This window comes from Arthrobacter sp. P4_H3 (assembly GCF_056400885.1).
Window position 1 is genome coordinate 569709 of record NZ_JBFUKK010000001.1, and the last position, 55411, is coordinate 625119.

59 protein-coding genes (2 of these 59 only partly in view) are annotated in these 55411 nt (G+C 65.7%); 25 read left to right on the forward strand and 34 right to left on the reverse strand.

Annotated features, from left to right (window positions below; all coding sequences use genetic code 11):
• Window positions 1–320, reverse strand: the 5' portion of a protein-coding gene (locus tag AC1DRE_RS02580; RefSeq protein ID WP_476983196.1) for an SOS response-associated peptidase. Its footprint begins 427 nt before the window's first position; 320 of the gene's 747 nt are visible here — the first part of the coding sequence; the start codon lies at window positions 318–320; the stop codon falls past the left edge of the window.
• A 169-nt stretch (window positions 321–489) separates the two neighbouring features.
• On the opposite strand from AC1DRE_RS02580, the gene AC1DRE_RS02585 reads away from it, so the two are divergent.
• Window positions 490–747, forward strand: a complete 258-nt coding sequence (locus tag AC1DRE_RS02585; RefSeq protein ID WP_214838563.1) for a mycoredoxin — start codon at window positions 490–492, stop codon at window positions 745–747.
• Between the two features lie 85 nt (window positions 748–832).
• On the opposite strand, the gene AC1DRE_RS02590 is transcribed toward AC1DRE_RS02585, so the two are convergent.
• On the reverse strand, window positions 833–1582 hold the full coding sequence (locus tag AC1DRE_RS02590; protein ID WP_476983335.1) for a lipoate--protein ligase family protein: 750 nt from the start codon (window positions 1580–1582) through the stop codon (window positions 833–835).
• Between the two features lie 16 nt (window positions 1583–1598).
• Between AC1DRE_RS02590 and AC1DRE_RS02595 the strand changes: the two genes are divergently transcribed.
• Window positions 1599–1988 (forward strand): DUF2177 family protein, encoded by a 390-nt coding sequence (locus AC1DRE_RS02595; protein WP_476983197.1) that lies wholly within the window; start codon window positions 1599–1601, stop codon window positions 1986–1988.
• 26 nt (window positions 1989–2014) lie between these two features.
• Here the strand turns inward: AC1DRE_RS02595 and AC1DRE_RS02600 are convergent, their stop codons facing one another.
• Window positions 2015–2818 (reverse strand): thioesterase family protein, encoded by an 804-nt coding sequence (locus AC1DRE_RS02600; RefSeq protein ID WP_476983198.1) that lies wholly within the window; start codon window positions 2816–2818, stop codon window positions 2015–2017.
• A gap of 164 nt (window positions 2819–2982) precedes the next feature.
• Between AC1DRE_RS02600 and AC1DRE_RS02605 the strand changes: the two genes are divergently transcribed.
• The 7 genes from AC1DRE_RS02605 (at window position 2983) to AC1DRE_RS02635 (ending at window position 10832) form a co-directional block, all read left to right on the forward strand.
• The gene (locus tag AC1DRE_RS02605) at window positions 2983–3966 is read left to right on the forward strand and encodes a phosphodiester glycosidase family protein (protein ID WP_476983199.1); all 984 of its coding nucleotides are present in this window, start codon (window positions 2983–2985) and stop codon (window positions 3964–3966) included.
• A gap of 8 nt (window positions 3967–3974) precedes the next feature.
• Window positions 3975–5069 (forward strand): GtrA family protein, encoded by a 1095-nt coding sequence (locus tag AC1DRE_RS02610; protein ID WP_476983200.1) that lies wholly within the window; start codon window positions 3975–3977, stop codon window positions 5067–5069.
• A gap of 75 nt (window positions 5070–5144) precedes the next feature.
• Entirely contained in the window at window positions 5145–5837 is a 693-nt protein-coding gene (locus AC1DRE_RS02615; RefSeq protein WP_476983201.1) for a DUF4956 domain-containing protein, read from the forward strand.
• Window positions 5834–6622 (forward strand): polyphosphate polymerase domain-containing protein, encoded by a 789-nt coding sequence (locus AC1DRE_RS02620; RefSeq protein WP_476983202.1) that lies wholly within the window; start codon window positions 5834–5836, stop codon window positions 6620–6622. Before AC1DRE_RS02615 ends, AC1DRE_RS02620 begins: the two co-directional genes overlap by 4 nt.
• A 40-nt stretch (window positions 6623–6662) precedes the next feature.
• Entirely contained in the window at window positions 6663–8243 is a 1581-nt protein-coding gene (locus AC1DRE_RS02625) for a carbohydrate-binding domain-containing protein (RefSeq protein ID WP_476983203.1), read from the forward strand.
• A gap of 161 nt (window positions 8244–8404) precedes the next feature.
• On the forward strand, window positions 8405–9103 hold the full coding sequence (locus AC1DRE_RS02630; protein ID WP_104173056.1) for an endonuclease/exonuclease/phosphatase family protein: 699 nt from the start codon (window positions 8405–8407) through the stop codon (window positions 9101–9103).
• A gap of 34 nt (window positions 9104–9137) precedes the next feature.
• Window positions 9138–10832, forward strand: a complete 1695-nt coding sequence (locus AC1DRE_RS02635; RefSeq protein WP_476983204.1) for a SulP family inorganic anion transporter — start codon at window positions 9138–9140, stop codon at window positions 10830–10832.
• 1 nt (window position 10833) lies between these two features.
• Here the strand turns inward: AC1DRE_RS02635 and AC1DRE_RS02640 are convergent, their stop codons facing one another.
• Entirely contained in the window at window positions 10834–12564 is a 1731-nt protein-coding gene (locus AC1DRE_RS02640) for a DUF5671 domain-containing protein (RefSeq protein WP_476983205.1), read from the reverse strand.
• The gene (locus AC1DRE_RS02645) at window positions 12501–12965 is read right to left on the reverse strand and encodes an LpqB family beta-propeller domain-containing protein (RefSeq protein ID WP_476983206.1); all 465 of its coding nucleotides are present in this window, start codon (window positions 12963–12965) and stop codon (window positions 12501–12503) included. Before AC1DRE_RS02645 ends, AC1DRE_RS02640 begins: the two co-directional genes overlap by 64 nt.
• A gap of 97 nt (window positions 12966–13062) precedes the next feature.
• On the opposite strand from AC1DRE_RS02645, the gene AC1DRE_RS02650 reads away from it, so the two are divergent.
• Window positions 13063–14526: a DUF5129 domain-containing protein gene (locus AC1DRE_RS02650; RefSeq protein WP_476983207.1), complete on the forward strand. Its 1464-nt coding sequence runs from the start codon at window positions 13063–13065 to the stop codon at window positions 14524–14526.
• A 16-nt stretch (window positions 14527–14542) separates the two neighbouring features.
• On the opposite strand, the gene AC1DRE_RS02655 is transcribed toward AC1DRE_RS02650, so the two are convergent.
• A complete protein-coding gene (locus tag AC1DRE_RS02655; RefSeq protein WP_104173061.1) occupies window positions 14543–14737 on the reverse strand; it encodes a DUF1918 domain-containing protein in 195 nt (64 codons plus the stop codon).
• Between the two features lie 139 nt (window positions 14738–14876).
• On the opposite strand from AC1DRE_RS02655, the gene AC1DRE_RS02660 reads away from it, so the two are divergent.
• From AC1DRE_RS02660 to AC1DRE_RS02670, 3 genes are all read left to right on the forward strand, one after another.
• Window positions 14877–15461: a hypothetical protein gene (locus tag AC1DRE_RS02660; protein WP_476983208.1), complete on the forward strand. Its 585-nt coding sequence runs from the start codon at window positions 14877–14879 to the stop codon at window positions 15459–15461.
• A 408-nt stretch (window positions 15462–15869) separates the two neighbouring features.
• Window positions 15870–17279 carry a polysaccharide deacetylase family protein gene (locus AC1DRE_RS02665; protein WP_476983209.1) on the forward strand — a complete coding sequence of 470 codons (1410 nt, stop codon included), beginning with the start codon at window positions 15870–15872 and terminating at the stop codon, window positions 17277–17279.
• Window positions 17280–17305: 26 nt separating this feature from the next.
• A complete protein-coding gene (locus AC1DRE_RS02670) occupies window positions 17306–17560 on the forward strand; it encodes a hypothetical protein (protein WP_476983210.1) in 255 nt (84 codons plus the stop codon).
• Here the strand turns inward: AC1DRE_RS02670 and AC1DRE_RS02675 are convergent.
• Both AC1DRE_RS02675 and AC1DRE_RS02680 read right to left on the reverse strand, forming a co-directional pair.
• Window positions 17527–18045, reverse strand: coding sequence for a DNA alkylation repair protein (locus AC1DRE_RS02675; RefSeq protein WP_476983211.1), 519 nt, complete (start codon window positions 18043–18045; stop codon window positions 17527–17529). The two genes, AC1DRE_RS02670 and AC1DRE_RS02675, sit on opposite strands and share 34 nt — an antisense overlap.
• 181 nt (window positions 18046–18226) lie before the next feature.
• Complete coding sequence (locus tag AC1DRE_RS02680; RefSeq protein WP_476983212.1) at window positions 18227–18568, reverse strand: hypothetical protein; 342 nt, start codon at window positions 18566–18568, stop codon at window positions 18227–18229.
• 184 nt (window positions 18569–18752) lie between these two features.
• On the opposite strand from AC1DRE_RS02680, the gene AC1DRE_RS02685 reads away from it, so the two are divergent.
• On the forward strand, window positions 18753–19772 hold the full coding sequence (locus tag AC1DRE_RS02685) for a ribonuclease Z (RefSeq protein WP_476983213.1): 1020 nt from the start codon (window positions 18753–18755) through the stop codon (window positions 19770–19772).
• Here AC1DRE_RS02685 and AC1DRE_RS02690 read toward each other — a convergent pair.
• The 5 genes from AC1DRE_RS02690 to AC1DRE_RS02710 form a co-directional block, all read right to left on the reverse strand.
• Window positions 19668–20495, reverse strand: coding sequence for a CPBP family glutamic-type intramembrane protease (locus AC1DRE_RS02690; RefSeq protein ID WP_476983214.1), 828 nt, complete (start codon window positions 20493–20495; stop codon window positions 19668–19670). The genes AC1DRE_RS02685 and AC1DRE_RS02690 overlap by 105 nt on opposite strands.
• Window positions 20488–21474 (reverse strand): dienelactone hydrolase family protein, encoded by a 987-nt coding sequence (locus AC1DRE_RS02695; protein WP_476983215.1) that lies wholly within the window; start codon window positions 21472–21474, stop codon window positions 20488–20490. The genes AC1DRE_RS02690 and AC1DRE_RS02695 overlap by 8 nt, the downstream gene beginning before the upstream one ends.
• A 75-nt stretch (window positions 21475–21549) precedes the next feature.
• Window positions 21550–22347, reverse strand: a complete 798-nt coding sequence (locus AC1DRE_RS02700; RefSeq protein WP_476983216.1) for an amino acid ABC transporter ATP-binding protein — start codon at window positions 22345–22347, stop codon at window positions 21550–21552.
• Entirely contained in the window at window positions 22334–22999 is a 666-nt protein-coding gene (locus AC1DRE_RS02705) for an amino acid ABC transporter permease (RefSeq protein ID WP_181038799.1), read from the reverse strand. Before AC1DRE_RS02705 ends, AC1DRE_RS02700 begins: the two co-directional genes overlap by 14 nt.
• Before the next feature lie 36 nt (window positions 23000–23035).
• Window positions 23036–23857, reverse strand: a complete 822-nt coding sequence (locus tag AC1DRE_RS02710; RefSeq protein ID WP_476983217.1) for an amino acid ABC transporter substrate-binding protein — start codon at window positions 23855–23857, stop codon at window positions 23036–23038.
• A gap of 153 nt (window positions 23858–24010) precedes the next feature.
• Here AC1DRE_RS02710 and AC1DRE_RS02715 point away from each other — a divergent pair, with 153 nt between their 5' ends.
• From AC1DRE_RS02715 to AC1DRE_RS02730, 4 genes are all read left to right on the forward strand, one after another.
• Entirely contained in the window at window positions 24011–24658 is a 648-nt protein-coding gene (locus tag AC1DRE_RS02715) for a DUF7255 family protein (RefSeq protein ID WP_476983218.1), read from the forward strand.
• A gap of 168 nt (window positions 24659–24826) precedes the next feature.
• Window positions 24827–25123 carry a hypothetical protein gene (locus tag AC1DRE_RS02720; protein WP_476983219.1) on the forward strand — a complete coding sequence of 99 codons (297 nt, stop codon included), beginning with the start codon at window positions 24827–24829 and terminating at the stop codon, window positions 25121–25123.
• A gap of 43 nt (window positions 25124–25166) precedes the next feature.
• The gene (locus AC1DRE_RS02725; RefSeq protein WP_476983220.1) at window positions 25167–25862 is read left to right on the forward strand and encodes a maleylpyruvate isomerase family mycothiol-dependent enzyme; all 696 of its coding nucleotides are present in this window, start codon (window positions 25167–25169) and stop codon (window positions 25860–25862) included.
• Window positions 25863–26134: 272 nt separating this feature from the next.
• The gene (locus AC1DRE_RS02730) at window positions 26135–27163 is read left to right on the forward strand and encodes a cytochrome P450 (RefSeq protein ID WP_476983221.1); all 1029 of its coding nucleotides are present in this window, start codon (window positions 26135–26137) and stop codon (window positions 27161–27163) included.
• 54 nt (window positions 27164–27217) lie between these two features.
• On the opposite strand, the gene AC1DRE_RS02735 is transcribed toward AC1DRE_RS02730, so the two are convergent.
• A complete protein-coding gene (locus AC1DRE_RS02735) occupies window positions 27218–28381 on the reverse strand; it encodes a hypothetical protein (RefSeq protein ID WP_476983222.1) in 1164 nt (387 codons plus the stop codon).
• A gap of 270 nt (window positions 28382–28651) precedes the next feature.
• Here AC1DRE_RS02735 and AC1DRE_RS02740 point away from each other — a divergent pair, with 270 nt between their 5' ends.
• The 3 genes from AC1DRE_RS02740 to AC1DRE_RS02750 all read left to right on the forward strand — a co-directional run bounded on the left by AC1DRE_RS02740 (window position 28652) and on the right by AC1DRE_RS02750 (window position 30550).
• Window positions 28652–29158, forward strand: a complete 507-nt coding sequence (locus tag AC1DRE_RS02740) for a DUF2087 domain-containing protein (protein ID WP_476983223.1) — start codon at window positions 28652–28654, stop codon at window positions 29156–29158.
• Window positions 29159–29207: 49 nt separating this feature from the next.
• Window positions 29208–30020, forward strand: coding sequence for an alpha/beta fold hydrolase (locus AC1DRE_RS02745; protein ID WP_476983224.1), 813 nt, complete (start codon window positions 29208–29210; stop codon window positions 30018–30020).
• A gap of 101 nt (window positions 30021–30121) precedes the next feature.
• The gene (locus AC1DRE_RS02750; protein ID WP_476983225.1) at window positions 30122–30550 is read left to right on the forward strand and encodes a VOC family protein; all 429 of its coding nucleotides are present in this window, start codon (window positions 30122–30124) and stop codon (window positions 30548–30550) included.
• 364 nt (window positions 30551–30914) lie between these two features.
• On the opposite strand, the gene AC1DRE_RS02755 is transcribed toward AC1DRE_RS02750, so the two are convergent.
• The gene (locus AC1DRE_RS02755; RefSeq protein WP_476983226.1) at window positions 30915–31541 is read right to left on the reverse strand and encodes a TetR/AcrR family transcriptional regulator; all 627 of its coding nucleotides are present in this window, start codon (window positions 31539–31541) and stop codon (window positions 30915–30917) included.
• 101 nt (window positions 31542–31642) lie between these two features.
• Here AC1DRE_RS02755 and AC1DRE_RS02760 point away from each other — a divergent pair, with 101 nt between their 5' ends.
• On the forward strand, window positions 31643–32431 hold the full coding sequence (locus tag AC1DRE_RS02760; RefSeq protein WP_476983227.1) for an SDR family NAD(P)-dependent oxidoreductase: 789 nt from the start codon (window positions 31643–31645) through the stop codon (window positions 32429–32431).
• A 169-nt stretch (window positions 32432–32600) separates the two neighbouring features.
• Here AC1DRE_RS02760 and nrdF read toward each other — a convergent pair whose 3' ends face one another.
• The 7 genes from nrdF to AC1DRE_RS02795 form a co-directional block, all read right to left on the reverse strand.
• Entirely contained in the window at window positions 32601–33575 is a 975-nt protein-coding gene (gene nrdF / locus AC1DRE_RS02765; RefSeq protein WP_476983228.1) for a class 1b ribonucleoside-diphosphate reductase subunit beta, read from the reverse strand.
• Between the two features lie 87 nt (window positions 33576–33662).
• Window positions 33663–35846 carry a class 1b ribonucleoside-diphosphate reductase subunit alpha gene (gene nrdE, locus AC1DRE_RS02770; RefSeq protein ID WP_476983229.1) on the reverse strand — a complete coding sequence of 728 codons (2184 nt, stop codon included), beginning with the start codon at window positions 35844–35846 and terminating at the stop codon, window positions 33663–33665.
• A 2-nt stretch (window positions 35847–35848) separates the two neighbouring features.
• Window positions 35849–36322: a class Ib ribonucleoside-diphosphate reductase assembly flavoprotein NrdI gene (nrdI, locus tag AC1DRE_RS02775; protein WP_181038801.1), complete on the reverse strand. Its 474-nt coding sequence runs from the start codon at window positions 36320–36322 to the stop codon at window positions 35849–35851.
• Window positions 36323–36362: 40 nt separating this feature from the next.
• The gene (gene nrdH, locus AC1DRE_RS02780; RefSeq protein ID WP_104173085.1) at window positions 36363–36608 is read right to left on the reverse strand and encodes a glutaredoxin-like protein NrdH; all 246 of its coding nucleotides are present in this window, start codon (window positions 36606–36608) and stop codon (window positions 36363–36365) included.
• Window positions 36609–37045: 437 nt separating this feature from the next.
• Window positions 37046–38467 (reverse strand): class I SAM-dependent methyltransferase, encoded by a 1422-nt coding sequence (locus tag AC1DRE_RS02785; protein ID WP_476983230.1) that lies wholly within the window; start codon window positions 38465–38467, stop codon window positions 37046–37048.
• Entirely contained in the window at window positions 38464–39195 is a 732-nt protein-coding gene (locus AC1DRE_RS02790; protein WP_476983231.1) for a DUF1365 domain-containing protein, read from the reverse strand. Before AC1DRE_RS02790 ends, AC1DRE_RS02785 begins: the two co-directional genes overlap by 4 nt.
• A complete protein-coding gene (locus tag AC1DRE_RS02795; protein ID WP_476983232.1) occupies window positions 39195–40637 on the reverse strand; it encodes an NAD(P)/FAD-dependent oxidoreductase in 1443 nt (480 codons plus the stop codon). The genes AC1DRE_RS02790 and AC1DRE_RS02795 overlap by 1 nt, the downstream gene beginning before the upstream one ends.
• Before the next feature lie 210 nt (window positions 40638–40847).
• On the opposite strand from AC1DRE_RS02795, the gene AC1DRE_RS02800 reads away from it, so the two are divergent.
• Window positions 40848–41762 carry a LysR family transcriptional regulator gene (locus tag AC1DRE_RS02800; protein ID WP_476983233.1) on the forward strand — a complete coding sequence of 305 codons (915 nt, stop codon included), beginning with the start codon at window positions 40848–40850 and terminating at the stop codon, window positions 41760–41762.
• Between the two features lie 3 nt (window positions 41763–41765).
• Here the strand turns inward: AC1DRE_RS02800 and AC1DRE_RS02805 are convergent, their stop codons facing one another.
• The gene (locus AC1DRE_RS02805; RefSeq protein WP_476983234.1) at window positions 41766–43166 is read right to left on the reverse strand and encodes an aldehyde dehydrogenase family protein; all 1401 of its coding nucleotides are present in this window, start codon (window positions 43164–43166) and stop codon (window positions 41766–41768) included.
• A gap of 98 nt (window positions 43167–43264) precedes the next feature.
• Here AC1DRE_RS02805 and AC1DRE_RS02810 point away from each other — a divergent pair, with 98 nt between their 5' ends.
• Window positions 43265–43771 (forward strand): DUF2004 domain-containing protein, encoded by a 507-nt coding sequence (locus tag AC1DRE_RS02810; RefSeq protein ID WP_104173088.1) that lies wholly within the window; start codon window positions 43265–43267, stop codon window positions 43769–43771.
• Between the two features lie 90 nt (window positions 43772–43861).
• On the opposite strand, the gene metE is transcribed toward AC1DRE_RS02810, so the two are convergent.
• From metE to AC1DRE_RS02855, 9 genes are all read right to left on the reverse strand, one after another.
• A complete protein-coding gene (gene metE / locus AC1DRE_RS02815; protein ID WP_476983235.1) occupies window positions 43862–46207 on the reverse strand; it encodes a 5-methyltetrahydropteroyltriglutamate--homocysteine S-methyltransferase in 2346 nt (781 codons plus the stop codon).
• 122 nt (window positions 46208–46329) lie between these two features.
• Entirely contained in the window at window positions 46330–47301 is a 972-nt protein-coding gene (locus AC1DRE_RS02820) for a methylenetetrahydrofolate reductase (protein ID WP_476983236.1), read from the reverse strand.
• A 409-nt stretch (window positions 47302–47710) separates the two neighbouring features.
• Window positions 47711–48604, reverse strand: coding sequence for a CPBP family glutamic-type intramembrane protease (locus tag AC1DRE_RS02825; RefSeq protein ID WP_476983237.1), 894 nt, complete (start codon window positions 48602–48604; stop codon window positions 47711–47713).
• A 142-nt stretch (window positions 48605–48746) separates the two neighbouring features.
• Window positions 48747–49475: a hypothetical protein gene (locus tag AC1DRE_RS02830; RefSeq protein WP_476983238.1), complete on the reverse strand. Its 729-nt coding sequence runs from the start codon at window positions 49473–49475 to the stop codon at window positions 48747–48749.
• A gap of 59 nt (window positions 49476–49534) precedes the next feature.
• Entirely contained in the window at window positions 49535–50545 is a 1011-nt protein-coding gene (locus AC1DRE_RS02835; RefSeq protein ID WP_476983239.1) for a VWA domain-containing protein, read from the reverse strand.
• Window positions 50542–51555: a vWA domain-containing protein gene (locus AC1DRE_RS02840; RefSeq protein WP_476983240.1), complete on the reverse strand. Its 1014-nt coding sequence runs from the start codon at window positions 51553–51555 to the stop codon at window positions 50542–50544. The genes AC1DRE_RS02835 and AC1DRE_RS02840 overlap by 4 nt, the downstream gene beginning before the upstream one ends.
• A complete protein-coding gene (locus tag AC1DRE_RS02845) occupies window positions 51546–52031 on the reverse strand; it encodes a hypothetical protein (protein ID WP_476983241.1) in 486 nt (161 codons plus the stop codon). Before AC1DRE_RS02845 ends, AC1DRE_RS02840 begins: the two co-directional genes overlap by 10 nt.
• Window positions 52021–52944 (reverse strand): DUF58 domain-containing protein, encoded by a 924-nt coding sequence (locus AC1DRE_RS02850; protein ID WP_476983242.1) that lies wholly within the window; start codon window positions 52942–52944, stop codon window positions 52021–52023. Before AC1DRE_RS02850 ends, AC1DRE_RS02845 begins: the two co-directional genes overlap by 11 nt.
• 10 nt (window positions 52945–52954) lie before the next feature.
• Window positions 52955–53962, reverse strand: a complete 1008-nt coding sequence (locus AC1DRE_RS02855; protein ID WP_476983243.1) for an AAA family ATPase — start codon at window positions 53960–53962, stop codon at window positions 52955–52957.
• Window positions 53963–54123: 161 nt separating this feature from the next.
• Here AC1DRE_RS02855 and AC1DRE_RS02860 point away from each other — a divergent pair, with 161 nt between their 5' ends.
• On the forward strand, window positions 54124–54327 hold the full coding sequence (locus AC1DRE_RS02860) for a hypothetical protein (RefSeq protein ID WP_476983244.1): 204 nt from the start codon (window positions 54124–54126) through the stop codon (window positions 54325–54327).
• 9 nt (window positions 54328–54336) lie between these two features.
• Here AC1DRE_RS02860 and AC1DRE_RS02865 read toward each other — a convergent pair whose 3' ends face one another.
• Together AC1DRE_RS02865 and AC1DRE_RS02870 are read right to left on the reverse strand one after the other, a co-directional pair.
• Window positions 54337–55212: a carbohydrate ABC transporter permease gene (locus tag AC1DRE_RS02865; protein ID WP_476983245.1), complete on the reverse strand. Its 876-nt coding sequence runs from the start codon at window positions 55210–55212 to the stop codon at window positions 54337–54339.
• On the reverse strand, window positions 55209–55411 hold the end of the coding sequence (locus AC1DRE_RS02870; protein WP_476983246.1) for a carbohydrate ABC transporter permease. 679 nt of this gene lie beyond the right edge of the window; only the last 203 of its 882 coding nucleotides appear in the window; its start codon lies off the right edge, out of view; the stop codon is at window positions 55209–55211. Before AC1DRE_RS02870 ends, AC1DRE_RS02865 begins: the two co-directional genes overlap by 4 nt.

Sequence of the window (55411 nt, forward strand, 5' to 3'; positions counted from 1 at the left end):
TAGCCGTCCGCCGGCACAGCGCAGCGTCTTGACCTCGTAGCCTTGCGGAAGGCCGGTTTCTCCAGGACGCTCTCGCTCCGCGCATTGATCATTTTCGAGCCGATGGAAGGATCCTTGGCCCAGGAGGGCACGAGTCCCCAGCGGGCCACGTGCAGCTGCCGGACCGGGCGGCCGTCCACCAGCCGCTCCAGCAGGATGGGCACATCAGCGGTAGGGGCGACATTCCACGACGGCGGAACCACAAGTTCCTCTTCCAGTTCAGCGTCAAACTCCGCCAGCAGGTCCCCGACTGCCCTGGCCATCACGTAGCGTCCACACATGGCACCAGCATGCCACCGCCCGCAGCCGGTGTCACCCGGCGTCACCGGCCGTCACCCTGGGGCGATGGTGAGGCCCGCCGCCGCGGGAATACCGGCCACCGGGTTACGGTTGAGGGTAAAGACATCTGCTTTGATAACGACGAGCAACAACGAGCTTGAGGAGAACTCCGTGGATTTCACTCCCGAATCCGGCACCATCACCATGTTTTCGACCACCTGGTGCGGTTACTGCAACCGGCTGAAGAAGCAGCTGGACGCCCAGGGCATCGGTTACACCGAGATCAACATCGAAGAAGTTGAAGGCACCGCCGATCTCGTGGAGCAGCTCAACGGAGGCAACCGCACCGTCCCCACCGTCCTTTTCCCGGACGGCACCGCCGCTACCAACCCGTCGGCGGCCGAAGTAAAGAACCGGCTCGCGGCCTAGGCCCCGTCCCACGTAAAGCCGTTCTAAAAGCAAGGCCGGGCACCTGGGTGCCCGGCCTTTTGCCTGTCCGCCAACGCACAGGCAGTCAGCCGCGCAGGCTGGCGAAGTCCGCATACTCCAACCGCGCGTACCCGGCATACGTGTCAATAACCGCCGCCTCGATAGCCGCAACGTCGAGTCCCGGGACGAGGTCGTCGACGGCGCCCGCGGTGGCCGGATCCCAGTCCAGTCCAAGGGCGGCATAGCTGGCTTCCAGGACACGGCGGATCGGCCCGGAGTTTTCCACCACGATGACCGAGCTGAACAGCCACCCGCCGGACACCACACGCTGGGCTGTGCCGATCAGTTTGACCCTGTGCTGCGGATCGGCCGGGTCCTGGCCGTGGACGCTGAACTCCCCCGGACAGTACTCGCCCGGGATTTCACCGACGGCGGCCTGGACTCCCGCACTGCGGAGGGCATCCGCCAGCATCTCCCCGAAGAAGGCGAAACGCCCTTTGGCGCCGGCGATCGCGTCGGCATGCGGTTCCACGTGATCGACGATCAGTGTTCCCTCGTGGTAGGCCGCCGCCCGGCCCCCGGCCTTCCGGACCAAGGGCTCAAAACCGAGCTCCCGGCAGGCCCGGGCCGCCGCCTCAAAGCCGGGGAGGTGCGCGTCCCGCTGGCCGAAGGCCACCGTGGGCGCCGGGCGGTACAGCCGCAGGGTCGGGCCGGTCCTGCCGGTCTTGGCCATCCCCAGCAGTTCAATGCCGAATTCCAGGTCCCGGGCCGCCCCCAGCGACTCCTCCTGCCGGACGATGGTCAGCGTGGCTGGTGCGCCGGCCGCGTGCTGCATCTTGCTAAGCTCCCTTATGGTCATTCTGCAATTCCTGGTCGTCGCCGCCGCGTTCGCCATCGTCGATGCCATCTGGCTCAAGACGATGAACCCGTTTTACCGCGGACAGATTGGTGAACTGCTGGCCGACCGGCCCAATCTAGGGTACGCGGTGGTGTTCTACGTGATCTACATTGCCGGCATTGTGTTTTTCGCCCTGCGTCCCGCGCTCGACGGCGGCAGCTGGCTCAGCGCGGTGGGCTACGGCGCCGCGCTGGGCGCGTTCGCCTACGCCACGTACGACCTCACCAATGCCGCGACCCTGAAGACCTGGCCGCTGCAGCTCATTGTCGTGGATATCCTCTGGGGCGCAGCATTAACGGCCCTGGCCACGCTGGCCGGCTGGCTCGTCTTCCACAGTAACTGAGCGCCGCAAAATCACATTCCGTGGAGCTAGGTCCTGCGGATGGTCAGGATCTGTTCGGCCCGGCCAAAGGGTCCGCTGAGGTCGTGGAGCACCGTGGACGTCAGCCCGATGCCGTCTGCGCCGAAGGAGACCGCGTTGTCCAGGCCAAGCCAGTCGCCGGCTGGTTTCCGGTACATGTGGATCTGCAGGTCCAGGTTGGGGAAGGCGTAGCTGTCCCTTCCCGGGGGGACGCGGGCCGCTATTCCGTTTGCCGTATCCACCAGCCCCATCAGCCGCGCCACGTCCCCGCTGTCCGCGGTATCCGTGAGCGGGTGTCCGGTGCGAAGCCAGACCTTCCCGGAGCCCGGACGGTGCCCGTCCGCAACCCGCATTTCCAGGGAACGGATGTAGCCTCCCGGCCAGACGCTGGCACCGTCGTACGGTGAGCACTCGTCCGGACCGGGAATTCGGGCATCCTCGATTGCTGCGACGTCCGCCGTGTCGGACGTAATCATCCGCCAGGCCGTGGCGCGGATCGCCACGCGCCCGGCCGCAACGAGTTCGGCCTGCAGCAGTTCGATGGTCCGTCCGGGCCGGAGCGTGGTGGTGACCACCTCGAATTCGCCGCCCGGGATCAGTCCCAGGATCTCGTAGCTCAGGCGGGCCATCCGGACATCGCCCCGCGGGTTGTGCCGCTCCAGGCAATCCGCCATGAGTCCTGAGGCCGGCGCCATGTGCTGTTCGTGCTCGTTCCAGGCACCCTGGGCGTGAATGGTCGAGCGGAAACGCCCGCCTCCCAGTGACTCGTAGTAGAAGTCGCCCTCGGCAAGTTCCGGAAGTGCTGCAGTCAACGTCGACCCTTTCGCGCGGCTGGTGATGATCCCAGAACACACTATCGCCTGCGGCGGACCCCGGGCTTCGGGCTGCAGCCGCCCAAACGTCCTGGCGCGGGTCTCACAGCTTCCTCTTATCCGGACCTCATGGCCGGTATAAGTCCGGAGCCTAGAAATATTGCATGACTCCCCTCAAGAACCAACACCGTAAAGGCGGCCGGGTCCGGCGCGCCGTCGTCGCCGGGGCCGTGGCCCTCACGCTTTCGGCTGGAGGTGCCACCGCGTGGGCGCTGGACCGCTTTGTGGTCCAGCACGTGGAAATCCCGGACGTTTCCGCCTACCAGGCCAGCCAGACCGGGACCACGGCGGGCACCACCAGTGAGTCCACCCGCGAATCGGGCAGCACCGCCGCCGTCACCACGGACACTTCCTACGTGTCGGACAGCTCCGACATCAATATCTCCAGGGTGACCACCGGCAGCGGCGACAGCACCGTCACGTACTACGTTGCCGACGTCGTGCTGGATGACGCCACCACACTGCAGTCCGCGTTCGCCAACAACAGCTTCGGCGAGAACATCACCGATACCACCTCCGCGATCGCTGAGGACAACAACGCGGTGTTCGCGATCAACGGCGACTATTACGGCTTCCGCGACACCGGCATCGTGATTCGCAACGGTGTGGTGTTCCGCGACGAGGGCGCCCGGCAGGGACTGGCCTTCTACCGCGACGGCACCGCGAAGGTGTACGACGAAACCGCCACCACTGCCGAGCAGCTGCTGGCGGACGGCGTCTGGAACACCCTCTCCTTCGGCCCGTCCCTGCTGGACGACGACGAGATCGCCGACGGCATCGAGGACGTGGAGGTGGACACCAACTTCGGCAACCACTCCATCCAGGGCGAGCAGCCCCGCACCGCCGTCGGAATCGTCGATGAAAACCACCTGGTGTTCGTGGTGGTGGACGGCCGCAGCCCCGGCTACAGCTCGGGCGTGACCATGACCGGGCTGGCGCAGATCATGAAGGACCTCGGCGCCACCACGGCGTACAACATCGACGGTGGCGGATCCTCCACCATGTATTTCAACGGGGAGCTGGTCAACAACCCGCTGGGCGAAAACAAGGAACGCGGCACCTCCGACATCCTCTACATCGCGCAGTAGGGCCGGCCATGATCATCCTGATCCCGGCCTACGAGCCGGACCAGCAACTGCCCGCCCTGATCCGCTGCATCCGGGAGACCGCACCGTGGGCCACCGTGGTGGTGGTTGATGACGGCAGCGGTCCCGCATACCGCGAGGTGTTCGACGGCGTCAGGGCGCTCGGGTGCCATGTCATCGGCTACTCCCTCAACCGGGGAAAGGGCTTCGCCCTCAAGACCGGTTTCGGCTTCATTGCGGACCACCTGCCCGGCCGGAACGTGGTCTGCGCCGACAGCGACGGCCAGCACACTATCGTGGACATCCTTCGCGTGGCGGCCGCGGTATCGGGTGACCCGGTACAGGGCGGCCCAACGGCCATGGTGCTGGGCACCCGAAGCTTCACCGGGAACGTCCCCGCCCGCAGCAGGTTCGGCAACAACGCCACCAGGCTGCTGTTCACCCTTGCCACCGGCGAGCGCGTTGCCGACACCCAGACCGGCCTCCGCGGCTACCCCGCTTCCATGCTCCCCTGGCTCCGGTCCGTCCACGGCGAGCGCTACGAGTACGAGTTGAATCTCCTGCTCGAGGCCAGGCAGGCCGGCTACGCGATCAGGAGCGTGGACATAGCCACTGTCTACCTGGACCACAATGCGGGGTCGCATTTCCGGCCGTTGGCGGACTCCGCCCGGATCTATGCGCCGCTGCTGAAATTCCTGGCGTCCTCGTTCACGGCGTTCCTGGTGGACACCGTGATGTTCCTGATCCTCAACGCGGCCACCGACTCGCTGCTGATTGCGGTGGTCGGCGCCCGGGCCCTGAGTTCGGCCGTCAACTTCGCCGTCAACCGGCGAGTGGTGTTTGAGCACGGCCGGGAGAAACCTGCAGCGCAAACCGGCGTCCGCTATTTCAGCCTGGTACTGGTGCTCCTTGCGGCCAACTTCGCGCTCATCGCAGCCCTTGACGCGGTGTCCCTGCCCCCACTGGCCGCCAAAATCCTCGCTGAGGCCGCCCTGCTGGCCATCAGCTACGCGGTACAGCAGCGGTTTCTCTTCGCCAAGGGCGCCGTCAAACCCGCGGAGGAAACCCGCAAGGAACGCTCAGCCGACACTCATATTCCGGCCTAGGTTCCGTCACAGCACCTGCACAGTTTGGCCGTGGACCGTAAGGACCAATCCACCAATCAGATTCCGGAGAATTCCATGACACCGCTCATCCTTATCGCCGCCGACCTGGCCGCCATCACCATCCTGACCTTCGCCCTCTACCTGCGCCGGCACCGGCGCCGCGACCTGGTGGTGTCCTACCTCGGCATGAATGTCGGCGTCATGGCCGTTGCCGCCGCGCTCTCCGGCTCGGCCGCCGGCGTCGGCCTGGGACTCGGCCTCTTCGGCGTCCTGTCCATCATCCGGCTCCGCTCCACCGAACTTGCCCAGCACGAGGTTGCGTACTACTTCTCAGCCCTGGCCCTTGGCCTGATCGCCGGCCTTGGAATCGACCCCGTGTGGCTGCCGCTGGCGCTGATGGCCATGATCCTGCTGGCGATGTTCGTGGGCGACCACTCACGGGTCCTGCCGGCCTACCGCCACCAGACAGTGATCCTGGACCGTGCCATCGCCGTGGATGAGGAACTCTACGCCCGGCTCGAAGAGGTGGTCCACGGCAAGGTCCACTCGGCCACCGTGCAGGAACTGGACCTCGTCAACGACAAGACGGTCGTCGATGTGCGCTACGCCTACGTTCCGGCGGCATCCCCCGCCGGCCCTGCCGCCCTGCAAACCCCGTCGGCCGGGACCCCCGTCATGGAACCGTCAGACCTCGCCCCCTTCCCGACGGCGGCTGTGCCTTCCGGCCGCGCGGCCGGCCCCGTCCATGTCTCGGCAGGTGCGGCATGAGCGCCCCGGCGCAAGCCGGCGTCCTGGGCACCCTGCGCCTGCTGCCGCCGGTCGGGCTGGACGAGCTGAACGCCGAAGCAGCACTGCAGACCCGGGTGGACCGCAAGTACGTGGTCCCCGAGACGCTGGCGCAGCAGCTCCTGGCCACATTCGACGCCGAGGTCCGGGTGCTGGAGATGGACGGCTCCCGCTGCTTCGCGTACGACTCGGTGTACTTCGACACCGCGCAGCTGGACAGCTACCTGCTGGCAGCCCACGGCCGCCGTCGCCGCTACAAGGTCCGCACCAGGACCTATGTGGAGAGCGCCATCTGCTTCCTGGAAGTCAAGACGGAAGGCGCCCGCGAGGCCACGGTCAAGGAACGCATCCCCTACGACCTCAGCGACCGGGCCCGGCTGACGGCCGAAGGCGTGGACTACGTCCACGAAACCCTCGCCGCCGCGGTGGGCGACGTGCCCTTCGGACCTTTGGGGCCCGTGCTCGAAACCCGCTACTTCCGCACCACCCTGTACCTGCCCGGATCCGGCAGCCGGGCGACCATCGACACGGACGTGACCTGGCAGCGCCCCGGCCAGCAGGCCTGGGTACTGGACGGCGCCGTGATCCTCGAGACCAAGTCCGGATCGACGGCCGGCCCGCTGGACCGGCACCTCTGGGCACACGGAGTGCGGCCCTCCCGGATCTCCAAGTTCGCCACCGGAATGGCGGCGCTCTGCCCTGACCTGCCGGCCAACCGCTGGAACCGGACACTGCGCCGGAACCTGGCTCTCCGCCCCGCCGCCTGACCCTGCTGCTCCCCCGAATACTTCCCAGAAGGAACACACCATGAAACGCTTCCGCACCGCCCTGTCCGTCACCGCCCTTGCACTCGCCATGGGACTGGCAGGCTGCTCCGCCGCCGGTACGGCGTCCACCGGCACCTCCAACACCGGCACCACAACGTCGGGCACGGCAGCATCGTCCGGAACCGCCGAGGCCGTCTCCCTGGACACCCTCGCGGCGGACACCCACTACGACGCCGACGACCTCACCTGGGACGCGGCGTCCGAAGTAGCCGTGACCTTGGCGGACGGCGCCAGCACTGTGGCCTCCGGCACGTCGTCGGACGCTGTGAAGGTCGACGGCGACACCGTCACCATCAGCGCGGCCGGTACGTACCGCCTGAGCGGATCGCTGTCAGACGGGCAGGTAGTGGTCACCGCCGGCGAGGAAGACGTGGTGCGCATCATCCTCGACGGCGCGGATATAACCAATTCCGCCGGCTCCCCGTTTGTGGTGCAGAGCGCCAACGAAGCCCTCGTGTTCCTTGCGGACGGCACGTCCAACACCCTGAGCGACGCCTCCACCTATTCGGACACGGCGGAGGACGCCCCGAACGCGGCCCTTTACTCGCAGGCCGACCTCACCATCGCCGGCACCGGCTCGCTGAGCGTGGACGGCAACTTCAACGACGGCGTCTCCTCCAAGGACGGCCTGGTGCTGGCAGCAGGCAACGTCACCGTGGACGCCACCGATGACGGAATCGTGGGCAAGGACTACGCCGTGCTCCTCGACGGCGCCTACCAGGTCACGGCCGGCGACGACGGATTCACGTCAGACAACGAGGAGGATGAAGGCCGCGGCTGGGTGCTCATCAACGGCGGCACCCTGAACGTAAGCGCCGGTGACGACGGCATCAAGGCCTTCAACACGCTCACCATCGCCGCCGGCACCGCCACGGTGGAAGAGTCCGAAGAAGGCCTGGAAGCCCAGCACATCACGATCTCCGGCGGCACGGCCACCGTCACGTCCAACGACGACGGCGTCAACGCGTCCGGCGGCAGCACTGGCAGCACCGATTCGCAGGGGGGCGTGGGCGGCGGCATGGGCGGCGGTGAGATGGCCGCAGGCGACTACACCGTGGAAATCACCGGCGGCTCGCTGACCATCAATTCGCAAGGCGACGGCCTGGACTCCAACGGCAACGCCACCATCACCGGCGGCACGGTGGTGGCCAACGGGCCCACCAACGACGGCAACGGTGCGCTGGACGTCAACGGCGATCTCGTGGTGGACGGCGGGACCGTCGCGGCCGCGGGGAGCTCCGGCATGGCGGTGACGCCCGGAACGTCCTCATCGCAGTCCGGCGTCCAGCTGACCTTCGGCTCAGCCCTTCCGGCCGGCACCACCATCCAGCTGGCGGATTCCAGCGGTGCAGTGGTGGCGACGTTCGTGACGGCCAAGCAGGCAGCTTCGCTGGTCTTCTCCTCCGCAGCCATCACAGCCGGTGAGGAGTACGCGGTGTACACCGGCGGGACGGCCCAGGTCACCGCCGGCCTCGGAGACGGAACTCTCGACGGCGCCCAGGAGCAGGGCACCGTCACCGCCGGCGAATACACGGCGGCGCGCGGTCCTGGCGGCCGCTAACCGGCCCGCCACAGGATAACGGCGGGGGACGACAGCGTGGCCGCGTCCCCCGCCGTTCCCGTGTGCCGTCTTCCAGTGCCGTCTTCCTGTGCGCGGCACCCTCAACTGGGTAGACTCAGGAACTGGTTCTCCTAACTACGCTCGGAAGAGGTATTCCCCTGATACGGGTCATCAGCTACAACCTTCGAAAGCACGCGGCGCGCGGCGAACTGCTCGATCTGGCCCGCGACTTCGGGATAGATGCCTTGTGCCTGCAGGAATGCGACACCACGGATTTACCGGACACGCTGGGGCCCCTGCACCTGGCCGATTCAACCAAGGGCAACAGGCTGGGACTTGCCATCTACTACCGGATGGACCGCTTCACGGCCTTCGAAACCAACACTTTCGCCCTGAAGAAATCACTGCACGACCGGGTTCTGGCACCGGCACATGAGCGGCTGATCGGCACGAGGGTCGTAGACAACGAAACGGACCATGAGCTGGTAATCGCTTCCTTCCACGCGGCGCCCCTGACGGCTTCAAATTCGTTGCGCCGGAAACAGATCAAGGCGGCACACGCGGAGCTCCTCGGCATGGGCAGCGGACTGATGACTCTTATGGTGGGTGACTTCAACTACCCCTTCTTCACGAAGAACCTCACGGAACACATGAAGAATTCCGGCTACGAACTCTCACTCAGTGACCGGAGGACCTATACGAGGTACAAGGTCTTCAAGGGGCATTTCGACTTTGCCACCTCCCTCGGGCTGGACATCGAGAACGTGGAGACCCTGCCGCGCGGCGCGTCGGACCACCTTCCCATCCTGGTATCCGCCGAATACGGCCAGGATTCCGGACCGATCCAGGGAACGCCCTAGCCCTGACGCCGACCACCAGCCCGGGAGGCACCATTTGCGCCGCGATTGGATCCTGAAAGCCGTACCGGGCATCGAACTGGCCCGGACCTACCGGCGGTCGTGGCTCAGGTCCGATCTTGCCGCCGGCGCGGCGCTCAGCGCGGCACTGATTCCCGCCGGCATGGCCTACGCGGAGGCCGCCGGTCTGCCGGCAGTCACGGGACTGTACGCCTCGGTGGTTCCCATGCTGTTCTATGCCGTCTTCGGCCCTTCCCGCGTCCTCATCGTCGGACCGGATTCGTCGCTGGCGCCCATGATCGCCGCCGCGGTGCTTCCGCTGGCCGGACGGGAACCGGACCATGCCGTGGCTCTGGCGGGCATGTTGGCCATCCTGATCGGAGGGTTCCTCATCGCCGGCCGGCTCTTCCGGCTGGGATTCGTCACCGGGCTGCTGTCGAAGCCGATCCGGGTGGGATACCTCAACGGCATAGTGCTCGCGGTCATGGTCAGCCAGCTGCCCAGGCTTCTTGGCATCCAGGTGTCAGGCGGCTCGTTGCAGGCAACGGCCGCGGGTACGGCGCAGGCAGTGCTCCAAGGAGCCGTGAATCCCGTGGCGCTGCTGTTCGGAGCGGCCACAGTGATCATCATCGTGGCCGGCCGGTTCCTGCCCGGGAAGGTGCCCGGCGTGCTGCTGGCTGTGGCTGCGTCCATCGCGGCCGCCGCCGCCCTCGGCCTCAAGGATGCCCTGCCCATGGTCGGGGCCCTCCCCCAAGGGCTTCCCGCGCCCGCCCTGGGCGGCATCACCCTGGATGATATTGCAGGACTCGTTGGCCCGGCGGCCGGCATCGCGCTCATCGCCTTCGCCGATACCTCAGCCTTATCCAAAAGCCTCGCAGGCCGCCGTGGCATCCACACCAGCGGCAACCAGGAAATGGGAGCACTGGGGATTGCCAACGTGGCCAGCGGACTGCTGGGCGGTTTCCCCGTCTGCGGCAGCTCGTCCCGGACTCCCATAGCGCTCGACGCCGGTGCCCGCACCCCGTTCAGCGGCATCGTTGCCGCAGCCTTGGTGATCGTGTTCATGCTGGTAACCCCGGGCGTGACGGCCTTCCTCCCCACCGCCACGCTTGCCGGCGTGGTCATGGTGGCGGTCTCCTCGCTGGTGGACGTCAAGACCCTGTTCCGGCTGGTCAGGATGAGCCGGATGGAAACGGCGCTCCTTGTGGCCACGTTCCTCGGCGTCGCCTTCATGGGCGTGCTGCAGGGCATCGTCATCGCCATCGCGCTGTCCCTGATCGCGTTCATCCGGCGGGCGTGGGATCCCTACCGCACCGAACTGGCCAGCCTGGAGGACGTCCCGGGCTACCACGACATCAGCAGGCATCCGGAGGGCCAGCGCGTCCCCGGACTGGTGATCGCGCGCTTTGACGCACCGCTCTTTTTCGCCAACGGCGAGGTGTTTGCCGAGCACATCCGCAGCCTCGTGGCCAACGCCCCCGGACCAGTGAAATGCGTGATTGTGGCTTCCGAGGCCATTACGGACCTGGACACCACCGCGTTGGACGACCTCGTGGAGCTTGACGACGAACTCGCCGGCCAAGGCATCAGCCTGGTCTTTGCCGAGTTGAAGGGCCCGGTCAAGGACCGCCTGATCCGGTTCGGAGTGAGCAGCAGGTTCGGCCCCGACCATTTCTTTCCCACGGTCAACAACGCGGTGCGCAACTACAAGCGGACGTCCGGGCCCTCCTAGCTCACGCCGTAGCCAGCGGGATGACCTCGACGCGGGCCCCGGGGCCCGTGACCACCAAAACCCGGTCCGCGGCGACTCCCTCCAGTGCACGGGCCAGCCGGTCGGGCAACTCATCCGCTGCTCCCTCAGCTGCATCGGAGGACCCGGCGTCGGCCCTTATCCAGACGGTGACACTCGCGCCGGTGACCTCGGCGGCAACGCGGGCCAGCGGTTCCGGGTCGCCGGAGGTCACCAGGATCACCTTCCCGACGGTCCGCTTCCGCACCGGCGCGGCAGCGGCCGTGAGGGCACGGTCGTGCCGCCACACCGCGAAGTGGTATCCGGCGGCAAGCCCTGTTGCCACGAGCAGGCCAAGCGGTGCGCGGGTCCGGTCCACCAGGCTTCCGCCCGAGACGTCGCCGAGCACGAATTCGAAGACGCGGTATCCGATCACCAGGAGGGTGATGACGGCGACCACCGCGCTCAGGCCAAATACTGCGATGAGGTACACCCGCCGTCCCCTGCGCCCAAGCTCGGTCGGTTCCGGCGGAACTCCGGGCTTCCAGGTGAGCCACCACAGCGGACCGCCGACCGCCAGGGCGCTGATGCCACCCAGCAGCAGGGCCCGTGTGCCGCTGCCGGCCAGCGGAGTGGCCGCGATGCTGAGTACGGAATTGACCACAACGCCGATTCCAGTGGCGGCCGCGGCCAGGGCAACCCCGGAGGTCACCAGCTTCGCTGCCTGCAGGGTGGCCGCGGCACGTCCCAGCGACACAGCGCGGTGGTATGCCCAGACCAGGGAGCCGACGGCGCCCGCCGCCATGGCTGCGCCCAGCGGTTCCAGGAGTTCGCTTACGGGGTCCGTGCGGTCAAAGGCGAGCCGGAGGAGGACGAACAGGACAGTGCCGATGCCGCCAAGCGCCAGGATGATCGCCCCGAGGATTCCGACCACCACCAGCCCGACATCGGCAAAACCTGTCTTCAGCCGGCGTCCGGCTTCGTGGATCCAGTGCCACCACCAGATGGCCCCGCCTCCGGCGGCCCAGACCAGCGACTGCAGCACGGACCGCCACCACGGTTCCCCGACTGAGGCTGACGCGGTGAAGCCGCGGATGGCTGTATCCAGAAGCGTTGACATCGCCGTAACGGTGCCGCCCACGCCGATGATGAGCCCGAAGAATGCCCCTATCACGGTGGGCACGTCCGGCATCAGCAGGGGACTCTTGCGCGGATGGCGCAGCATCCAGCGGTGCCACGCCAGCACCCCTGCCCAGACCAGCCCGTTGGATAGTGACAGTTGCCACCCCTGCATTTCGCCTCCGGCGACAGAGGCCAGGGCACCGAGCAGCCATGCTGCAGCCGTGATGACTGCGACGGCGTACATGATGGTCAGGTAGAGCCCCCAGCCCACGGACTGCCGCTCCATGGGGTCCTCGAGCCGGCGCCAGACAAACCACCACAGGGCGGCTGCCATGGGACCGCCGATCAGGGTGAATGCGAGCGAACGGGCCAGGCCCGCCACGTCGCCCCCAACGACCACGGTGCCCGCACCCAGCAACCGTCCCATCAGGCCGCTAAGGCCAATTGCGGCCACCACCACCAAGGCGAACAGCAGCGTATAGACGATCAGGCGGCGGACCGTGGGCTGGGCGGACCCGGCCGCCGGCGCCGGCACCGTCCGGGCGGCGCTCACGGCTTCACCGCCCGGTTCGCGCAAACCCTGAGTTGCCAGGGAGAGGAGTCGATCAGCCACTTGCCGTTCGTTTTGACGAGGTCGAAGACGTCCTCGGTCTGGTACTCCGAATTGCCGAAGGGGCCGCTCCCGTTCGACACCACTATCAGCACGCGCACGTCCGCCGACGCGGCCCGCTCCGTGGTGGAAACCAGCGTGACCCGCAGGTTGTCCGTGGAAGCCCGTTCGAAATCGACGCACTGGGTCCGGGCGGACTCCGTCAGGTACGCCATGGCAGCGGTCTCGTCCCCGCCGATGACGGCGGCCGAGTAACGCTGCACCACGCCCTGTGGCGTTGACTCGTCCAGCAGGGCCGGTTCTCCCCGCGAGAAAACCACTGCCAGGGCCGCCACCACCAGGACGGCAATAATCGCCACGATAATCACGAGGATCCTGTTCGGTTTTCCCGCCGCTGCATCCATGTGGTCAGTATGGCCCACTCCCCACCCTCTAGCTACGGTACTTTCGGCCCTCCCGGCGGGGGTTGCCACCCGCGCCGCCGGAGACAATCGTTGCTTCATGGGAAAAAGAAACATTCGAAGGGCATTAGCTGCCGGGTTGCTGGTACTTCTCGGCCCGCTGTGCGGGACGGCTGCCGCCCGTGCGGAGCCGCCGGCGGAGATCGTGGTGGAAGACAGCGCCGGAGTGCTGGACCGCGACCGGCTGATTCCGGCGGTGGAGTCGTTGGACTTCTACGAACCCACCAGGGTTGCCATTTTCACCTACAGGGGTTCGGCGGAGGACAACCTCAACGAGGAGGTGCTTCGCTTTGCCCGCGCTGAACATCCGGAGTGGATCAGCGGGGACGGCCAGAAATGGGCGGACGGCCTCTTCATCTTCGCGCTGGACCCGGTGGGGCGGCATGTGGGCACCTATATGGGCGAGGATCGCAAGGTTTCCGTTGAACAGCGCGAGGACATCCAGAACGCCTCCAAGGATCTGTTCCGTGACGCCCAGTGGACCGACGGCACCATCGAAGGCATCCGGCGCGGCGCCGAGCTGATCAACCAGCCGTGGTACCGTTCCACGGCCTTCCTCGCCACGGCCTGGAGCGCCGGTGCTGCCGCCGTACTCGGCGCCGCAACGTGGCTGATTGTCCGCTGGCGGACCCGGACGGAGAGCCGCAAGGGGCTGGCCCGGGGTGATGCGAGCTACGCCAACGTCAGCATGGATCTGCAGGTCACCGAGCTCAACGCCGAGACCATACCGGAGTCTTCGCGGTACGGCAGCACCGTGCTGGAGAAGCACCGCACGTTCCTGAACAAGTACAACGCTGCCACCGCGCTATCCAACCGGGCGCACGAACTGACTCCACGCGCAATGAGCCGGCGGGCCAACCTCAAACTGATTCAAAGCTTTGCCGACGCCTCCGCTGAACTGGATGCCCTGGATGACGTCATTGCGGACACCAACGCATTGCTCAACCGGGGATCAGCGTGGGCTTCCGCGTGGGACCGGCAACTCGCACCGTTCCGCAGTGACCTGGCAGCTCTGGAACAGATGCTCAGCAAGCGGCACGCCGCGGGCGACTCGGCGACAGCAGCGGCGCTGCGGTCTTTCCGCGACCAGAGCCACCGGGAGATCGAGCGGTGGTCGGCCGAACTCGCCGAGGGCACCATCGCTCCGGAAACGGCCCTGGACCGGCTGCGGGACGCGCGGACGCACCTGTCCGAGCTGCTGAAGGACCACGCCGACACGGTCATCGCGGGCTTCGCCAAAAACGAGCGCGAAGCCGACCTGATGCGCAACGAAATGGAGAGCGCGCAAGCCGGAAACAAGGCCAAGTACGGCCGCGCCTACGAGCCCAGCATCCTTGGCACGGTCTATCCGTCCTACTACTTCTTCTCGGTTCCCACGTTCAACGCCGGCTTCAACACAGGTGTGGGCAGCGTCGCCAGCGCCCGTGGCGGAGGCGGCAGCACAACGGGGTACGGCAGCAGCGGCGGTAGCTTCTCCGGGTCAGGGAGTTCGTCCAGCTTTTGACTGCTGCCGGACCGTGTCAGTGCGGCGGCTGGATCCTGTCAACGATGAAGTCCCCGCCGGGAATAACGGTGGTTTCATGGCCGTCGTCGAAACGCACCACATATGGCGGCGCTCCGTCAGCGCCGTGGACCTCAACAATCTGGCCGTGCCGGTCCGACGATTCGACCGTCTTGCCCCGGATCGTTATCCGGTCTCCCTGGGCTGCCTTCATGGCAATCACCTCCAAGAACCAGAGTACGAGTGTCGGGGCGCCTGCAACAGGGCCGGTATCTGGCGCTCGCGGCCTCTTGGCAGGAGTATGGGGATATCACTGATCTTTGACCTTGGCTCGGGACCGAGGGGGAACGGCTATGGCGGATGAAAAGCCCACCAGCTGGTGGGCCACGCTGCCCGGTCTGCTGACGGCCGCCGCTGCGGTGATCACCGCGGTGACAGGGCTGCTGCTGGGGCTGGGGCAGCTCGGAGTGTTCGACGGCGGCCGTCCCGCCGGCACGGCGGGCAGCTCCCCCGCAGCCGGCGCTTCACAGCCCGGCGTCCCGCCCCAATCAAGCGGAACCATGGCCGGCGCCGGTGAGAGTGCGGGGTGGACGGTAGCCTTGCCGGCCGAGCGAAAGTACAGGTCCGCCGACGTCGAATATGAAATTCTCGATGCGCGGGTGCGGCCCGACGTCGCCGGGAAGGTGGCGCTGACGTTCACTATCCGTTGCACCAACCATGGCCGGTATGACGTGAACTTCTGGGACTCAACGTTCAGGCTGAACGCGGGCGGCATCAACCGTTCGCCCGATTCCGGCCTGAACGATCTCGTGGCGGGCGACGCGAGCAAGTCGGGCGACGTCCGCTTCACGGTACCGGCGGACACCCGCGACGCCCTTCTGCGCATCAAGTTCGCGCAGGGCGAGGCCGCGGCACAGCTGTCCATCTCGCCGCCCTGAACAGCCGGCGGTCCAGGCTGTCCGGCGCAGCCGCCCTGGCCGAGGAGCCGCGCGGCTTGCCTGGCTGGTGGTCCTGGGCCTGATCTTCGGGGCGCCTGCAACCGCCGGCTGGCTCCCACATCGGAGTAACGGCACTGCGAGCGCCGCGGGAGCCCAGATGCGAGTAGCGGGCCTTCTTATACTTGGTTTCGCCGTTTGTCAAATGGAGTGTTTTGACTTCACGCCGCGAGGCGTAGTCTACGTGCATGTTCTTGCGGGGGGACTCACACGCTTGGAGGAATCATGCGCTGGACGACCCACCCTGTCCGCAGTCAAGCACGGCACTTGGCGGACCTTCCGGAGGACACTTCCGCCAGGGACCGGCACGGTCGGCGGTGGACTGCGATCGTAGGTGTTTTGCTGCTCACGGTGAGCACCGTGGTTGGCATAGCCAGCTCATCGAAGGCTGCCGGGCCAACGATCATCAGCCTCACTTTTGACGACGGCAACGCCAGCCAGCTCGCAGCCGCCCAGGTGCTCAAGGCGCACGGGCTGGCGGGAACCTTCTACATCACCACCTCCTTCATCGATTCCTCCGGCTTTCTCACAAAGGCGAATCTGAACACCCTGGCTGCCGACGGCAACGAGATCGGCGGCCACAGCGTGACCCATCCGGACCTGACCACCCTCAGCGCCGCGGCCGCCCGCGCGGAAGTCTGCAACAGCAAGACGACACTTGAAGGCTGGGGTTTCACTGTACGGAACTTCGCGTATCCCTTTGCCGCAGAAAATGCGACTGCCCAGTCGGCAGTCCGGGATTGCGGCTTCGCCAGTTCACGGGGCCTGGGTGACCTGCGCTCGCCGGAAAGCTGTGCCACCTGCCCTGTGGCCGAGTCGCTGCCGCCGGGCAATCCAATGGTCGTTAAGGCTCCGGACCAGGTGGCCAGCTCGTGGACCCTCGCGGACCTGCAGGCACGGGTCACCGACGCAGAGACCACCGGCGGCTGGGTGCAGCTGACCTTCCACCAAATCGCTGTGGGCACGGATCCGACGCTGTCCATCACTCCCGCACTGTTCGAATCCTTCGTCACGTGGCTTGCCGCGCGGACGGCCAACGGGACGACGTCGGTCCGGACAGTCGCGCAGGCATTGGGCCAGTCGTCCGCTCCCCCAACGTCGCCTTCTCCGTCACCGTCACCGTCGCCTTCTCCGTCGCCCTCTCCGTCGCCTTCTCCGTCGCCCTCTCCGTCGCCGTCGCCCTCCATCTCGTTCGTTGACGTCCCGCCGGGCTCGGCGCTGTACACAGAGGTCAGCTGGATGGCGAACCAGGGAATCGCCGGCGGCTGGTACGAAAGTGACGGTACCCGTACATTCCGTCCCGGCGTGGCCGCCAGCAGGGACATGATGGCGGCGTTCTTCTATCGGATGGCCGGGAGCCCGGCTTATACGCCGTCGGGTTCCCCCTTTGCGGATGTCACGCCGGAGACCCCGTTCTACAAGGAGATCCTGTGGCTCGCATCCCAGGGAATCACCAACGGCTGGGCTGAAGCCAACGGGACCAGGACGTTCCGCCCGACAGTGGCTGTCAACCGGGACCAGGTCGCCGCATTTGTGTACCGTTTCGCCGGCAGCCCTGCCTACACACCCACGGCCCCGCCCTTTGTCGACATCTCCCAGCAAAACGCCTTCTATGCAGAGATCGCATGGCTGGCGTCAAACGGAATCTCCAACGGCTGGGCGGAAGCCGACGGCACCAGGACCTTCCGGCCCGGATTGCCGGTCAACCGGGACCAGGTGGCTGCCTTCCTCTACCGCTACAAGACCGCCTTCCCGGCGTAGCAGCCGTCATGGAGCAGAATCCGTAAATGGGAAACTATTGTGTGGCCATCTGCCAGCTGAGCGATCAGCCGCAGGAGGACTTCGACGTCAACATGGAGCTCCTGGTCCTTGAGGGCAAGGAACTCCATGTTGCTACGTGGGACGCCGAGCCCCGGGACGGCGGCTTCGACATCCTGGTCCTCAACGACCGCGTCAGCGCCCTCGGATTCATGGTGGTCACCGACTGGGAGTTCCTGGACGAAAAGGCCTACGCGGTAGTGGAGCGGCGGGCCGGCGGCTGAGGGCCGTCCGCCCGCGAGAGCCCGGCTGCGCGCCGCAGCCAGGGGTCGGGATCCCGCGCCCACCGGTCCAGCACAACGTCCGCCCGCTCCCTCGCCTGTCCTTCCAGCCCGGCTACCAGGGGACGGACGACGTCGGCGGCCAGCGGGTCCACCAGCTCACCCAACTGCGCCTCCCGCACAAAACCCTCAATCCGGGTGAGGTCGGAGTTGTTTAGCAGAGCCACCCGGGATTGCAGCAGCACAACCGCCGCCTGGCGGCGCTCGAAGACGGGGACCGACCACAGCTCAGTGCTGAGGGCCGTGATGTCATCGTGAACCAGGTCTCGGTGGCGGCGCAGCATGTCGCGGATGGTTCCCCGCACTGCACCCACGGACGCGCCGTAGTACTCAAGCCCGTCGCCCAGCCGGGCCTGCGCCTCTTCCGCCCGGAGCCACGAGCTTTCCCGCTGCAGCGAGGCATCCACGAAGTCACAGGCGTCAGTCACCCGACCATTCTCCCAAACGGGCCAAAGGACCATGCGCGTTCGTAGCCAAGAATCGAGGTCCCAGACGACGGCCGGGTGCGCTTCCATGAATCATGGGCGTGGGAATCCCGGCCAGAAACTGGAAACAGTATCGTCGAGGAGCTCAAGCAATCGGAGAACCTTTTGGGCAGCGCCTTGGCTGCTACCCGTGCCGTCGCTGCCATTGCACTGCGTGCCAGAAAAGCAGACAAAGGACAAAGGCAAGTCCAATAAGAATCGCGTGGGGTGCAAAGCTCATCATGAGGAATGAAATGGCCGCTGGTCCGCTGATTGGGCCCGGATTGAAAGCGCCGTTCGACAGGACCCAGATGCCGCCACCGACCAGTGCGGCGGCCAGCAGCCAAATCACGGCAATGAACGGATTGATGGGCCGGCGGGGGCCTTCCCGCGTCGGCTCGTGCGCAGCCGCTCGCGCGCCGCCTGCAGGATTCTCATCCTGGTCCGTTTCCCGAAAACCGATTCCGCTTCCTGATGACTGCTTCACGTTTCCCCCTATGGACCCGCGGCCCATCGTGCTGCCGTTATGCCAACCCTAGCGTCAGGGTGTTGCCGCCTCTCGCGTTGCAGCAGATGGCCAGAGTGTGTCGTTTTATTGGCGTAGCCGAATGACGACAGTGCCATTGGCATGCTGTGGCACTCGGTTGGAAAACAGTGAGACACTCAGTCCCATGCGTGAACTGGTCGTCCTCGGTACCGCCTCGCAGGTTCCCACGCGGACCCGCAACCACAACGGCTACCTGCTGCGGTGGGATGGCGAGGGCCTGCTGTTTGACCCGGGTGAAGGCACCCAGCGGCAGATGATCCACGCCGGCGTCTCGGCCAGCCAGGTCACGCGGATCTGCCTCACGCACGTTCACGGGGACCATTGTTTCGGGCTTCCGGGCGTCCTGTCGCGCATGGTCCTCGACGGAGTGACGCACCCGGTGCACCTGCATTTCCCGGCTGCGGGCGAGGAGGTGGTCCGCGCCCTCGTGTCCTTGGCCTCCCCCGGCCTGGACCTGCGGCTGCACCCGCACTCGGGTCCGGGGCCGGTGGCACCGGGCCTGGAGGTGCGGCAGCTGCGGCACCGCATCGACACTTTCGGCTATCGGCTGGTCGAGCCGGACGGCCGCACCATCGTGCCGGATCAGCTCGCAAAGGCAGGGATTTCCGGGCCGGACATCGCACGGCTCCAGCAGCAAGGGAACGTGGACGGGATCCGGCTGGAGGACGTGAGCGTTCCGCGTCCCGGCCAGAGCTTCGCCCTCGTCATGGATACGGCCGAGTGCGACGGCGCCGAAGAGCTCGCCGACGGTGTGGACCTCCTGGTGGCGGAGTCAACGTTCAGCAATGACGACGCCGGGCTGGCTGCCCAGTATCTGCACCTCACCGCCGGGCAGGCAGGGGCGCTGGCGTCCACCGCCGGTGCGGGGACACTGGTCCTCACCCATTTTTCGTCGCGGTACGTCGATGTTCGCGTCCTGGCAGAACAGGCCGCTGCCCGCGCCGGGCGTGCCGCCGTCGTCGCGGCAGAGGACCTGGACAGGCTTCCCCTGCCCAAGCGGCAGCGGGATGGCCTGTTGGGCGGCGCCGTCCCGCCGTCGTCAGTAGATGAAAATGTCGATCCAGGCGCGGTTGTGGGCATGAAGCAGGACCAGGAACAAGACGAAGTCGAAGAGCAGATGGACGGCCACGATGTAGGACAGTGACTTCGTCTTCGTGAAAATGAGCGCCTGGAGCATGGCGAACGGAAAAATGAAGGCCGGCGCCCAGGCATGGAAGCCCAGTTCCCACAGGAACGACGTGAACAGTACAGCCTGCAGGACGTTTGCCTGCGCCAGGGGCAGGTGCCGGCGCAGGAGCACAAAGACTGTGCAGATGAAGAACAGCTCGTCCCAGATCCCCAGCACATTCGTGCCCAGGAAGAGGCGGAAGATCCCTTCCGGGTCCGAGACCGCGGGCCAGTTGGTGTAGACCCCGGTATTGACCATGTACGCCGGCAGCAGCGCGTAGCCCATGGCGACGACGGCGGCCAGGTACCACTTCTCGGTCCGCGTCCAGGGGTGCCCGGTCATCACGGGAAACCTGACGGCATGGTCCTTGAAGGCGAACCGCGAAACAAAGTACGGGATCCCCACGGCGAGGATCATCGCCGTACCCATGACGAGCATGTGCCCGGTGCTGATATCAGTGGTGATCGGAACAAGGCTGATGGCCACGAGCCCGGCCGTGATCAGGGCCAGGTCGCGCAGGAACGCCCTGTCGATGACTGCCGCCAGGACAAGCGCCGTCGCCAAAAGGCCATACCCGGCGATCCGCTGTTCCAGTACGAACAGGACGAAGCCGGAGAGCGACACAAGCGCCGAGGGAAGCAGCTTCAGCGAGATGCCGCTGCGGATCCTGATTCCGGCCGCGAGCGCACGGTTAGACATACTTGCCGAACCAGGCCAGCGTGTCGTTCCAGGCAGCGGTGGCCTGCGCCTCGTTGTAGCGCTCGCCGGTGTCGTTGTGGAACGCATGGTCAACGCCGGGATACACCTTGAGCTCATGGCGTACGTCTGTGGCCGCCAGGGCGTCCCGGAAGGCAGGCAACGCGCCGGTGATCCGGTCGTCGAGTTCGGCATAAATACCGAGGACGGCGGCTTTGATGGCGGGGACCTTGTCCAGGTCGGGAGCAGGTCCGTAGAACGCTGACGTGGCCTTTAGCCCGGACAGCTCCGTGGCCGCCTGCCAGGTGATGCCTCCGCCGAAGCAGAAGCCCGCCATGGCGATCCGCCCGGCGTCGACGAAGGGCTGCGCATTGAGGTAATCGAACGCCGCCGAGAAGTCAGCCACGTGCCGGGATGCACCGGCCTGCGTCAGTGCTCCGGGGACAGCGTCCCGGTCCAGGTTTGCCGTTCCGCCCTCCCTGCTCAGCAGGTCGGGGGCCAGAGCCGCGTATCCGTCCTTGGCGAAGCGGCGCGCCACGTCCTGGATATGCAGGGTCAGGCCGCGGTTCTCATGGCAGACCAGCACGGCCGGTCCCGCTTCGTCGCCCTCCGGCCGGGCAAGGTAGGCGCTGATGTCGGTGCCGCCGGAGGGGAACCGCACCGTCGCGGTGACCAGACCGGCCGCTCCTTCGGGAACGGAGAGCGGGCTCTTGGCGCCGGGCACGGCGCCGCCGGAAGCGGTGACGCCGGAAGCAGTGCCACCGGCCGGCGAAGGCGAGGACGGGGTGGGCATCGGGTCGGTGCTTCGTGGAAGTTCCTGCGGCGTGCAGCCAACCAGGGCCATGGCGCCCGCGGCGGCGGCCATGCTGCCGGTAATGAACGCCACCCGGCGCGTAAACGTTTGTTGGCTCATGGCGCCGGCACGGTAATCGTCGAAGAATTCCTCGATCAGGTACTTCTCGAACTTGCCAAGCTGGGTCATGGAGCGCCTCCTACCGGTTACAAAATATCCTCCTCCGCCCGTCCATCACGGGGCAAGGGGTCCGGTGCTGCGGCGCTAGAACGGGTTCAGCAGCCGGTCCACGAACTGCCGGGTGCGTTCCTCCCGCGGGTCACGCAGGACCGTGTCCGGGTGCCCGCGTTCGACGACGACGCCACCGTCCATGAAGATGACTTCGTCTGCGACCTGGCGGGCGAACGCCAGCTCGTGGGTGACCACCACCATGGTCCAGCCTTCATCGGCCAGCTCCTTGATGACCGTCAGGACGTCCCCTACCAGCTCCGGGTCCAGGGCAGACGTGGGCTCGTCAAAAAGCAGGAGCTGCGGGCGCAGGGCCAGTGCACGCACGATGCCGACGCGCTGCTGCTGCCCGCCGGAGAGCTCGAACGGGTAGCTCTTTTCCTTGCCTTCCAGCCCGACCCGGGCCAGAAGCTCCCTGGCCGCAGCGATCGCCTCGGCTTTGGGTCGTTTCTGCACCTGCACGGGCCCTTCGATGATGTTCTCCAGGACCGTTTTGTGCGGGAAGAGATTGTAGTGCTGGAACACCATGGCACTGCGGTCCCGTAAGGAGGCCAGCTGCTTCTTGGACACCGGTGCGGAAAAGTCCACGGCGAGCTGCCCGACAAAGTCCACCACGCCGTCGTCGGGTATTTCCAGTCCGTTGAGGCACCGCAGGACCGTCGTTTTTCCGGACCCCGACGGCCCGATCAGGGCGACCACTTCGCCGCGGCGGACGTCGATGTCGACGGATTTGAGCACTTCATGACTGCCGAAGGCCTTCCTCAGTCCCCTGACGGCCAGCAGCGCCGGGTCCTGGCGCTTCGACTCAGCGTGCGTGGATTCAGTGGGCGACATAGCGGTCCAACCTTTTCTCCAGGACGGATTGGCCGCCGGCAAGGACCAGGCAGACCACCCAGTAGATGACGGCCGCCTCCAGATACAGCAGCATGAACTCCTGGCTGAAGGCCGCCACCTGCTGCGCCTGGCGGAACAGCTCGGTGACGAGGATCAGGGAAGCCAGTGACGTGTCCTTGACCAGGCTGATGAAGGTGTTGGAAAGGGGCGGGACCGAGACCCGGGCGGCCTGCGGCAGGATGATCCGCACCAGCGACTGACGGCGGGACATGCCGATCGTGTGCCCGGCCTCCCACTGTCCCTTGGGAACGGAAAGGATGGCTGCACGGATCACCTCCGCTGCGTATCCGCCCACGTTCAGGGAGAAGGCGATAATGGCGCTGGGCCAGGGGCTGATGGTGACGCCGATTGAAGGCAGCCCGTAGAAAATGACGAACAACTGGACCAGGAGTGGTGTGCCGCGGATGACTGAGATGTAGATCCGCGCAATGGCAGCGAACACGGGGTTCCTGCTCAGCCGCATGAGGGCGATGAGCAGGGCCAGCAGCAGTCCCAGGCCGAACGACGCCAGGGCCAGCGGAATCGTGCCCGTGACGGCGCCCATCAGGATTGGCCCGAGTGAGCTCCACACGAGGTCCCAGTTGATAGTCATGCTCTGACGCTGCGTTCTCCGTCGGCCTCCATGCCGCTACTTCGTGACGTCAGCGTCGAAGTATTTCTGCGAAATCCTGGCCAGCGTCCCGTCGGTCTGCAGCTCGCCGAGGGCCGTGTTCACTGCATCGGCCAGGCTCGTTGATCCCTTGCGGAACGCGAAGGCGCTGAGCGACTTGTCCGTGGTTTCGGCGGCGATTTTGATTTCGCCGTCCTTCGCGGTCTTTTGATAGTCCAGGTAGGTCAGTTTGTCGTTGATGGTGGCGTCAACGCGCCCCTGCTTCAGCAGTGTCACCGCCTGCGCCCATCCCTCCACGGCTTCGACGTTGGCGCCGCTTTCCTGGGCCAGCTTGTACCAGTTGCTGGTCAGGGACTGCGCGGTGGTCTTGCCCTTGAGGCTGTCGAATGAACTGACGCTGCTGTCATCTGCCTTGGTGACAATAACGCCGGTGCTCACCGTGTACGGCTCCGAGAATTCGTATTTCGCCTTGCGTTCGTCGGTGATCGAGACCTGGTTGGCGACGACGTCGAACCTCTTGGCCTCAAGGCCGGCGAAGATCGCGTCGAACTGTGTTTCCTGGAAGGACGGTTTGACGCCGAGCTTCCCGGTGACGGCCGTGATGATCTCGACGTCGTAGCCGGTCAGCTCGCCGCTTCCGTCGGCATGGAACGAGAAGGGTTTGTAGGTCCCTTCGGTGCCGATCTTGAGCTCGCCTGCGCTCTTGACATCGCTCAGCGACGTGTCCGCACCTCCCGCGGGGGCCGAACCGGACGGAGTGGTGGAGCCGGAGCCGCAGCCGGCCAGGGCGAGTGCTGCCGCTGCAATGAGGCCGATAGCGGAAAGACGTGTGCGCTTCATGATGAACCTTCGTCCTGTAGCCGGAAGAGGCGTGCCGGCAATACCGCAGGCCGGCAATCCACTACCGACGATAGCAACATCTGCCTTTGGCGAACACAGGATGAGGACGTGCGGGTCCGATGGTTCCCCGACCCGGCTCGCTAGGATTCGATCATGGGAAAGCACGGGAAGCGGGCCAGCGCGTTCAAGGCCTCATTGGCAGCAGCCGGATACGACGTTCTGGACACACCGCGCGAGCATGGTGTGGTGGCGGCGACCACGAAGCAGCTGTCCGACGAAGTGAGGGGCTCCATCGTCGACGTCTACCGCGCACTGGGCGGTGTCAGGGACGACGCCGAATTCACGGCCGGGGTGTGGGACTTTGCGTGTTCTGACGGGTTGTTCGTCGAGTTCGACGAGGCCCTGCACTTCAACCGCTACCGGCCGGTGACTCTTCAAACGGCGTGGTCCCCGGATCTCCCCTGGGCGCAGGAGTACTGCAGCTACAGCGGGGTCATGGAAGGAATGTGCCTTAAGGACGGGAAGTCCGGCGGCAGGTGGGCCAGCCCGTCGTCGGACGCCATGTTCGGCGGCTCCGACGCGCCGGGAGTATTCGGCGACAAGGGCTCGTCCCGGTGGAAGCAGCGCGCCCTCTACGATGCGGTGCGCGATGCCTACGCCTGGTCCACCCCGGGATTGAACCTGGCCCGCATCTCGATTCACGACGAGGTTGGGGGCGTCAACGTCCATTGGGCGACCAGCCAGGGGCTCCTGCTGGACCCGATGGAGCTGAGGGACTTCATCGAGTCGCGCACGGCCTAGGGATCCGCAGCTCCGGGTTGCCGTGACCCTACCATCCCGCCAGTTGCCGAATTCATGAATTCTGCAACTTACTTGCCGGTAAGGGTTCTGCCTCCAGACTGCAGCGGCTAGCCTGTCATAGAGGCCGGGGGGAGGTCCCCGGCCGGAGGCTACAGAGGACCAGCGAGAATGCCAAGCACAGTGACCTTTTCGGTGACAACCATGCCCAGGAGCGGCTCAGAGGGCAGCTTCCGGGAAATCGTCCGCAACCTGCGGACGGACCAACTCGAGGACTGCTTCCTGACGGTCTTCCACGTCGGCGACTCGTTTGCCCTCCTCAGCGGTGAAGCCATCCACAGCGCGCACACTGCCACCAACGATGCGCTCCGCGCATACCTCCTCCGCTGCCTCGCGGGCAACGGCGTCGGCCTGGACTTTGACGTGAGGATTGACCGCGACTCAGAAGCAGCCCGTTCCCGTTCGTAGTCCCGTCCGGGCTGGGAGCGAAGCCGCACGTTAGGCTCATCCCATGTCGCCCGAACGCTATCTTGCCGCGCTGGCCAGCTCACTTGACACCCTAACCTCGCTCGCCCGCCAGTCCGACGACGTGCTGTCCCGTTCCGTACCGGCGTGCCCTTTGTGGTCACTCGATCAGCTGTTCGGGCATCTCGGCTCCATTGAACGCTGGGCGGCCGCCGTGGTTCTGGGCGGCAAATACGTCGAGGAGCCGGAGCCCCCGGCCTTGGATGCCTCCTCGTGGTTTCTCGATGGCACGGGACCGTTCCTCGAGACAATGGCGGCACTTGACCCGGAGGCACCGTGCTGGAACTTCGGACCGCCGCCGCGCACGGCGGGTTTCTGGCTTCGCCGGCAGGCGCACGAACACGCCATCCACCTCATCGATGCCAGCCAGGCTTCCGGCCGGGAGGCCCCTGACCCGGGAGCGGACTTCATGCTCGACGGCGTCGACGAGGTCCTGGCCATGTTCAGCCCGCGGCAGCTGCGGCTCGGGCGGATGCGGCAGCAGGAGAAGGCCGTGTCATTCCACGTGCCCGGGGCCGGCAGCTGGACGGTGGGTCCGGGACCCGTTGCGGCATCTGTCACCGCGCAATTGCCCGACATGTACCTCGGGCTCTGGGGCCGGTCAAACCTCGAAGAGACGGCCGTCATGGGTGGTGACGTTTCCCTTGCCCTTCGCGTCCTGCGTGGTCCGCTGACACCGTGAGCCGGCGGCCTACCTCTTACCTACTGACGTGCCGGACCTTCTTGGATAAGCTCAGGTTCTGAAGGGGCCTCAGGCCCAACCGCCCCGACACTTCGGCCAGGGCCGAAAGATCGCCGGGCTGAGCAGAGAGGCCAGCCATGGACTTCTTATCGGATAGCGCGCGATCCCTTGACCCGTTCCCCCATTACCGGAGGATGAGGGAGTCCTCTCCTGTCTTCCACGACGAGCAATCCGGGAGTTGGCATGCCTTCCGGTATGACGAGGTGCAGCGCGTGCTTTCCGAACATGCCACCTTCTCCTCGAGGATGGGCGGTGACGAACCGTCGGAGACAGGCCAGCTGTTCGCTGCGAGCTTGATCACCACTGATCCGCCGCGGCACCGGCAGTTGCGCTCCCTGGTGAACCAGGCGTTCACGCCGAAGGCAGTGGATGCCCTTGCTCCCCGCATCTCACAACTCGCGGACGAATTGCTGGACGGCATCGCTTCCAGTGGAACAGCGGACCTTATCGCGGGGTTGGCATACCCGCTGCCAGTGATCGTGATAGCAGAACTCCTGGGCATTCCCCCCGCTGACCGTGACCGTTTCAAGCAGTGGTCTGATGTCATCGTCAGCCAGACGCGAGCCGGAGCAGAGAATGCCGACCACCACGCCACCAACGTTGAGATGACCGGGTACTTCCTGGACCTGATAGAACAGCGCCGGAGCCGGCCCGGGAATGACCTGATCAGCAGCCTGCTCTCCGCCGAGATTGACGGGCAGAAACTGAGCGTGGCCGAACTGCTGGGCTTCTGCAGCCTGCTGCTCGTGGCCGGGAACGAAACGACCACCAACCTGATAGGCAATGCTGTTCTGTGTTTCGCCGAAGTGCCTGGAACGATCGAACGGCTCCGCGCCGAGCCGTCGCTGCTGCCGCAGGCAATCGAAGAAGTGCTGCGCTATCGTTCCCCGGTCCAGTCCATGTACCGGGTGACGGCTGCTGACACCACGTTGGGCGGCGTCCAGGTGCCGGCCGGCGCCCCACTGGTGGCGTGGATCGGCTCGGCGAACCGTGATGAGCGGCACTTCGAGCGGCCTGACCAGTTCGATATCGACCGCGGGCCTTCCCGGCATCTCGCCTTCGGCCAGGGCATCCACTTCTGTCTCGGAGCCCCGCTAGCCAGGCTGGAGTCAATGATCGCCCTGCAGGCTGTCCTGTCCCGCCTGCCCGGACTGACACTCACAGGGGCGCAGCTGGAGCGGATGGACAGCACCATCGTCTATGGACTCACGGAACTCCCTGTCAGCTGGCAGGCGGGCTGAGCCGGACGGCAGAGCACATCCAACGCCGGATATCAGCGGGTCGCCCAGCAGTCCTTACACCAGGGGCCCAACACCGGCGTCATCGGGAACCTGGTCGAGGCCAAGGCCTGCAAGCACCGAATCATCATCGAAGACATTCGCAATGCAGCGGATGAGAGCCGGCGGCACGCGGAAGTGGGTGTCGATCGTCAGCAGCCCCAGTTCGGCGAGCTCGTCCAGGCGCCTCACCGCCACGCTGGTAAGTATGCCGGCCAGTGCACTGTCCGCTTCCGGCGCATTGTCCGGGGCGGCCAGGACCCGGGCCCTCTCCGGCGGATCCGACGTTGCCGCCGCGAGCAGGGCCGATGCCTGCAGCCCCGAAACTATCCTTTCCCACGGCTGTTCCGGATCCCAATCGAGCACCGCGGCCACCAGGAACTGGTCAACGAGGAACACCAATTCCTCGAGCCGCTTTGAGGGTTCGCCAAACAGAAAGACGCTGGAATCTGCGGTGGGCACCGCCTTCGTCGGCTTGAGCTCAATCAGCGCGGTCGCCTCCAGTACGTTCCAGAGCAGGGCCAGCTGCGGCACCTCGTACATACTCCGAACCGTTGGGACCTCGTCCGCGGAACCCGCGGTGGCCGGCGGCCGGGAATCTTCCCGTTTGGCGCCACCCTTGACGGCGATTCCGACGCAGGCGGCAGCCGCTTCAATGTCCCGTAAGCGAAGCGCGCCGGTCGCGGTAACCAGCTTGCCTTCGCCCAGCCACTGAAGCAGCGCAGTGGCCCGCTGGATCAGAGGCAGGTTGGAGAAGACCTCTATGGCTTCTTCCTCCGGAATCTCGGGAACCTCAAGGTCAACCTGTCCGCCGTCGTCCTCTCCAGTGGTGTCGAAGAAGTCCATAGCGTCGGCCAGTTGAGCAGGGGTCCCGCTCCACCGTCCGGTCTCCCCTAGGAATTCGACAAAGGCGTGAACGGCGTCCACGACGAAGTTACTGCTCTCGAAGGCGCCCATCTGGCCGGTCAACGTCTCGGCCGTATCAACTATGGAAAAGATTTCGTCCGAAATCGCGACTGACAAGCCGCCAAGTTCGAGGTTGGTCACGTCGGCCGCGGCCGTTCTTTCCATGTAGCGGCCCATGACGGCTTTGATCTGGGTCAGGCACTCTACGGCAGCCACCGCGGAGTCGGGCGATCCTTCCTCAAACCACCGGACGAAAGCCGGTGTGAGGGCATCCACGGCTCGATCGGCCCGGAAGGTACTCAGGGATCGAGGCGTGGCGGTCCTGTGACCTGGACTGCCCACGCCGCTGGCGCCCTTGCCCTTGTGCCTGTTCCCGCTGTTCCTGCCCATATTGCCCCTGCCTGTTTGCCAATCTGGTATTACGAAGACGGTACTTACCGTATGGGACTCATGCCAGTTCAGCGGGCTACGATTTTTCCTGTTGACCACGTAGATGGTGACCAGCTGGACGCAGAGTGAGGAGTGGCTGTGGCTGGAGGGACGAGGATGAGCGGTCCGCACTGGCGGCGGGTGATGGCGGCCCTCGCCAACCACGACGCGCGGACCGCCTACGCCCAGATAGTGCTCGGCGCCCGGCTGCCCGAGGACATATCCGGGCTGAATGACCAACGGCGAGAACGGGCCATCGCCACCCTGCTTGAGTCCGGGCTCGTCGAACGGAATGCTGCCAGCGAACTGGCGGCGCCTGAGGCGATCTTCCGGGACCTCCTCACGCAACAACCCCGGCGGCAGGCCCAGACCGGATTTGCTCGCTTCATGCGCCTGGGCAGGATCGCGAAGTATCCGGCCAACATGGCGGAACGGCGGGAGCTCCTGGCGTGGATTGTCAGCGAGGCCATCGAGCCGGGCGAACATCTAACGGAAAAGTTGGTTAATCAACGCCTCCTCAGCTATACCGATGACGTCGTGATGCTGCGCCGCTACATGATCGACTTCGGACTATTGGAGCGGACCCCCTCCGGCTCGTCCTACTCCCGGCCTGAGGAAAGGTAAGTGCTCGCGTGCCGCAACGCCGCCGCAGGATGCGCTCTACACTGTCTGGATGGAAGCCACGGTCAGCGACGTGCGTGTGCATTACGCCGAGTACGGCAGCGGTAAGCCCGTTCTCGCTCTGCACGGGGCTGGCGTGGATCACCGCGAGATCGCTGGCGCCCTTGAACCGATATTCTCCAACGTGCCGGGCTTTCGGCGCCTGTATCCGGACCTGCCCGGGATGGGCCGCACCCCGGCGCCCGAGACGATCACGAGCAACGATGACGTACTTGACCTCCTGCTTGGCCTTATCGACAGCGTCATTGGTGATGAACCGTTTCTTGTCATTGGCCACTCTTACGGCGGCTACCTAGCCCGGGCAATTGCCAGTCTGAGACCCGATCAGACCGTCGGGGTGGCACTAATCTGCCCGGTTGGCGCGCATACACGTGACGTGCCCAAGCACGAGGTCCTTGTTTCGTCGGCTGAACTGAACGGCGATCTGGACCCGGATCTCGAGGCTACGTACCGCAGCTACTTCGTGGTGCAGACGGCTGAAACGCTGCGCCGGTTCCAGGAGTATGTGGCTCCCGCGGACTCGCTCGCGGACGAGTCGGGCCTGATGCGAATCTTTTCGAACTGGGAGCTACGGGATCGGCCGGAAGCTTCGAAATCCTATCTTCGTCCAGTACTGGTCCTTGCCGGGCGACAGGATGCCACGTCAGGTTACACAGGCCCTGGTGAGTTGATCGAGCAATACCCCCGCGCCACCTTTGCCGTACTTGATCGCGCCGGCCACGCTCTGATGCACGAGCAACCCGGCCTCGTCCAAGCCCTTGTTGCCGAATGGCTCACGCGTGCGCGGGAGCACTCGACGACATGACGTAACCGGCAGTGCTGCGCGCCCCGCTCAGATCAGGCAGGCTCCATCGATCGTCGGGCGACGCGGCCACATGGCCACGAGGTGTGTGAGAGACTCGCGACGTGGACGATGATTCCGAAGGTGCCATGCACCATATCGAACTGTGGGTGCCCGACTTCAAAAGGGCCAAGGATGAGTGGGGCTGGATTCTCTCCAGCTTGGGATATGAAACCTATCAAAACTGGACGAATGGAATCAGTTGGCGACGGGGCGGTCTTTACATCGTCGTGGAGGAATCCCCGGACCTGAGTAGCCGCGAGCACCAGCGCACATCGGCCGGACTGAATCACCTGGCGTTGAAGGCCGGAAACCGGCAGCGTGTGGACGCTCTGGCGCGGGAGTGTTCGCACCACGGTTGGAAACAGTTGTTTGCCAACAAGTACCCGCATGCAGGTGGTCCGGACCACTATGCGGCATACCTGGCCAACTCCGATGGTTTCGAGATAGAGCTTGTGGCTCCTGTCCACCTTGCTGCGAAGAATCTCCGGTAGATGTGAGACTCCGTTCCGCACACCTGCGGCCCGGTTCGGAATCTCAGTCGTGTTTCATCGCCGGGCTTCGCATCCCGCTGTAGGCTACCCCGACCCCTGCCAGGAAAATCAGGACAGCGAGGTAGACCGGGCCGAGGTGCCCAAACGTGGCCAGACCCCACGGGTAATGTGCGGGGACTGCCACTGCGAGTCCGACGGTCGGGACCACAACGGCTGTGGCTGATGTAGTGATGCAGCTGCGGGCTGAACGCCCCGATCTCCGCCATCCCCTTGTCCACCGCCCAATCTGACGGCATCTCGGGCGCGATCGGGCATGCTACCCGTTAACGTCATTCCTTCTGGCAGCACTTCCCGAAAGCCTCACTCAAGAGCGGAGTCCCGGGGCTCCGTGGGGCGCGGGTATGCCTGCGACCATTCCCGCCCACAACAGGTCGGTTGTCGCAAGGGTCAGGTCGTCCACGGATGCTCCATCGAGGAGGTTTCCGGCCGCCAGCAGTGCGGCTCCATGGAGGCTCACGAAGCATACGAGCGCGAGCCTCTCTGCGTCGCCTGAAGCCAAGTCTCCGGCGTTCTGGGCTTCTGCGATGAGTGCTCTGGCGATCCGCATACCGTCTTCGCCGATGTTGTGCAGTTCTTCGCTGGCATCCGGGTGGTGCTTGGTCGAGTGCATCACGGCCAACTGGACCGGGTGGGTGACTGCGAAGTCCACGTAGGCTCTCGCGATCCGGACAAAGCGTGAACGGTGGCCTCCGGCAGCTTCGGACGCTCCTTTTATCCGGGCATTCATTTCACGGAAGCCGTCAAGGGCTAGGGCATCGATGAGCGCCTGTTTGTCGCGGAAGTGCTTTCCGGGCGCCGCGTGGCTAACGCCGAGGTCACGTGCGAGTTGCCGCAGGGAAAGTCCCTCGACGCCTGCTTCCTCGATGATTTCCGTTGCACGTGCGAGCAACGCCTCGCGGAGGTTGCCGTGATGGTAGGGCTGGTCGATCATGCTTCAGTATAACCACGATGTAGTCATTGACAACAATGGTGCCACTGCCTACTATGTTGGCATTGGCTACATAAGCAGCCATGACATAGATCGGATTCGACATGACCATGACCTTCACCGGCACGACGGCACTCATCACTGGAGCGAGCTCCGGGCTCGGTTCCGAGTTCGCCACGCGGCTTGCGGCGCGTGGGGCCAATCTTGTCTTGGTTGCACGGCGGACCAACAGGCTTGAGGATCTCGCCCGCAAGCTCCGCGACGCCCACGGCATTTCCGTAACAACGCTTTCGAAGGACCTGAGCCACCCGGGAGCCGGAACGGAGCTCCACGACGAGCTCACCAGCCGCGGTATCCGCATCGACACCCTGATCAACAACGCGGGCTTCGGCACGCGCGGGCCGTTGGTGGAGGAAGACCCCGCGATCATCGCCTCTGAGATCTCCCTCAACGTGGCTTCGCTCGTGGACACCACGCGGGCATTCCTCCCGGAGATGCTCTCCACAGGAAGGGGCGCACTCATCAACGTGGCCAGCACCGCCGCATTTCAGCCGGTGCCTGGGATGGCGGTTTACGGAGCAACCAAAGCCTTTGTCCTGAGCTTCACGGAAGCGCTGGCACACGAGACAAAGGACTCGGGCCTTCGTGTGCTCGCACTCTGCCCGGGGGCTACCCGCACCGAGTTCTTCGATGTACTTGGGAGCCAGGCCGCAGCAGTCGGCCGGCTGCAGAGCGCCAGCCAGGTCATCGACACTGCCCTTCGCGCCCTCGACCGCCGCTCTACACCCGTAAGCGTCGTCTCCGGATGGGGGAACCGCCTGCTTGCCGGAATGGCCCAGCGCCTCCCCCGGCACATCTCCCTCGCCATCGCCGGCCGGGCAGTACAGGACTAGTCCGGCCCTGACGTCTTCAGGGCGCGAGTCCTGCGGATGTGTAGCCTCCAGAAGGGGGGCAAAAAAGTGGCACCGCGCCAAGTTGCTTGCCGCGGTGCCACCTATTTTGTCATCTCACACGCAGGACCCCTATGCGCACGCAAGGGGTCCTGGCAAGAGACGAGGAGGACTAGAAGTCCCAGTCCTCGTCCTCAGTGTTGACGGCCTTGCCGATCACGTAGGAGGAGCCTGACCCGGAGAAGAAGTCGTGGTTCTCGTCCGCGTTCGGGGACAGTGCCGAAAGGATGGCCGGGTTCACGTCGGTGACGGAAGCCGGGAACATGGCCTCGTAGCCCAGGTTCATCAGCGCCTTGTTGGCGTTGTAGTGCAGGAACTTCTTGACGTCCTCGGCCAGGCCAACGGAGTCGTAGAGGTCGTGCGTGTACTGGACTTCGTTCTCGTAGAGCTCGAAGAGCAGTTCGAAGGTGTAGTCCTTGATCTCCTGGCGCTTCTCCTCGGAAACCTTCTCCAGACCCTTCTGGAACTTGTAGCCGATGTAGTAGCCGTGCACGGCCTCGTCGCGGATGATCAGGCGGATCAGGTCTGCCGTGTTCGTCAGCTTGGCCCGTGAGGACCAGTACATCGGCAGGTAGAAGCCCGAGTAGAACAGGAAGCTCTCCAGCAGCGTGGAAGCCACCTTGCGCTTCAGGGGGTCGTCGCCCTGGTAGTAGTCCATGACGATCTGGGCCTTCTTCTGAAGGTTCGCATTCTCGGTGGACCAGCGGAACGCCTCGTCGATCTCCTTGGTGGAGGCCAGCGTGGAGAAGATGGAGGAATAGCTCTTGGCGTGCACGGACTCCATGAAGGCGATGTTCGTGTACACAGCCTCTTCGTGCGGCGTGATCGCGTCCGGAATCAACGAAACGGCGCCGACGGTGCCCTGGATGGTGTCCAGCAGGGTCAGGCCGGTGAACACGCGCATGGTGAGCTGCTGCTCGTCCGGCGTCAGCGTCGCCCAGGACTGGACGTCGTTGGACAGCGGGATCTTCTCCGGCAGCCAGAAGTTGTTGACCAGGCGGTTCCAGACATCCACGTCCTTTTCGTCCTGGATGCGGTTCCAGTTGATCGCCTCGACGTGGCTAAGCAGCTTGACCTTTTCGGTCATGTCATCCCCTAAAAGTTGGGTTCTTCGTTAACTTAAGCGTACGACGGCGGGCGGGCGCCCGCCGTCGTACTCAACCGGTGGCGGTTGCTACAGCATGCAGCTGACGCAGTTGTCCACCTCGGTCCCTTCCAGCGCGAGCTGGCGGAGACGGATGTAGTAGATGGTCTTGATGCCCTTTTTCCAGGCGTAGATCTGGGCCTTGTTGATGTCGCGCGTGGTGGCGGTGTCCTTGAAGAACAGCGTCAGGGACAGGCCCTGGTCCACGTGCTGGGTGGCAGCGGCGTAGGTGTCGATGACCTTCTCGTAGCCCAGCTCGTACGCGTCCTGGTAGTACTCCAGGTTGTCGTTCGTCAGGTACGGCGCCGGGTAGTACACGCGGCCCAGCTTGCCTTCCTTGCGGATCTCGATCTTGGACGCCACCGGGTGGATCGAGGAGGTGGAGTTGTTGATGTAGCTGATCGAGCCCGTCGGCGGGACGGCCTGCAGGTTCTGGTTGTAGATGCCGTGCTCCATGACGGAGGCCTTCAGCTCACGCCAGTCATCCTGGGTGGGGATGTGGATGTTCTTGAACAGCTCCGCAACCTTCTCGGTCTGCGGCACCCACTCCTGCTCCGTGTACTTGTCGAAGAACTCGCCGGAGGCGTACTTGGACTTCTCAAAGCCGCCGAAGGTCTGCCCGGTCTGAATGGACAGCAGGTTGGAGGCGCGGACCGCGTGGTACACCACCGAGTAGAAGTAGATGTTGGTGAAGTCGAGGCCCTCTTCGGAACCGTAGTGGACCCGCTCGCGAGCCAGGTAACCATGCAGGTTCATCTGGCCGAGGCCGATGGCGTGGCTCTGGTCGTTACCGCGGGCAATCGACGGCACCGAGGTGATGTTGGACATGTCGGACACAGCGGAAAGCGACCGGATGGCCGTCTCGATGGTCAGGCCGAAGTCCGGCGAGTCCATGGTCTTCGCGATGTTCAGCGAGCCCAGGTTGCAGGAGATGTCCTTGCCGGTCTGGTCGTAGGACAGGTCATCGTGGTAGGTGGTGGGCTGGGAGACCTGGAGGATCTCGGAGCACAGGTTGGACATGATGATCTTGCCGTCGATGGGGTTTTCCCGGTTCACGGTGTCCTCGAACATGATGTACGGGTAGCCGGATTCGAACTGGATCTCGGCGAGGGTCTGGAAGAACTCGCGGGCCTTGATCTTGGTCTTCTTGATCCGGGAATCGTCCACCATCTCGTAGTACTTCTCGGTGACCGAGACGTCGGAGAACGGCATGCCGTAGACGCGTTCGACGTCGTACGGGGAGAACAGGTACATGTCCTCGTCGCGCTTGGCCAGCTCGAAGGTGATGTCCGGGATCACGACGCCGAGCGAGAGGGTCTTGATGCGGATCTTCTCGTCCGCGTTTTCCCGCTTGGTGTCCAGGAACCGGTAGATGTCCGGGTGGTGGGCGTGCAGGTACACGGCTCCGGCACCCTGGCGGGCGCCGAGCTGGTTGGCGTAGGAGAAGCTGTCTTCGAGGAGCTTCATCACGGGAATGACGCCGGAGGACTGGTTTTCGATCTGCTTGATCGGGGCGCCGACTTCGCGGATGTTGGTCAGCGCGAACGCCACGCCGCCGCCGCGCTTGGACAGCTGCAGGGCGGAGTTGATGGAGCGGCCGATCGACTCCATGTTGTCTTCGATGCGGAGCAGGAAGCAGGAGACCAGCTCGCCGCGCTGGCGCTTGCCGGCGTTCAGGAACGTGGGCGTGGCCGGCTGGAAGCGGCCCTCGATGATCTCGTCCACCATCTGCAGGGCGAGCTGCTCGTCGCCGCGGGCCAGGTGCAGGGCCACCATGCAGACGCGGTCCTCGTAGCGCTCCAGGAAGCGGTTGCCGTCGAACGTCTTCAGCGTGTAGGACGTGTAGAACTTGAAGGCGCCGAGGAAGGTCTCGAAACGGAACTTCTTCTTGTACGCGCGCTTGTAGAGCTCGCGGATGAAGTTCATCGTGTACTGGTCGAGGGTCTCGCGCTCGTAGTACTGGTTCTTCACCAGGTAGTCGAGCTTCTCTTCCAGGTCGTGGAAGAACACGGTGTTGTTGTTGACGTGCTGCAGGAAGTACTGGTGGGCAGCCTCGCGGTCCGCCTCGAACTGGATCTCGCCGTTCGGTCCGTACAGATTCAGCATGGCGTTCAGCTCGTGGTAGCCCAGGCCCTTGTAGGCGGCAGGCAGCGCGGGCTTCTCTGCGGTCTTCTCGACGGCGGCTCCCGCGCGGGAGCCCTGACCCTCAGGCATGGTTACTTCTGTGTCTGCGACAGTAGTGTCCAAAACTTGTCCAATCCTTGATTTACCAGGCGGACGTCGTCAGGCGTCCCCATGAGTTCGAAGCGGTAGAGGTGCGGTATCTGGCATTTGAAGGCGATGATGTCGCCTGCCATGCAGAAGTTGTCCCCAAAATTTGTGTTTCCAGCGCCAATCACCCCGCGGATCAGTTTTCTGTTCTGCGGGTTGTTGAGGAACCGGATCACCTGTTTCGGCACTGAGCCTTCGCCGCCGGTCCCCCCGTAAGTGGGAACCACCAGGACGAAGGGCTCAGTGGCGACGAGCTCAGCTTCACGCTGATACAGGGGAATCCGGGCTACATCCCGGCCGAGCTTCTCAACGAAGCGCCGGGTGTTCTCGGATGCCGAGGAAAAATAGATGAGTTGGCTTTGGGTCGTGTTGACGGCCTGAGCCCCAAGGGGAGCATCGGCCAATGCCAGTGCTGCCACGGGAGTCACCTCGCCTGTGTTGTTGGTGGGAAATTTGCCCCTACGCGACGGAGGATGCGGCAGCCAGTGCCAGTTCCTCGATCTTGTCCGGACGGAATCCGGACCAGTGGTCCTGCTCGGTAACCACAACGGGAGCCTGCATGTAACCCAGGGCCTTCAGGCGCTCGAGTGCATCCGCGTCCTGCGAGATGTCGACGCTCTGGTAGGTGATGCCCTTCTTGTCCAGCGCACGGTAGGTCGCGTTGCACTGAACACAGGCCGGCTTCGTGTAAACCGTTACGGTCATGGTCCCTGTCCCCTTTGTTGAAGTCATTGCTCTTCGTAATCCGCGAGCCCTGCCCGAACTGGAATCCATGTCCGAATACTGGTCTCGCCGGCGGCTGCCCAGGCAGCCTATATGCATGTTGATGTCTGACGCAGATGCCCCGGTCAATCTGTATGTCGATACTACATGTAGTGCAAGCGCCTCGGACGAACCCCAAGATGATGTATTACAAGTATGTCATTTAATGCACCGTTAATCCACAGGCCATGGGGTGAAAAATGTCCGTGTTTCTGCTGTTTTCAAGGACGAAATCCACACCCTGTGGAGTAGTTAGCCACATTTAATCCCCTGCGTGTCGCGTGGTGGACGGCGTGTCGCGGCGGTGCCGGACGCGTGTCGCGGGGCACACATAAGGGGTCCTGAACGCTTCGTCAGGACCCCCGATGTGATGAACGGAACTACATGCGCGGATGGGAGCCGGGACCGCCGGCCGCGCGTTTGGATGCTGCGTGGTCCAGGACAATCTGTTGGACGTCAAGGTAGCCCGTCTCGAAGCCGGCCCTGGAGTAGCACAGGTAGAACAGCCACATCCGCTGGAAAATCGCGTCGAACCCCATGGCCGCCACCTCGTCGGCGCGGGACATAAACCGCTCCTCCCAGAGGCGCAGGGTCTGTGCGTAGTGCTCGCCCATGGCCAGGCGTTCGCGGACCCGGAGCCCGGTCTGCTTCTCGGTGATTTCCTCGATGGCCCGGACGGACGGGATGACGCCGCCGGGGAAGATGTACTTGTGCACCCAGGTGTAGCTGGTCCGGGTGGCGATGAGGCGGTCATGGGCGATGGTGATGGCCTGGATGGCCACCTTGCCGCCCGGGGCAAGGACGCGCTCGATCGTCTGGAAGTACGTGGCCCAGTACTCGTAGCCGACGGCCTCGATCATTTCCACCGACACGACGGCGTCGTACTCGCCTTCCACCGCCCGGTAGTCCTTGAGCTCAATGGAAACGGAGTCCGCGTAGCCGGCCTCCGCCACGCGCTGGCGGGCGAGCTCCTGCTGTTCGCTGGAGAGCGTGACGGAGTAGACGGTGGCTCCGCGTGCAGCCGCCCGGAGGGCGAGTTCGCCCCAGCCGGTGCCGATTTCCAGGACCCGTGTTCCCTTCCCGACGCCGGCTTTGTCCAGCAGCCGGTCGATCTTCGCATGCTGGGCTGCGGCGAAACCGTCCCAGGCAACGGTCCGCAGGGCGTCGCCGCTCTCCGGAAAGAGCGCGCTGGAGTACGTCATGGTGCTGTCCAGGAACGAGGCAAACAGCTCGTTGGAGAGGTCATAGTGCCGTGAGATGTTCGAGCGGGTGTTCTGCTCGGTGTTGCGTTCCCTGCGCGGCTGGCGCGGGAGGTAGAGGGCCCGCAGTTTCTGCAGCGGCTCAGGCACGAGCGTCCCGACGCGGGCGGCGAATACTTCCATTACCGCTGTGAGGTCATCGGCGTCCCAGTCCCCTGCCATGAAGGACTCCCCCAGGCCGATCAGCCCGCCGTCGCCGAGCCGGGCAGCAAAGGCCTCCGGACGGTTCATGGTCATCACCGGGTAGCTCTTGCCTGGCACGGCTGCCCTGCCGAGGACCGTCCCGTCCGGGTAGCGGACTTCGAGGGGAAGCCTCCGCACGGCGGCCTTGAAGATGGCATCGGCGGCCCGGCCGGCCACCAGCGCTTTAAGGCTCCTGGGTACTGCGGCGATGCTCGGCCACACGTCGGCGTCGATCACCGCGGGCGGCTGCGGAACGGTGTAGGGAACTGTGCAGTCGGGGGCGAGGCCGGTCCGGGCCGGGGTGGAACCCTGGTTCGCAGGCTGTCCCGCGGCGGATCCGGTCGTTTCGGTCATTGTCACTGAACTGCCTCCTGTGAGGGGTGGTGTGGTCGTTTGATGAGGGGCAGCCGGCGCGCCCAGAGCTTGATGCCCTGCCACCGGATCTGCGCTGCTACGCGCAGCGGCGCCAGGGGAACGGCGAGCGCGGCGGCGAGGATGTTCGGGACGGAGGCTTCATGGCGTTCGCCGTCAACGGTGGCCACAAAAGGCTTGTGCCCTTCGCGCTCCAGCACGATGGATACTGCGAGCCGCTCCCCCGGTACCGGCAGTTTCATCCGGTACTGGCCTTCGACGTCGTTGAACGGGGAAACGTAAAACGCCTTGGGAACGCTGGCCCGGCCGGCGTCGTCGGTTTCGAGAAGGTAGCAGTGCCGCTCACCGTAGGTGTTGTGCACTTCGGCGACGACGCAGCGCAGGTGCCCGGCGGCGTCATGGCACCAGAACAGGCTGAGCGGATTGAAGACGTGGCCGAACACCCTGGCGCTGGCCAGCATGGTGATCCTGCCGCCGTCGGGCTCCATACCCCGGGTCCGCAGGAACCGTTCCACGTTGCCGCGGAGCGAGCCGGCCGGGTCTCCGAGGTGGTCCGCGACGCGGAAATCCACGAGCGGCCTGAGCGGCCAGGGCACGGACGGGAGCCGGTCGACGTCGACGTACCAGCTGTAGCTGCGGTACGTGAACGCATTGTGCAGCGGTGTCCGGCGCACATGGGCGATGGACGTGCGGTAAATGGCTGCCTGGGTATTCATCAGGTTCCCTCCGCAGCAGCGCCCTGCATGGACGAATGGGACAAACCGGAATCGGACAGCGCAGCATCGGACGGCGCAGAATCGGACAGCGCGGGATGGGAAGCAACGGCCTGCCGTTCCCAGCCGCGCGGCTCCCACGTCCGGCCAAGCCGGGCGGCAGCATTGACGCCGGAGAGTGCGCCGTCCTCATGGAAACCCCAGCCGTGGTACGCGCCGGCGAAGGCCAGGCGCCCGTCCCCCAGCGCCAGGATCTGCTGCTGGGCCCGGAGGGAGTCCGGCGTGTACTGCGGATGTTCGTAGACCATCCTGTCCAGGACCGTGCCGTCGGAGATGAGTTCGGACTCCCCCAGGCTCACGATGTAGCGGCCGCCGTCGGCAGGTGCGAGCCGCTGCAGGCGTGTCATGTCGTAGCTGACCAGGACCTTGTCAGGCCGCGCGTCGCAGGACGGCAGCCGGTAGTTCCACGAGGCCCGGGCATTGCCGCTGGACGGCAGGACGGCCTCGTCGCGGTGGAAGACCGTCTGGTTGACGGAGTAGGGCATGTTGCCCAGGGCGTCCTTCTCCTCCGGCGAGGCGTCGGTGAGCATACGCAGCGCCTGCCCGGGGTGCGTGGCGATCACAACGGCGTCGAAGCTTTCCCTGCCCTGCGGGGTGGTGAGTTCGATCCCCTCCGCGTGGCGGCGCACGGAGGTGACGGGGCTGGCGAGCCGGACGTCCGGCAGCGTGGCGGACACCTTGTCCACGTAGGTACGGGATCCACCGGTCACGGTCCGCCATTGCGGCGATCCCGTGACACCCAGGAGGCCGTGGTGGGCCAGGAAGGTGAAAAGATAGCGTGCAGGGTAGGCCAGCGCGGTGGCGGGATCGCAGGACCACACGGCACTGACCACGGGGGTCATGAAGTGCGAAATAAAGTAGCGGCTGAACTTCTCCCGAGCCAGGAAATCTGCCAAAGTCATGCCGTCCGTGCCTGCATCCGCAGTCGCTGATGGTTCCGCGGCCAGCAGGGCGCGGGCACGGCGGTGGAACCGCGTCACCTCCAGCAGCATCAGCAGGTACCGTCCGCGCAGCAAGGTGGAGGGCCTGGGGATGATCCCGCGCCCTTTGGCACGGGCCCCGGCGTATTCAAGCCCGCATCCGTCGCAGCGGACGGACATGCTCATCTCGGAGTCCTGCGTCTCAACCCCCAGCTCCGCGAAGAGCCGCAGCAGCGTGGGGTACGTGCGTTCGTTGTGCACGATGAAGCCGGTGTCCACGCCCAGGGCCGGTCCGTCCGGCTGCATCACCTCGTGGGTGTGGGCGTGTCCGCCCAGCCGGGAGTCCGCCTCGAAAAGGCTCACGGCGTCCCGCTGGTTCAGGACATAGGCTGCGGTCAGTCCTGCCACGCCGCTGCCAATGACGGCTATCCGCCTGCCGTCCGGAATCGTTGCTGCTTGCGACACTGATCTGCTCCTGTTGGCTTGGCCTGAATCATCCTGATGGATCGTCTTATGGGCAATTCGTAACCGACGGGCGCCCGGATGAGTCTTAATTCCAGCCGGCCGCCTTGACGCGATTCTCCGCCATGGATGCAGCCCCGGGAGGGCGACATTCCGGGGCCACGGGGCGATATGCCACAATGAAGCGGGATTTCCGAAGGCGAAGGGCAACCATTGATCAACCCTGTTCATTTGCGGACGCTGGTGGAGGTCACGCGGCTGGGCTCATTCGCGGCGGCAGCCAACCGGCTCGGCTACACGGCCTCCGCCGTCTCCCAGCAGATGTCCGCCCTGGAGCGGGACACCGGCGTGGATCTCTTCCAGCGCTCGGCCAGAAGCATTCACCCCACCGAAGCTGCCCTGGTGATGACCCGGCACGCCGCCAAGGTCCTGACGGACATCGAGGCCCTCATGGCGGCTGCCGCCAGGACCCACGACGCCACCAGCCAGGAACTCAGGCTGGGAATATTCCCCAGCCTCGCCACCTACGTCCTGCCGCTGATCCTGCGGAACCCGGCATGGAAGAAGCTCGGCATCGACCTCCGGGTTTCCGTGGCCGAGCCGGCGCAGACCATCCAGGGGCTGCGCACCGGCGGCGAACTCGATGTGGCCCTGGTCTACCAGGTGGGCCAGTCCGGCCTGGCGTGGCCGCATACGGTGAACCGGCAGTGGATCGGCGACGACGACTTCCGCGTGGTGCTTCCCGCGGCCTGGGGTTTCCGCACCGACGCCAAGGTGGCCGCGGACCATCTGTCCGACATGCCGTGGATTGTCCACCACCCGGGCACCAGCGACGCAACGGTGATTGAACGGCTGTTCGCCAGCTGCAACCTGCACCCCCGGGTCGTCGCCTACAGCGATGACTTCCATGCGAGCCTCGAAATGACCGCCGCGGGCCTTGGCGCGGCTCTCGTCCCCGAACTTGCCCTGCGGCACCGGCCCGCCGGAGTGGTGGTCCTTGACGTTCCGGAGATCAGGCTGGCCAGGAACGTGTTTGCCCTGCTGATCAATGACAAGCAGACGGCCAGGGTCCAGCTCTTCGTCGAACTCCTGGCCGATACCCTGCACAGCCTGGGAACCAACCCGTGAAAGTTAGCGGGAACGGAACGGCACCCGCCCTGCAGAAGACAGCAGGGCGGTAACCAGCCGGTCCTTTGCCGTGCCGTACGGCGGATAGGCCAGCCCGATGGTGTCCGGCCACATCGGTTTGTCCAGGCCGGCCCGCTCGTGCGAGAACGTCCGCACGGAATGCTCACCGTGGTAGGCGCCCATGCCGCTGCCGCCGACCCCGCCGAACGGGAGCCCCGGGACCGCGGCGTGCGCCGCCGGCGCCCCGTAGGCAAGGGCACCGGACGACGTATTCTCCGCGAAGGACCCGCGGACCTTGTCATCGGGGCTGAAGACATACACGGCGAGCGGCTTGGGACCGGCGTTGATCATGCGTATGGCCTCGTCGCTTCCGGTGACGGGGACCAACGGCAGCAGCGGGCCGAAGATTTCCTCGTCCAGGACAGCATCGCCGGGTTCGGGCCGCAGCAGGGTCGGCGCAAAGTACCGGCTGCCCCGGTCCCGCTGGCCGCCGTGGACCACCGTGCTGCCGTCAGCCAGCTCCGCGAGCCGTACGAAGTGCCGGTCGTCGATGATCCGGCCATAGGAGGCGCTGGCCGACGGGTCCGTTCCGAACATTGAGGTGATGGCCCGGACCAGCTGCGGCTCGAGGGCCTCCAGCACCCCGGGAGTGGCCAGCACATAGTCGGGCGCCACACACGTCTGCCCTGCGTTCACGAACCGGCCCCAGGCGATGCGCCTGGCCGTGGTCGCCAGGTCAGCGGTGCCGTCGACGTAGGCCGGGCACCGGCCTCCCAGTTCCAGGGTCACCGGCGTCAGGTGTTCGGCCGCAGCCCGCATGACCACGCGGGCGGCGTTTTGCCCGCCCGTGAAGAAAATGTGGTCGAAACGTTCCGCCAGCAGGGCCGTGGTGTCAGGGATGCCGCCGGTCACCACCGCTGCGGCGCCGCCCAGGTACTCGGGCACCCAGCGGGCCAGGGCGGCCGACGTGGCCGGGGCATGCTCGCTCGGCTTCAGGATCACGGTGTTGCCGGCGGCAATGGCTCCGGCGAGCGGTGCGAGGGTCAGCTGCACCGGGTAGTTCCAGGGTCCGATCACCAGCACCACCCCGAGCGGAGTTAGCTCGGTCCAGGCCCTGGCCGGCCGCACAGCGAGCGGCACGTCGACCCGGCGGGGCCGCAGCCACGCTGCCAGGTGCCGTTCCAGGTGGGCCGCCTCGGCGGTGACGAATCCAATTTCGGTCAGCTGCGATTCGCTCCGGTGCTTGCCCAGGTCGCTGAGCAGGGCGCCGACGAAATCCCCACCGCGTTCGGTCAGCATCCTGCGCAGATTTCCCAGCTGTTCGAGGCGCCAGGCCAGCGGACGGGTCGCCCCGCTGTCGAAAAGCTCGCGGGATCGGGCGACGACGGCGGCAGCAGTGTGCATCCGATCAATGTACCTGCGCGGGGACCCGCCCGGGTCCCGTCCCAGATAAAAAATCCCCGATGCTGGAATGGACTGCCCGAGAGGACTATGTTGAAGATATGAACAAGGTACTCAGCCGCCACTTTGGAGAGATCGAGCTCAACCACGGCCGGGACCATAACATCGCCGCCAAACATGAACTGGCTGGCCGGCCGGTTGAACTGGACCTGAACATCAACGCGCATGACCACTTCGACGAGGCGGCCATGCACAAGGTGGACTACAGGTTGCGGTACCTGCCCGAGCTCGTGGACCAGGTGCGGGACATGATTGCCGAGGAGCTGGACCAGGAGGGCACCAGCCCCCAGGAGTACCGCCACTTCCACTGCAATGCCATCAAGGACGAGCACCTCAAGAAGGTGTTCGGCGTGGAGGACAGGAGCCAGCTGACGAATGCTGTGTTCCTGAAGGCCCTGAAGCTGGGCCACGTGGGAATCTACCCCGGCCAGCCCGAACGCTACTTCGTCCTGGACTTCACGCTGGGCGAGCACTTCACCGACGAAGTGCTGGTGGCCTCCGCCGACGAGGACGGCGTGGTGGACGACGAAATTGTCTGGGAGTCGTAAAGCAATCGATTGTTAAAGCCCGACGGCGGCCGGTCACCTGAGGTGACCGGCCGCCGTCGTGCGTGGTTGCTTTTGGCTACCTGGCTGCTACTACTTGGCTGCTTCGAGCAGTTCGGCACGGACCGTCTTGGTGGCTGCGACGAGGTTGCGCAGGGACTCTTCGGTCTCGGCGTAGCCGCGGGTCTTCAGGCCGCAGTCCGGGTTGACCCAGAGCTGGCGGGACGGGACGTGCTTCACAGCGGTGCTGAGCAGCTCGGTGACTTCCTGCTCACCCGGGACGCGCGGCGAGTGGATGTCGTAGACGCCCGGGCCAACGCCGCGGCCGAAGCCGTGGGACTCGAGGTCGTGGACAACCTCCATGCGTGAACGTGCGGCCTCGATGGAGGTGACGTCCGCGTCCAGTCCGTCGATGGCGTCGATGATAGCGCCGAACTCGGAGTAGCACAGGTGGGTGTGGATCTGGGTGGCGTCGGCAGCACCGGCGGTGGCCAGGCGGAACGAGTTCACGGACCAGTCCAGGTAGGAGGCCTGGTCGGCCTTGCGCAGGGGAAGGAGCTCGCGCAGGGCGGGCTCGTCCACCTGGATGACCTTGATGCCGGCGGCTTCGAGGTCGGCGATTTCGTCGCGGAGGGCCAGGCCCACCTGGTTGGCGGTCTCGCCCAGCGGCTGGTCGTCGCGGACGAAGGACCAGGCCAGGATGGTGACCGGACCGGTCAGCATGCCCTTCATCGGCTTGCTGGTCAGCGACTGGGCGTACTCGGCCCAGGCCACCGTGATGGGGGCGCTGCGGGTGACGTCGCCCCAGAGGATGGACGGGCGGGTGCAGCGTGAGCCGTAGGACTGGACCCAGCCGTGCACCGTGACGTCGAAGCCTTCCAGGTTCTCGGCGAAGTACTGGACCATGTCGTTGCGCTCGGGCTCGCCGTGCACCAGGACGTCGTAGCCGAGCTCTTCCTGCAGCTCCACAACGCGCTTGATCTCGTCCTTCATGAGCTGCTCGTACTGCTCATTGGTGAGGTCGCCCTTGTTGTTGCGGGCACGGGCCGAACGGATTTCGGAGGTCTGCGGGAAGGAGCCGATGGTGGTGGTGGGCAGCGGCGGCAGGTGCAGGGCCTCTTCCTGGGCGGCTTCGCGGACCGAGTATTCGGAGCGGCTGAAGTCGGCCGGCGTCAGGGCCGCGGTGCGGGCACGGACGTCGGCGCGCTGGACGCCCTCGGCGGCGGCGCGGTTGGCGATGATGCGGGTGGCTTCATCGATGGCCGGCTGCACGGCGGCAGCGTCGGTGAGCAGGCCGGCGAGGGTGACAACCTCAACAGCCTTCTGGTCGGCGAAGGCCAGCCAGCTGCGGAGCTGCTCGGACAGCTGTGCCTCTTCCGCGACGTCGTGCGGGACGTGCTGGGTGGAGGTGGACGTGCTGATGGCCAGCTTGGCCACGGACTTCTTCAGTTCGGCGATCTTGTCCGCCGAGGCCTGCAGGTCGTTGCGCCAGATGTTGTGGCCGTCCACGACGCCGGCAACCAGGGTCTTGCTGCCCAGTGCGGCGAGTGCTGCTGCGGAGGGGACGGCGCCCTTGAAGACGTCGATGTGCAGGGCGTCGATGTTGGTGGCGGCGAGGGTGCCCAGCTGGCCGTTCAGTGCGCCGTACGGGGTGGAGACAAAAAGCTGCGGGCGGTTGGCTGCAGCGGACAGGACCTCGTAGGAGCGTGCCGCCGCGGCCTGGATCTCTTCGGCGGAGGTGTCCTGGTCAACCACCAGGGCGGGCTCGTCCAGCTGGACCCAGCTGGCGCCGGCGGCGGCGAGCTTTTCCAGCAGCGCGGTGTAGACCGGCAGGACGTCCTCGAGGCGGGACAGCGGGCTGAAGCCGGCCGGGGCGTCGTCGGAAGCCTTGCTCAGGAGCAGGAAGGTGACCGGGCCGACGATGTACGGGCGGGTCTCCACACCGTTGGCGAGGGCGTATTCGAACTCTTCAACGATCCGGTTGGAGGCCAGCGCGAAGTTGGTTTCCGGGCCGATTTCCGGCACCAGGTAGTGGTAGTTGGTGTCGAACCACTTGGTCATTTCCAGCGGCTGCTGGTCCTTGTTGCCGCGGGCCAGGGTGAAGTAGCCGTCGATGTCCAGCTGTCCCTCAGCGTTGAGGAGGTTGCCGAAACGGGCCGGCACGGCGCCGAGGTGGGCGGCGGCGTCGAGCACCTGGTCGTAGAAGGAGAAGGTGCCGGGTACGGCTGCGGCTTCGGTGAGGCCCAGGCCCTGCAGGCGCTTCGCGGTGCCCAGCTGGATTTCCTTGGCGGCGGCGTCAAGCGCGGCGGCGTCGATCTTGCCTGCCCAGTAGGCTTCGACGGCCTTCTTCAGTTCGCGGCGGCGGCCGATGCGCGGGTAGCCCAGGATCGAGGCGGACGGGAACGGAGTGGCCACGGCCGGGGTGTTCTGCTCAGTCATGTGAAAATTCCTTGAATGTGTCGGTGAAAATCAGGGGTGTTTGGTGCTGCAGGTGCTACCTGCGCGGCGCTAACTGCTTGGTGCTAGCTGCTTGGTGCTAAGGGGATCGGGCGGGGTGGCTCTCAGCTCGCCATTTCCTGGTGGCGGCGGGCAATGGCACTGAGCCTGCTCGCCGGACGGGCGGGCCGCGGCAGTGCCAGTTTGTCCAGGACTTCCAGCGCGCACGCATGTTCGTTGAAGGTGTACAGGTGGATTCCCGGTGCTCCGGCGTCCAGGGCAGCGTTGGCCAGATCCACCGTGGCGCGTACGCCGATCAGCCGGCGTTCGGTGTCGCTGTCCGCGGCGGCCAGCCGTGCCATCAGTTCCGGAGCGGGTTCGACGCCGGTGAGCTCACCCAGGCGGGTTAGCCGGCGGACGCTGGTCAGTGGCATGACGCCCGGGATGATCGGAATCGTGACCCCCGCCCGGCGTGCCCTCGTGATGAGGTCGGCGTACTGCTCGGTCTGGAAAAACACCTGGGTGATGGCGAAGTCGGCACCGGAGCGCTGCTTGGCCAGCAGCACCTCGACGTCGTGGGCCTCAGTGGGTGATTCCGGATGCCGGGTGGGGTACGCGGCCACGCCGACCGCCACTTTGCCGGCGCACAATAGGGCCGAACGGCGCTGTTCCACGCGGCGGATCAGTTCGATGAGGTCCTGGGCGTAGCGCAGGGAGCCGACGACGGGGGTCCCGCCGTCCTTGGGCTGGTCACCGCGAAGCGCCAGGATGCCCCGGACGCCGACGTCGAGCAGTTCACCGATGATTTCGGACAGCTCCTGCGGCGTGTTGCCCACGCAGGTCAGGTGTGCGAGCGGGCGGAGCGTCGTCTCCAGCAGGAGCCGGTTGATGAGTTCGACGGCGGTGTCCCGGTTGGAGCCGCTCGCGCCGTAGGTCACGGATACATAGTCCGGATCCGTGGATTCCAGCTCGCGGATCGTAGTCCAGAGCGACTCGGCGGCAGCCGGGGAACGCGGCGGGAACAGCTCATAGGAGAGCGCCACCGGAGCAGTGTCGGAGAGATTCGGGTGTGTGTCAATAAGGCTAGGTGGAGACATTTGCGTCCTTGGCTTTGAGCCATTGGCGGCAGCTGCGCCTTAGTCCATGGGACCTCGGAATCGCCGAACCGTCAATGAATTTGAGTTTGGGGAACACGGAGTGAACTTCGGCAGGGCGCAGCCGCGACTGTTACGCCTGACAAGAAGTTCTCCGTGAGCAAATGTCAGGCCCACATGGGGGCACCCACACCCTCCTGGCGGCCGCTGAGCGGCGCATCCAATGCGGAGGATCGCTGACACGTTACGTCGGTAACTTGTATATGACTCTAGGGCCCGCCTCCGGAGCGTTCAAGCTGGCCGCCGAATTAAGACGCACCTTTACGTCCTGTTGCGTCACAGCACAGAACATTGTTCGCCCAAAGCCCCGAATCGACCAGCGCCCGGAAGCCCTGCCCGGCTGACCGCGGTTTCAAGCCTCCCGCCGGGCCGCCTTCTGGAGCCGTCGGCGCCCCCACCACACTGCAGCGACCATCAGTCCCAGGACATCGGCGAATCCCAGGATCGCCTCCCATGGAAGTTCTATGTCCCCGCTGTTGAGGTTGTTGAAAAAGGACCCTAGGGGTGTAAGCAGCGGCCACAGAACAAGGACGTTCCGGACCAGCGCAAAGGCCACGGCGTACACAACGCCAAGCCCGAACAGGAAGGGCATTCCTTCCGCGCCCATCCCGTAGCCAACATGATAAGCGGCGTAGAGGGCCGCCGCCAGCGCGATGCCGGGGACCTGGCCGAAGCTCGCGGTGAGGCGCGTCTGGACGAAACCCCGGAAGAAGATTGTCTCGAATGCGCCGACAGTCAACGACATAACGAGCAGCGGCACCCAGTCCACGGGCGCCGGCAGGGTGTAGCCAAAGAGGGTGATTGCGAATTGGATGGCAGACAGAACAAGTCCCAGGATGACAGCCGCCTTCCAGTTCCCCAGCCACAGCCCCACATCGGACAATGGCCGGCGGCGTCGCACCGTGTAGAGCACCGGCCCTGCGACTCCCAGGACAAGCCCGGCGCCGAAGCAAAGGAAGAGGCCGAGGACATTGGCAACGGTGAACATCGTAAATGCAAGGCGGAAGAGCCCGACGACCGCGAGGTAAAGCACCGCGACGACGGCGAGATCCAGCTTGTCGACTCTTTTCCGCCGGTTCCCCCGGCGGCGGACACCGGGACCTGCCAGGACGGCCAGCAGAAGCGCTGAAGCCGGGATCACCAACCCAAATACGGTCAGGTCCAGGACCGCCAGCGACAGCATCGCCGCAACGAGCCACGACGCCCACACCCACGTAAGCCCGTCTTCAGTTTTTGCAATCCTCATGAGGAGCCGCCGCTCTCTTGTTCCGCCTCCCCCCGTCATTAGCTTGGTACGCGTCCGTCGTTGGCGCTAGGGGATTTGGTCGCAGTCTGCCGGCGTGGGCGCCCGGACTACCAGCGGGAATTCACGGACTACCTGCAGCAAGTCACCAGGGTTTTTCGGCCCCGGTTTCGGAGTCGGCGCCGTTCAGGTATTCGTCCCTTTGCCTGCCGTCGTTCCGCTCCCGCTGCGCGGACTTGGCGGACTCCCCGAGCTTGTCCAACTGGCTCTGCTGCGGTTCGGGGTCGGGCTGCGGCTGCTCGTCGGCGCCGTCGCCGGGTTCCGCTGCCGGGCTTCCAAGCTTGTCCGCTTTGGCCTGCAGCCGCTCTTCGGCTTCCCGCAGGCGGTCGCCTTCGCCGTCAGCTCCGGTGGCGTTGCCCTGGCTTCCGTCCGGGCTAAAGCACCCGGGCGGGGCTGCCTTGACCACGGCCAGGCCGTCGTCATAAAGTTTCGCGGCTTCCGTGCCGCCATCGGCCGGCCCGGCCGTCTCCGCGGTACGGTCCGCCAGCCGTTCGATGCTCAGGACCAGGTTGACGCGCACCTTGCACTCGTCGGCCGGTGTGGCATCGGCGAGGGATGCCTCGAAAAGGGTGCGGGCGCCGGCATAGTCCCCGCTCAGCACCAGGGCATCGCCGGCGGCAAAGGGCGCCTTGTGCCGTTCCACGAAATTCGCGATTCCCAGCCCGGAGGCCGCCGAAGCAACGGAAGCCTGGTCGCCGCTGCCGAATGCCCCCGCAGCCTGGCCGCCCAGGTAGCCGACGCTCAACAGCTTGACGGCGAGCGCCGCGGCAAGCAGCACGGGCACAGCGGATGCAAGCAGCAGGCGGCGCCGCAAGTGTCTTCCCTGATCTGGCTTTCCGGGATTCGGTGTGGTTGGCGGGAACTGATCGCTGTTCATGGGCGGGCCGCCTTTTCCGCCGGCCTAAGCTGCCTCAGCTGGCGGAGCACCCTAAGGCTCTCCCACAGGGCAAGGACGAACGCGGCCAGCGCCGGCGCCCAGTAGAGTTCCACCCGGCCTTCGAGGGACTCCGACGTTTCCTTCAGTGCCCCGGGCCTGGCCGCCTGCATCATCGGGGCCACTTCATCCCCTGCCGCGCGGTGCACATACGGCACACCGAGCTGTGCTGCGATCCCCCTCAGCATGTCCTCGTCGATTCGGGACACGGCGTCCCCGGCGCTTCCGCCGCTGCGGTCCTGGATGTAGTCGGTGCCCGCGGCGGATGAATAGTTGGTCTTCTCCTTCATCCGGCCGCCCTGCGCGGTGCCGTAACCGAGCACTGCGCCGCCGTTCACCAGCGATGCATCCGCGCGCATCGGCTCCGGTGCCTTGACGCTGGTCTGCTCGCCGTCGCCGAGGTAGTACACAATCCGGGCCCGCTCAGGGTGGCTGTCCCGTGTTGCCTTCAGCCGTTCGTTAAGCAGGGTCCGGGCCACCGTTACGCTGCTGCCCGTGGAATACACGGTGACCTGGGGATCCAGGACACCGGTCAGGGTGTCGAGGGCGGAGGCGTCCGTGGTCAGCGGCATCCGGACAACGGCCTGGGAGTCGAACGTGATCATGGAGAACCTGGCTCCGGCGAGCTCACCGGCTATGGCCATGATGTCCTTCCGGACGCCGTCGAGCCTGGGGCTGCCGTTTCCGTAGTCCTCAGCTGCGATGCTGCTGGTGGTGTCCACGACAAAAAAGACATTCACGTCGGCTGCGGCGGCCCGGACGCTCCCGCCGGGCACACCAGGCCGGAGCGCCGCCAACAAAAGCAGAAGCACGAGTCCCGCCGGCAGCAACGCGCTGCGGAGTCCCGCACGGCCGGGCCGGCGTCGGACGGCCGCCCACGCCAGGACAACGGCGGCGGCGAGAATCACCGGAACCATGACCCACCAGGGCCAGATCGGCTGAAAGGTCATGGCCTGAGCCTCCAGGACGCCCCGGCCAGCACCAAACCGGACACCAAGGCGATTCCCAGCGGAATCTCGGCGCGGTCCGCCACGGCGGCCTGCGGGGCGCCCTTGAACGCGGTGGCCTCCGTGGCCTGGACCTTGCGGATGATGTCCTGGACCGCTTCCGGACTGTCCAGCGGGTAGTACGCCCCGCCCGTCCCTTCCGCTGCCGTCCGCAGCTGGGCGCCGGGCTGGGCCGGGTCCGTCCCATAGTCGAAGTCTCCGGGGTTGAGGGCGTACATGCGGACGTCCTTCTTCTTGGCCAGCGCCGCCGCTTCCTCGAGGGTGAAGATGGGATCACCCGAGACGAAGTTGTCGGTGGCCAGGATGACCGACCGCGACCGTTCCTGTGTGCCGCCGGCTCCGGCCTGCCCGCCCTCATCGGCCGCCGGGAAGCCCTGCACGCACGAAGCCAACCCGTCACCGATCAGCGAGGATCCGGCGCCGTTCCAGGTGCCGTCCAGGAAACCGGCGCTTCCGGGTGCTCCGTCGAATGCTTCCTTGGCAACCTGAAGCTGTTCCTTCACGAAGTCATAGTCATCAGTCAGCGGGAACACCTGTACCGCGCTGCTGTCGAAGACGGTCAGGCCCAGCCGTTCGCCGTCGAATCCCTGGGCCAGCCGGGCGAAGACTTCCACCACTGCCGCGTCGGCGCTGCTCATGGATCCCGACGCGTCCAGGCACAGGATGATGTCGCGGTTGCGCTGCTCGGGGCTGACCGTGTTTCGCTCGGCCGGCCGTGCCGCCGAAACCACTGCCGCCGCCATCAGCACTCCCCCGGCGACCGCGGCAACAGTGAGCCAGCGGCGGTGGCGCCTCAAAGCGGCCTGGTACTCCGGCAGTTCGGTGAGCCGGTGGCTGTGGGCCACGGGCAGCCGGAGGGAACCGTGGCTCCGGTCCCGCTTCCGGGCCACCCAGTACGTTCCCACGGCAACCAGGAGGGCCGCCGGAATCATCCACCAGAAAATCAGTTCCACGCCCGGACCACCTCCCGGGCCGTTTCCGCCGCGGCCGCGACAGAGTCGCGTGGTTCAGTGTCCCGGGGATCGGGGCCGAATTCCTCCGGATAAAGGCTGCTGATGGCCATCGCGGCCGCCGGAATGCCCTGCCGGTTGAGCTCCGCCAGGGTCATCCGCGGAGCGTCGATCCCGGCAATGTCGCGGACAAAGCTCCTGATGAGCATGCTCAGCTCCTGGTGGGAGGCGCGCGCCGACACCCGGCCGGCGGCCGCGTCGACGGCCACGGCATCGATGCGGCGCAGGTACTCCTGCTTGAGGCCGGACGGATCCGACGGCGGCCGGGAGGGGACGGCGGGCACCGTGCCCGGCCGGTGCCGGGTGCTCAGGAAGACGAAGGCCAGCCAGGCGGCCACGAGGAACAGCAGGCCCAGCCCGGCCCACGTCAACCACGCGCTGTACGTCAGCGGGGCATAGAAACCGGGATCATTTTCCACGGCGGTGCCGTTCCAGCAGGGTAAACACGGCTGGCATCACATCATGGCTGCTGCCGGCGTGGACGTGGGCAATGCCCAGCCGCCGCAGCACGGCCTCCCGGGCCGCATCGCGCTGTTCCTGCGCAGCCGCATAGGAACGGATGACAGCCTCCGATGCCGCCAGCCGGCCGGGGAGGAGGCGGGAGTCCGCCACGTCGTAGCGGTCGGCGGGTTGGGTGGCGGCCGCCTGTATCCCGCCGGCATGTAACCTGCCCGGGCCGGCTGCGGCCAGCTGCGCGTCCCGCACTGTCAGCCAAAGGACCTCGTGTTGGGCCCGGAGCCGGCGAAGCAGCCGCTCCATGGCGGCATCGGGGACAATTTCGTCCGCCACGACAAAGAGCAGCATGCGCTGCCCGTAGTTGCGTGCCACATAGGAAAGCTGTTCGCCGATGCTGCTGCGGGGCGACGTCAGCCCCGTGTCGCCGTCGACGGCGCGCAGGAGCCTTTCGAGGTGGGCTTCGCCGGCCTTTGCGGGCAAGGACCGGGAGCCCTCAGCGTCACCGCAGACCAGGCCCACGACGTCGCCGTGGCGCTGGGCAAGGTAGCCCACCACGCCCAGGGCCATCACGGCAATGTCCTTCTTCTCCTCGCCGCCGAGCGCGGCGGCGGCCATGTTGCGGCCGGTATCCGTGATCAGCAGCAAAGTCTGCCGCCGCACGGCAACATAACGTTTGATGAGCGGGGAGCCGTGCCGGGCGGACGCTTTCCAGTCGATATCGCGGACTTCGTCTCCGGGGATGTAGGCCCGGAGGTCGTCAAAGTCCAGGCTGCGGCCTTTGAAGACGGAACCGTATTCGCCGTCGAGCATTCCCCGGGCCTTGCGGTGGGCGAAGATCGACATCTTCGATTTCACCCGGGTCAGGAGGCTGGACATAGGGGCGCGCTCAGGGGGTCTGGACGGACGCCACGATGGCATCGATGACGGTCTCGACGGGAACCTGCTCCGCCACCGCCTCGAAGCCAAGGATGATCCTGTGCCGGAGCACGCGGTGGGCCAGTGACTTCACGTCCTCGGGGATCACGTGGTCGCGGCCGTTCAGGAGGGCCACTGCGCGGGCGGCCTGGCTGAAGGCAATACTGGCGCGGGGGCTGGCACCGAATTCGATGAAACCAGCCAGGCGGGCGTCGATGTACTGGGCGGCGTTGCGGGTGACGAACACCAGCCCCACGATGTACCTGACAATCGCCGGGTCGATGTAGATGCGCTTGACCAGTTCCTGCACTTCCGAGACCGCGTCAAGCGACGCGGCGGCGGCAGGGCGCTGTTCGTCGGTGAAGACGCCGGAATCGATCCGGCGGATGATTTCGGCCTCTTCAGCCGGTGTGGGGTAGTCCAGGACGTCTTTGAGCATAAAGCGGTCCATCTGGGCCTCGGGAAGCAGGTAGGTTCCCTCCTGCTCGATGGGGTTCTGGGTGGCCAGCACCAGGAACGGCGTCGGCAGCCGGTGCACCACTCCCCCGATGGACGTCTGCCGCTCCTGCATCGCTTCGAGCATGGCGCTCTGCGTTTTGGCGCTGGAGCGGTTGATCTCGTCCAGGAGCACGATGTTGGCGTGGACCGGACCCAGCTGGGTGACGAATGTCCCCTTGGCCGCGTCGTAGATCTGCGTGCCGACGATGTCGCTGGGCAACAGGTCCGGGGTGCACTGGATCCTGCGGAACTCTGCGCTGACGGCGTCCGCCACGGTCTGTGCCGCGGTGGTCTTCGCCAGCCCGGGGACGCTTTCCAGCAGGATGTGGCCGCCCGTCATGAGCCCCACCAGCAGTGATTCACGTAGCCTGGCCTGCCCCACGACCTTCGCATCGAAGCTGCGCGAGATATTGGCCATGACCTGCTGTGCCCGGGCCAGTTCCGCCGCTTCGATCCGGACGGCGGCCGTAGTCTGAAGCACTGAAGAGTCCCCCTGGTTGCTGTTCATGACCGGCGGCTGCTGCTGCCAGGTTGCCGGCGGTCGCAATCGTCCGCCACCGGCCATCCTATCCAAGCCGTGGCCGGCAGTTTCCACAATGGGGAGCCCTCCCCATGTGGGCCGGGCGGTACTATCCTGATGGGATGATTCAGCTTCCAGCCAGTTACCAGGAGTATCTCGCCGACAAGAGCGAGAGTTTCATCAATACCGTCCGGCCGATCCTCATGCAGTCGGCGGCCGAAAAGATGCACGGCGTCAGGGTCCTTTACAACCCCGGCCCCACCGGCCACCAGGCACACCTGGACGACACCATCCCGTTCGGAACTGTGGTCGAAGACATCGACTGACGGGGAGGCTCAGCCCTTCATCGCCCCGGACAGCGCAAACGATCCGCTGGCCCCGCGCGCCACCAGTGCGTAGAGGACCAGGACGGGTACCGAATAGAGGATCGAAAACGCGGCCAGTTGGCCGTAGGCGATGGCGCCGTGCTGTCCGAAGAAGCTGAAGATCGAAACGGACGCGGGTTGCTTGGACGGGGACAGCAGCAGCACGAAGGGCACAAAGAAGTTGCCCCAGGTCTGGATGAAAACAAAGATGAACACCACCCCCAGGCCCTGGCGCATGAGCGGCAGCACTACTGTGCGCAGCGCCGTGAGCCCGGACGCGCCGTCCACCCACGCGGCTTCCTCCAGCGAAACAGGCACCGTGTCCATGAAATTCTTGGTCATCCAGATGGCCATGGGCAGGGCGGTTGCCGCCATGAAGAAAACCGTGGCAGGCATGGAATCCAGCAGCCGCAGCTGGACGAACAGGCCATAGACGGGCACCATGATGGCCGTCACCGGCAGGCAGGTGCCGCACAGGATTGAATACAGGAACGGCCGGTTGAACCTGGACTCGAATCGGGAAAGCGGGTATGCCGCCAGCACGGCCGCCACCAGGGTGACCGTTGCCGTCCCGCCGGAGAGCAGCAGGCTGTTCCAGAGGGGCCTGATCAGAAGCTCCGGAGTGAGCACGGCCGCAAAGTTGGTGAGCGAGGCACTGGCCGGCAGCTGTGTCTCGTACCCGGCTTTGGTGTCCAGCGAGGCGAAAACCAGCCACAGCAGCGGCAGCACGAAGCAGGCACCGATCAGCAGCAGGGCAGCGTCTGCCGGGGTGCGGGCGGAGCGCCGCCCCGGCGAGGTCACGCCCCCGTGCGTTGCCCGACGGGCGGCCCGTTCCGCCGTCGTCATCGTCTGTCCCCCTTGAGCAGCCGGACGTAGGCGATCCCGAACACCAAGCCAAGGACAATGAGCACCGAGGCGATGGCGGTGCCGTAGCCGATGTCGCCGAACTTGAACGCTTCCTGGTAGGCCAGGACCGGCAGGGTGGTGCTGGCGTTGGACGGTCCACCGGCCGTCATCACCCAGATCAGGGTGAAGACGGCCAGGG

Coding starts and splice junctions, on each gene's coding strand:
- AC1DRE_RS02865 (WP_476983245.1), bottom strand. CDS start 55,212: ATGACGACGGCGGAACGGGCCGCCCGTCGGGCAACGCACGGGGGCGTG.
- AC1DRE_RS02650 (WP_476983207.1), top strand. CDS start 13,063: ATGGGAAAAAGAAACATTCGAAGGGCATTAGCTGCCGGGTTGCTGGTA.
- AC1DRE_RS02835 (WP_476983239.1), bottom strand. CDS start 50,545: ATGACCTTTCAGCCGATCTGGCCCTGGTGGGTCATGGTTCCGGTGATT.
- AC1DRE_RS02825 (WP_476983237.1), bottom strand. CDS start 48,604: ATGAGGATTGCAAAAACTGAAGACGGGCTTACGTGGGTGTGGGCGTCG.
- AC1DRE_RS02705 (WP_181038799.1), bottom strand. CDS start 22,999: ATGACTATCAACTGGGACCTCGTGTGGAGCTCACTCGGGCCAATCCTG.
- AC1DRE_RS02860 (WP_476983244.1), top strand. CDS start 54,124: ATGATTCAGCTTCCAGCCAGTTACCAGGAGTATCTCGCCGACAAGAGC.
- AC1DRE_RS02810 (WP_104173088.1), top strand. CDS start 43,265: ATGAACAAGGTACTCAGCCGCCACTTTGGAGAGATCGAGCTCAACCAC.
- AC1DRE_RS02740 (WP_476983223.1), top strand. CDS start 28,652: ATGAGCGGTCCGCACTGGCGGCGGGTGATGGCGGCCCTCGCCAACCAC.
- AC1DRE_RS02605 (WP_476983199.1), top strand. CDS start 2,983: ATGACTCCCCTCAAGAACCAACACCGTAAAGGCGGCCGGGTCCGGCGC.
- AC1DRE_RS02820 (WP_476983236.1), bottom strand. CDS start 47,301: ATGTCTCCACCTAGCCTTATTGACACACACCCGAATCTCTCCGACACT.
- AC1DRE_RS02790 (WP_476983231.1), bottom strand. CDS start 39,195: ATGAATACCCAGGCAGCCATTTACCGCACGTCCATCGCCCATGTGCGC.
- AC1DRE_RS02615 (WP_476983201.1), top strand. CDS start 5,145: ATGACACCGCTCATCCTTATCGCCGCCGACCTGGCCGCCATCACCATC.
- AC1DRE_RS02590 (WP_476983335.1), bottom strand. CDS start 1,582: ATGCAGCACGCGGCCGGCGCACCAGCCACGCTGACCATCGTCCGGCAG.
- AC1DRE_RS02805 (WP_476983234.1), bottom strand. CDS start 43,166: ATGCACACTGCTGCCGCCGTCGTCGCCCGATCCCGCGAGCTTTTCGAC.
- nrdF (WP_476983228.1), bottom strand. CDS start 33,575: ATGACCGAAAAGGTCAAGCTGCTTAGCCACGTCGAGGCGATCAACTGG.
- metE (WP_476983235.1), bottom strand. CDS start 46,207: ATGACTGAGCAGAACACCCCGGCCGTGGCCACTCCGTTCCCGTCCGCC.
- AC1DRE_RS02690 (WP_476983214.1), bottom strand. CDS start 20,495: ATGTCTAACCGTGCGCTCGCGGCCGGAATCAGGATCCGCAGCGGCATC.
- AC1DRE_RS02670 (WP_476983210.1), top strand. CDS start 17,306: ATGGGAAACTATTGTGTGGCCATCTGCCAGCTGAGCGATCAGCCGCAG.
- AC1DRE_RS02695 (WP_476983215.1), bottom strand. CDS start 21,474: ATGACCCAGCTTGGCAAGTTCGAGAAGTACCTGATCGAGGAATTCTTC.
- AC1DRE_RS02710 (WP_476983217.1), bottom strand. CDS start 23,857: ATGAAGCGCACACGTCTTTCCGCTATCGGCCTCATTGCAGCGGCAGCA.
- nrdE (WP_476983229.1), bottom strand. CDS start 35,846: ATGCCTGAGGGTCAGGGCTCCCGCGCGGGAGCCGCCGTCGAGAAGACC.
- AC1DRE_RS02685 (WP_476983213.1), top strand. CDS start 18,753: ATGCGTGAACTGGTCGTCCTCGGTACCGCCTCGCAGGTTCCCACGCGG.
- AC1DRE_RS02645 (WP_476983206.1), bottom strand. CDS start 12,965: ATGGATGCAGCGGCGGGAAAACCGAACAGGATCCTCGTGATTATCGTG.
- AC1DRE_RS02755 (WP_476983226.1), bottom strand. CDS start 31,541: ATGATCGACCAGCCCTACCATCACGGCAACCTCCGCGAGGCGTTGCTC.
- AC1DRE_RS02725 (WP_476983220.1), top strand. CDS start 25,167: ATGTCGCCCGAACGCTATCTTGCCGCGCTGGCCAGCTCACTTGACACC.
- AC1DRE_RS02700 (WP_476983216.1), bottom strand. CDS start 22,347: ATGTCGCCCACTGAATCCACGCACGCTGAGTCGAAGCGCCAGGACCCG.
- nrdH (WP_104173085.1), bottom strand. CDS start 36,608: ATGACCGTAACGGTTTACACGAAGCCGGCCTGTGTTCAGTGCAACGCG.
- AC1DRE_RS02720 (WP_476983219.1), top strand. CDS start 24,827: ATGCCAAGCACAGTGACCTTTTCGGTGACAACCATGCCCAGGAGCGGC.
- AC1DRE_RS02715 (WP_476983218.1), top strand. CDS start 24,011: ATGGGAAAGCACGGGAAGCGGGCCAGCGCGTTCAAGGCCTCATTGGCA.
- AC1DRE_RS02610 (WP_476983200.1), top strand. CDS start 3,975: ATGATCATCCTGATCCCGGCCTACGAGCCGGACCAGCAACTGCCCGCC.
- AC1DRE_RS02625 (WP_476983203.1), top strand. CDS start 6,663: ATGAAACGCTTCCGCACCGCCCTGTCCGTCACCGCCCTTGCACTCGCC.
- AC1DRE_RS02655 (WP_104173061.1), bottom strand. CDS start 14,737: ATGAAGGCAGCCCAGGGAGACCGGATAACGATCCGGGGCAAGACGGTC.
- AC1DRE_RS02760 (WP_476983227.1), top strand. CDS start 31,643: ATGACCATGACCTTCACCGGCACGACGGCACTCATCACTGGAGCGAGC.
- AC1DRE_RS02660 (WP_476983208.1), top strand. CDS start 14,877: ATGGCGGATGAAAAGCCCACCAGCTGGTGGGCCACGCTGCCCGGTCTG.
- AC1DRE_RS02595 (WP_476983197.1), top strand. CDS start 1,599: ATGGTCATTCTGCAATTCCTGGTCGTCGCCGCCGCGTTCGCCATCGTC.
- AC1DRE_RS02745 (WP_476983224.1), top strand. CDS start 29,208: ATGGAAGCCACGGTCAGCGACGTGCGTGTGCATTACGCCGAGTACGGC.
- AC1DRE_RS02850 (WP_476983242.1), bottom strand. CDS start 52,944: ATGTCCAGCCTCCTGACCCGGGTGAAATCGAAGATGTCGATCTTCGCC.
- AC1DRE_RS02620 (WP_476983202.1), top strand. CDS start 5,834: ATGAGCGCCCCGGCGCAAGCCGGCGTCCTGGGCACCCTGCGCCTGCTG.